51 protein-coding genes and 1 pseudogene are annotated in these 56,998 nt (G+C 73.7%); 31 read left to right on the top strand and 21 right to left on the bottom strand.

All coding sequences use genetic code 11. The annotated features are described in order from the left end of the window. The first annotated feature begins 251 nt into the window (after nt 1–251). The 3 genes from J4557_RS51325 to J4557_RS42800 all read left to right on the top strand — a co-directional run bounded on the left by J4557_RS51325 (nt 252) and on the right by J4557_RS42800 (nt 4,358). Nucleotides 252–2,096: a sporulation protein gene (locus tag J4557_RS51325; RefSeq protein WP_208272558.1), complete on the top strand. Its 1,845-nt coding sequence runs from the start codon at nt 252–254 to the stop codon at nt 2,094–2,096. Nucleotides 2,097–2,362: 266 nt separating this feature from the next. Then, the gene (locus J4557_RS42805) at nt 2,363–2,932 is read left to right on the top strand and encodes a dihydrofolate reductase family protein (protein ID WP_208272557.1); all 570 of its coding nucleotides are present in this window, start codon (nt 2,363–2,365) and stop codon (nt 2,930–2,932) included. A gap of 544 nt (nt 2,933–3,476) precedes the next feature. Beyond that, nucleotides 3,477–4,358, top strand: coding sequence for a hypothetical protein (locus J4557_RS42800; protein ID WP_208272556.1), 882 nt, complete (start codon nt 3,477–3,479; stop codon nt 4,356–4,358). Here J4557_RS42800 and J4557_RS42795 read toward each other — a convergent pair whose 3' ends face one another. From J4557_RS42795 to J4557_RS51320, 3 genes are all read right to left on the bottom strand, one after another. Continuing rightward, nucleotides 4,359–5,111 (bottom strand): hypothetical protein, encoded by a 753-nt coding sequence (locus J4557_RS42795; protein ID WP_208272555.1) that lies wholly within the window; start codon nt 5,109–5,111, stop codon nt 4,359–4,361. It abuts the gene before it with no gap. 1,390 nt (nt 5,112–6,501) lie between these two features. Then, on the bottom strand, nt 6,502–7,431 hold the full coding sequence (locus tag J4557_RS42790) for a hypothetical protein (RefSeq protein WP_307800530.1): 930 nt from the start codon (nt 7,429–7,431) through the stop codon (nt 6,502–6,504). Nucleotides 7,432–7,561: 130 nt separating this feature from the next. Beyond that, entirely contained in the window at nt 7,562–10,192 is a 2,631-nt protein-coding gene (locus tag J4557_RS51320; RefSeq protein ID WP_208272554.1) for a SpoIIE family protein phosphatase, read from the bottom strand. Between the two features lie 192 nt (nt 10,193–10,384). Between J4557_RS51320 and J4557_RS42780 the strand changes: the two genes are divergently transcribed. The 7 genes from J4557_RS42780 to J4557_RS42740 all read left to right on the top strand — a co-directional run bounded on the left by J4557_RS42780 (nt 10,385) and on the right by J4557_RS42740 (nt 17,116). Next, on the top strand, nt 10,385–11,104 hold the full coding sequence (locus J4557_RS42780) for a TetR/AcrR family transcriptional regulator (RefSeq protein ID WP_208272553.1): 720 nt from the start codon (nt 10,385–10,387) through the stop codon (nt 11,102–11,104). Between the two features lie 487 nt (nt 11,105–11,591). After that, the gene (locus J4557_RS42775) at nt 11,592–12,173 is read left to right on the top strand and encodes a sigma-70 family RNA polymerase sigma factor (RefSeq protein ID WP_208272552.1); all 582 of its coding nucleotides are present in this window, start codon (nt 11,592–11,594) and stop codon (nt 12,171–12,173) included. A gap of 171 nt (nt 12,174–12,344) precedes the next feature. After that, nucleotides 12,345–12,728, top strand: a complete 384-nt coding sequence (locus tag J4557_RS42770) for an SSI family serine proteinase inhibitor (protein WP_208272551.1) — start codon at nt 12,345–12,347, stop codon at nt 12,726–12,728. A gap of 131 nt (nt 12,729–12,859) precedes the next feature. Continuing rightward, nucleotides 12,860–13,282 carry a CBS domain-containing protein gene (locus J4557_RS42765; protein ID WP_208272550.1) on the top strand — a complete coding sequence of 141 codons (423 nt, stop codon included), beginning with the start codon at nt 12,860–12,862 and terminating at the stop codon, nt 13,280–13,282. A gap of 67 nt (nt 13,283–13,349) precedes the next feature. Next, entirely contained in the window at nt 13,350–14,252 is a 903-nt protein-coding gene (locus J4557_RS42755; protein WP_307800529.1) for an ANTAR domain-containing protein, read from the top strand. Between the two features lie 130 nt (nt 14,253–14,382). Then, complete coding sequence (locus J4557_RS42745; RefSeq protein WP_307800528.1) at nt 14,383–16,470, top strand: SpoIIE family protein phosphatase; 2,088 nt, start codon at nt 14,383–14,385, stop codon at nt 16,468–16,470. Between the two features lie 139 nt (nt 16,471–16,609). After that, nucleotides 16,610–17,116: a DUF6328 family protein gene (locus tag J4557_RS42740; protein WP_208272549.1), complete on the top strand. Its 507-nt coding sequence runs from the start codon at nt 16,610–16,612 to the stop codon at nt 17,114–17,116. Nucleotides 17,117–17,138: 22 nt separating this feature from the next. On the opposite strand, the gene proS is transcribed toward J4557_RS42740, so the two are convergent. Further along, nucleotides 17,139–18,587 carry a proline--tRNA ligase gene (gene proS, locus J4557_RS42735; RefSeq protein WP_307800527.1) on the bottom strand — a complete coding sequence of 483 codons (1,449 nt, stop codon included), beginning with the start codon at nt 18,585–18,587 and terminating at the stop codon, nt 17,139–17,141. 58 nt (nt 18,588–18,645) lie between these two features. Here proS and J4557_RS42730 point away from each other — a divergent pair, with 58 nt between their 5' ends. The 3 genes from J4557_RS42730 (at nt 18,646) to J4557_RS42720 (ending at nt 22,577) form a co-directional block, all read left to right on the top strand. Next, nucleotides 18,646–20,343: a proline--tRNA ligase gene (locus J4557_RS42730; RefSeq protein WP_208272548.1), complete on the top strand. Its 1,698-nt coding sequence runs from the start codon at nt 18,646–18,648 to the stop codon at nt 20,341–20,343. 68 nt (nt 20,344–20,411) lie between these two features. Further along, on the top strand, nt 20,412–20,837 hold the full coding sequence (locus J4557_RS42725; RefSeq protein ID WP_208272574.1) for a VOC family protein: 426 nt from the start codon (nt 20,412–20,414) through the stop codon (nt 20,835–20,837). Between the two features lie 96 nt (nt 20,838–20,933). After that, nucleotides 20,934–22,577 (top strand): ABC-F family ATP-binding cassette domain-containing protein, encoded by a 1,644-nt coding sequence (locus tag J4557_RS42720; RefSeq protein ID WP_208272547.1) that lies wholly within the window; start codon nt 20,934–20,936, stop codon nt 22,575–22,577. A 43-nt stretch (nt 22,578–22,620) separates the two neighbouring features. Here the strand turns inward: J4557_RS42720 and J4557_RS42715 are convergent, their stop codons facing one another. Then, nucleotides 22,621–23,589, bottom strand: a complete 969-nt coding sequence (locus J4557_RS42715; protein WP_208272546.1) for a CU044_5270 family protein — start codon at nt 23,587–23,589, stop codon at nt 22,621–22,623. Then, nucleotides 23,586–24,218, bottom strand: a complete 633-nt coding sequence (locus tag J4557_RS42710) for an RNA polymerase sigma factor (protein WP_208272545.1) — start codon at nt 24,216–24,218, stop codon at nt 23,586–23,588. The genes J4557_RS42715 and J4557_RS42710 overlap by 4 nt, the downstream gene beginning before the upstream one ends. Nucleotides 24,219–24,356: 138 nt before the next feature. Between J4557_RS42710 and J4557_RS42705 the strand changes: the two genes are divergently transcribed. From J4557_RS42705 to J4557_RS42680, 6 genes are read left to right on the top strand one after another with little or no spacing between them, the layout of a single operon-like run. After that, nucleotides 24,357–25,322 (top strand): NAD-dependent epimerase/dehydratase family protein, encoded by a 966-nt coding sequence (locus tag J4557_RS42705; protein WP_307800526.1) that lies wholly within the window; start codon nt 24,357–24,359, stop codon nt 25,320–25,322. Continuing rightward, nucleotides 25,319–26,482 (top strand): glycosyltransferase family 4 protein, encoded by a 1,164-nt coding sequence (locus J4557_RS42700; protein ID WP_208272544.1) that lies wholly within the window; start codon nt 25,319–25,321, stop codon nt 26,480–26,482. Before J4557_RS42705 ends, J4557_RS42700 begins: the two co-directional genes overlap by 4 nt. Before the next feature lie 12 nt (nt 26,483–26,494). Next, a complete protein-coding gene (locus J4557_RS42695) occupies nt 26,495–27,223 on the top strand; it encodes a hypothetical protein (RefSeq protein WP_208272543.1) in 729 nt (242 codons plus the stop codon). After that, complete coding sequence (locus tag J4557_RS42690; RefSeq protein ID WP_208272542.1) at nt 27,220–27,576, top strand: hypothetical protein; 357 nt, start codon at nt 27,220–27,222, stop codon at nt 27,574–27,576. Before J4557_RS42695 ends, J4557_RS42690 begins: the two co-directional genes overlap by 4 nt. Next, a complete protein-coding gene (locus J4557_RS42685) occupies nt 27,576–28,700 on the top strand; it encodes a glycosyltransferase family 4 protein (protein WP_208272541.1) in 1,125 nt (374 codons plus the stop codon). The genes J4557_RS42690 and J4557_RS42685 overlap by 1 nt, the downstream gene beginning before the upstream one ends. Further along, nucleotides 28,697–29,476: a hypothetical protein gene (locus J4557_RS42680; RefSeq protein WP_208272540.1), complete on the top strand. Its 780-nt coding sequence runs from the start codon at nt 28,697–28,699 to the stop codon at nt 29,474–29,476. Before J4557_RS42685 ends, J4557_RS42680 begins: the two co-directional genes overlap by 4 nt. On the opposite strand, the gene J4557_RS42675 is transcribed toward J4557_RS42680, so the two are convergent. From J4557_RS42675 to J4557_RS42660, 4 genes are all read right to left on the bottom strand, one after another. Next, the gene (locus tag J4557_RS42675) at nt 29,457–30,755 is read right to left on the bottom strand and encodes a serine hydrolase domain-containing protein (protein WP_208272539.1); all 1,299 of its coding nucleotides are present in this window, start codon (nt 30,753–30,755) and stop codon (nt 29,457–29,459) included. The two genes, J4557_RS42680 and J4557_RS42675, sit on opposite strands and share 20 nt — an antisense overlap. Nucleotides 30,756–30,848: 93 nt before the next feature. Further along, a complete protein-coding gene (locus J4557_RS42670) occupies nt 30,849–31,391 on the bottom strand; it encodes a YceI family protein (RefSeq protein ID WP_208272538.1) in 543 nt (180 codons plus the stop codon). 43 nt (nt 31,392–31,434) lie between these two features. Beyond that, nucleotides 31,435–32,307: a VanW family protein gene (locus tag J4557_RS42665; protein ID WP_208272537.1), complete on the bottom strand. Its 873-nt coding sequence runs from the start codon at nt 32,305–32,307 to the stop codon at nt 31,435–31,437. 231 nt (nt 32,308–32,538) lie between these two features. Continuing rightward, the gene (locus J4557_RS42660) at nt 32,539–32,760 is read right to left on the bottom strand and encodes a DUF6158 family protein (protein WP_190860390.1); all 222 of its coding nucleotides are present in this window, start codon (nt 32,758–32,760) and stop codon (nt 32,539–32,541) included. A 108-nt stretch (nt 32,761–32,868) separates the two neighbouring features. Here J4557_RS42660 and J4557_RS42655 point away from each other — a divergent pair, with 108 nt between their 5' ends. Continuing rightward, a complete protein-coding gene (locus J4557_RS42655; RefSeq protein WP_208272536.1) occupies nt 32,869–33,312 on the top strand; it encodes a 2,4'-dihydroxyacetophenone dioxygenase family protein in 444 nt (147 codons plus the stop codon). Then, nucleotides 33,309–34,478 (top strand): cytochrome P450, encoded by a 1,170-nt coding sequence (locus J4557_RS51985; protein WP_208272535.1) that lies wholly within the window; start codon nt 33,309–33,311, stop codon nt 34,476–34,478. Before J4557_RS42655 ends, J4557_RS51985 begins: the two co-directional genes overlap by 4 nt. A gap of 99 nt (nt 34,479–34,577) precedes the next feature. Here J4557_RS51985 and J4557_RS42645 read toward each other — a convergent pair whose 3' ends face one another. Continuing rightward, nucleotides 34,578–36,083 carry a bifunctional phosphatase PAP2/diacylglycerol kinase family protein gene (locus J4557_RS42645; protein WP_307800525.1) on the bottom strand — a complete coding sequence of 502 codons (1,506 nt, stop codon included), beginning with the start codon at nt 36,081–36,083 and terminating at the stop codon, nt 34,578–34,580. A 281-nt stretch (nt 36,084–36,364) separates the two neighbouring features. Here J4557_RS42645 and J4557_RS42640 point away from each other — a divergent pair, with 281 nt between their 5' ends. From J4557_RS42640 to J4557_RS42630, 3 genes are all read left to right on the top strand, one after another. Further along, entirely contained in the window at nt 36,365–37,264 is a 900-nt protein-coding gene (locus J4557_RS42640) for an ABC transporter permease (protein WP_307800524.1), read from the top strand. After that, entirely contained in the window at nt 37,257–38,054 is a 798-nt protein-coding gene (locus J4557_RS42635; RefSeq protein ID WP_307800523.1) for an ABC transporter ATP-binding protein, read from the top strand. The genes J4557_RS42640 and J4557_RS42635 overlap by 8 nt, the downstream gene beginning before the upstream one ends. A 220-nt stretch (nt 38,055–38,274) precedes the next feature. After that, nucleotides 38,275–38,796 (top strand): YbhB/YbcL family Raf kinase inhibitor-like protein, encoded by a 522-nt coding sequence (locus tag J4557_RS42630; protein WP_208272532.1) that lies wholly within the window; start codon nt 38,275–38,277, stop codon nt 38,794–38,796. 72 nt (nt 38,797–38,868) lie between these two features. Here J4557_RS42630 and J4557_RS42625 read toward each other — a convergent pair whose 3' ends face one another. Next, entirely contained in the window at nt 38,869–39,861 is a 993-nt protein-coding gene (locus J4557_RS42625) for an ArsR/SmtB family transcription factor (RefSeq protein ID WP_208272531.1), read from the bottom strand. A gap of 58 nt (nt 39,862–39,919) precedes the next feature. Between J4557_RS42625 and J4557_RS42620 the strand changes: the two genes are divergently transcribed. Further along, the gene (locus J4557_RS42620) at nt 39,920–41,143 is read left to right on the top strand and encodes an MFS transporter (protein WP_208272530.1); all 1,224 of its coding nucleotides are present in this window, start codon (nt 39,920–39,922) and stop codon (nt 41,141–41,143) included. A 36-nt stretch (nt 41,144–41,179) separates the two neighbouring features. Here J4557_RS42620 and J4557_RS42615 read toward each other — a convergent pair whose 3' ends face one another. Next, on the bottom strand, nt 41,180–41,539 hold the full coding sequence (locus tag J4557_RS42615) for an SCO4225 family membrane protein (protein WP_208272529.1): 360 nt from the start codon (nt 41,537–41,539) through the stop codon (nt 41,180–41,182). 71 nt (nt 41,540–41,610) lie between these two features. Further along, nucleotides 41,611–42,897 (bottom strand): KamA family radical SAM protein, encoded by a 1,287-nt coding sequence (locus J4557_RS42610; RefSeq protein WP_208272571.1) that lies wholly within the window; start codon nt 42,895–42,897, stop codon nt 41,611–41,613. 386 nt (nt 42,898–43,283) lie between these two features. Between J4557_RS42610 and J4557_RS42605 the strand changes: the two genes are divergently transcribed. The 3 genes from J4557_RS42605 to J4557_RS42595 are packed head-to-tail and all read left to right on the top strand — an operon-like array spanning nt 43,284 to nt 45,444. Then, the gene (locus tag J4557_RS42605) at nt 43,284–44,087 is read left to right on the top strand and encodes a DUF998 domain-containing protein (protein WP_307800521.1); all 804 of its coding nucleotides are present in this window, start codon (nt 43,284–43,286) and stop codon (nt 44,085–44,087) included. Next, complete coding sequence (locus J4557_RS42600; protein WP_243777254.1) at nt 44,084–45,094, top strand: alpha/beta hydrolase; 1,011 nt, start codon at nt 44,084–44,086, stop codon at nt 45,092–45,094. The genes J4557_RS42605 and J4557_RS42600 overlap by 4 nt, the downstream gene beginning before the upstream one ends. Continuing rightward, entirely contained in the window at nt 45,091–45,444 is a 354-nt protein-coding gene (locus tag J4557_RS42595) for a hypothetical protein (protein ID WP_208272527.1), read from the top strand. The genes J4557_RS42600 and J4557_RS42595 overlap by 4 nt, the downstream gene beginning before the upstream one ends. A gap of 69 nt (nt 45,445–45,513) precedes the next feature. On the opposite strand, the gene J4557_RS42590 is transcribed toward J4557_RS42595, so the two are convergent. Beyond that, nucleotides 45,514–45,912 (bottom strand): hypothetical protein, encoded by a 399-nt coding sequence (locus J4557_RS42590; protein WP_243777253.1) that lies wholly within the window; start codon nt 45,910–45,912, stop codon nt 45,514–45,516. Between the two features lie 262 nt (nt 45,913–46,174). Here J4557_RS42590 and plsX point away from each other — a divergent pair. The 3 genes and pseudogenes from plsX to argS all read left to right on the top strand — a co-directional run. Beyond that, nucleotides 46,175–47,251 (top strand): annotated as a pseudogene (gene plsX, locus J4557_RS42585) (phosphate acyltransferase PlsX); the annotation flags it as partial. A gap of 223 nt (nt 47,252–47,474) precedes the next feature. After that, nucleotides 47,475–49,883 carry an HAD-IC family P-type ATPase gene (locus tag J4557_RS42580; RefSeq protein ID WP_372442582.1) on the top strand — a complete coding sequence of 803 codons (2,409 nt, stop codon included), beginning with the start codon at nt 47,475–47,477 and terminating at the stop codon, nt 49,881–49,883. A gap of 63 nt (nt 49,884–49,946) precedes the next feature. Beyond that, nucleotides 49,947–51,692: an arginine--tRNA ligase gene (gene argS / locus J4557_RS42575; protein WP_208272524.1), complete on the top strand. Its 1,746-nt coding sequence runs from the start codon at nt 49,947–49,949 to the stop codon at nt 51,690–51,692. Between the two features lie 5 nt (nt 51,693–51,697). Here argS and J4557_RS42570 read toward each other — a convergent pair whose 3' ends face one another. From J4557_RS42570 to deoC, 6 genes are all read right to left on the bottom strand, one after another. Next, on the bottom strand, nt 51,698–52,639 hold the full coding sequence (locus J4557_RS42570; protein WP_307800520.1) for an LLM class flavin-dependent oxidoreductase: 942 nt from the start codon (nt 52,637–52,639) through the stop codon (nt 51,698–51,700). Beyond that, complete coding sequence (locus tag J4557_RS42565) at nt 52,636–52,887, bottom strand: DUF2630 family protein (RefSeq protein ID WP_190860363.1); 252 nt, start codon at nt 52,885–52,887, stop codon at nt 52,636–52,638. The genes J4557_RS42570 and J4557_RS42565 overlap by 4 nt, the downstream gene beginning before the upstream one ends. A gap of 167 nt (nt 52,888–53,054) precedes the next feature. After that, a complete protein-coding gene (locus tag J4557_RS42560) occupies nt 53,055–53,993 on the bottom strand; it encodes a hypothetical protein (RefSeq protein WP_208272523.1) in 939 nt (312 codons plus the stop codon). A gap of 84 nt (nt 53,994–54,077) precedes the next feature. After that, nucleotides 54,078–54,938: an aldehyde dehydrogenase family protein gene (locus tag J4557_RS42555; RefSeq protein WP_208272522.1), complete on the bottom strand. Its 861-nt coding sequence runs from the start codon at nt 54,936–54,938 to the stop codon at nt 54,078–54,080. Next, entirely contained in the window at nt 54,931–56,361 is a 1,431-nt protein-coding gene (locus J4557_RS42550) for an aldehyde dehydrogenase family protein (RefSeq protein ID WP_208272521.1), read from the bottom strand. Before J4557_RS42550 ends, J4557_RS42555 begins: the two co-directional genes overlap by 8 nt. A 2-nt stretch (nt 56,362–56,363) precedes the next feature. After that, nucleotides 56,364–56,998: deoxyribose-phosphate aldolase (gene deoC, locus J4557_RS42545; RefSeq protein ID WP_208272520.1), on the bottom strand; the 635-nt coding region annotated here is incomplete at its 5' end.

Genomic DNA, 56,998 nt, shown 5'->3' with positions numbered 1-56,998 from the left:
CGTGCACGACCCCGACCGGGGCCGCGGACTCAGCACCAGGGACCGGCGGCACGGTGCGAGGGCACGAGCCGACGGGCACCGACCCAAGGCTGGGCGCCAGGCACGCCCAACGGCGGCTGCGGTCTCGCCATCGGGGACCGGCGGCACGGACAGGCGGCACGGGCAGGCGGGGCGAGCGAACCGATGGCATGGTGGAATCCGTCTGACATTCGCGGGGGCACGCCCCGCGCGTCGGGAGAAGGGAACGGCCGGTGTCCTACGGGCAGATGGCAGGCGGGCCGTCCGTCGACACGATCCTCGCGGAGCCGAACTGCAAGCCGGGCGGCGTCGTGGCAGGCAAGGTCCACGTGCGCGGCGGCGACCGTCCCCTCGAGGTACGGCACGTCACGCTGGCGCTGATGCCGCGCATGCGCGACGGCCACGGCGAGACGGCGGGCCCGGAGGTCTACCGCGGCGCGCTGACCCGCCGCTTCACGCTGGAGCCCGCACGGCAGCGGGACCTGTCGTTCTCCATCCCGCTGCCGTACGAGCTGCCGTTCACCACCGTCCTCGGACGGGAACTGCCCGGTTTCACCATCGGGCTGTGCACCGAGGTGGACGTGGCCGGACAGCCCGATCCGGGGGACATCGACCCCATCTCGGTCGAGCCGCTGGAATCCCAGCAGTGGGTGCTGGCGGCCATCGCGCAGCTCGGTTTCCAGATCAGGCACGTCACGTTCGAGGAATCCGAACTCCGGGGCGTCTCGCGGCACCTGCCGTTCCACCAGGAGATTCACCTGGCGCCGCCGTCCGCCTTCCAGGGCCGGCTCGACCAGATCGGGCTGACCTTCGTCGCCAGCCCGCGCGAGGTGGCCTTCGTCCTGCGCGCCGAGGACCGCACCGCCCCGTCCGACGAGGCGTTCGGGGTGTTCAAGGTCGGGCACGCCGAAGCCGCCGAGACGGACTGGAACACCAGGATCGGCAAGTGGCTCGACGAGGCCGCCGCGCTCCCCCGGACGGCCCACGCGAGCCCGCCGCCTGGCGGGTCCGTCTACGGCGGGGTGACCTTTCCGCCGCCCCCGCCCTCACCTGGGCGGCCCGTTCCGGGCCCAGCGTCCCCGGGCGGCGAGTACGGCGGCGCGGGTCACGCCCAGTTCCCACCACCCGGACCGGCTCCCGGCGCGCCCCCGGCGCCCTTGCAGAGCCCGGGTCACGCGGCCGGCGCCCCGCCCTTCCCACCGCCGGGCGGCGCGGGCTATCCGGCGTCCGGTGCCCCAGGGCCGTCCGGTCCCGGCTTCCCTCCGCCTCCGCCCGGCGAGTTCGGTCCGTCCGCATTCGGCCACCCACCCGGCGAGGGCGGCCACGGCGCCGCGCCCGGGTATCCGCCTAGCGCTCCCCCGCCAGGCGGCCCCGGCCACCAGCCGCAGGGCGCGCCCCCCGCGGCGAGCGTCCCGCCGGGGCAGGGCACCCCGTTCCCGCCGCCTCGGCCGGGGTCTCCAGGAGCCGCGAACCACGCATCCGGCTTCCCGCCGCCCCCCGCGCCGCACGGCGCAGCCTCGGGCGGTTTCCCTCCGAGCGGCGCACCCGGTCCCGGGCTGCCGCCGAACAGCGGTCCGGGCGCTGGTATGCCGCCGGGCGGCGTACCGCACGGGGCTCCTGCCGCCGGGATGCCGCCGGGCGGCGCGCCTGGAGTCGGGATGCCCGGCAACGTGCCTGGTCAGCATGCCGCTGGACCCGCTCCCTACCCGCCGCCCGCGCCTCCGGGTCCGGGGCATGGCGGGCCACCAGGCCCACCGCCTGCCCCACCGGGTCCGCCGCCTGCGCCCGGCGGCCCCATGTATTACGCGCCGGGCGAGCCGCCGCCCGCGCCTCCCGGTCCCGCGCCGTATCCGCCGCCGATGCACGTCCATCATGGACACCACGGGCATCACGGCCACTACCGCCACGGTCCCGGCATCGCCACCGCCGGCCTGGTCGGCGGTGCCGTCGTGGCGGGTGTCGCCGGAGGCATGGCCCTGGACGCCATGGGAGACGTGGCCGGCGACATCGCCGGTGATATCGCCGGCGATGTCGCTGCGGAAGTCCTGGGCGGCCTGCTGGGCGGCCTCTTCGGCTGACCTTCCCGCTCGGGAGGTCGGTCGAGCGTTCGGCGGCCCTCACCGCCGGGCAGGTACGTGTTACTCGAGGGGCACGCTGGACTCGGCGGGCACCGCGGGGTGAGCAAGTCGTCTCAGCACCACGAGGCGCGAGGTCGCCAGGAGGCCCGGCCGATGCGCACCGCTGGTCGCAGACCGATGAGTCCGGGCTGCCCGCACGGTCTGCACAGGACGAAAACGGACGTCAACGCTCCATCTCGTGTCACGACGACCTGGTGGGAGGGCCGATGCGTGAGCTGGTGGTCGACATGTTCAGCACCGTCGACGGGTACGGCGGCGGCGGACCGAGACCCAAGGCGTACTGGGGGTATGAAGGCCCAGGGCTCTTCGATTGGATACACGGCCAACTCGAGCAGGAACACGTCACCCTCATGGGCGCGGAGACGTACCGGAGGATGGCCGAGATCGTCGCGACCGGCGACGACCCGACCTTCCCGCGGATGACCGAGTTGCCCAAGGTCGTCTTCTCCAAGTCGCTTCGACTGCCGCTGGCCTGGGCGAACACCACGCTGGTCGACGAGCCGCTCGAGACGGCCGTGCCACGCCTCAAGGCCATGGAGGACGGGCTTCCGATGCGGACCATCGGCAGCCCGTCGTTGGTGCGCAGCCTCTTCACGCTCGGCCTCGTCGACCGCGTCCGGGTGATGCTCTTCCCCATGATCCACGGCGCCGAGGGCGAGGAGCCGGTCTTCGCCGAGTTGCCCGCGCTCGACCTGGACCTCGCCACGACCACCGTGATCGACGATCGTCTCGTGCTCCTCGACTACCGCGTCGCGGGTGACCAGCCGCCCGAATGACGCCGCCGGACGGCAGCGCCGGCGCCGGCACCCACGGCTGACGCCCGACGAGGATGGCCAGTGTGGACGGCCAGCAGCGGTGACCGCTGTGATGGTGGCCGCTGACGGCGCCCGAGAAGGGTGGCCGCGGACGAGGGGCCAGCGGTCGCCCGGCGAGGGCCCCAGTGACGGCGGGCGGCTGCGGCCGGTGTGGGCGGTCGACGGCGGGCCAGCGGTAGCGTTCGGCGTTTGGCTGGTGAGGGTGGCGGGCGACAGCACCCTCAACAGCGTGCGGTGACGGTAGCGCGGTGCGGGTGGTCAGTGACGGTGGGCGGCGGCAGCGGCCGGCGAGGACGGGCCGACATGAGTGGCTGGTGAGGGCGGCCGGTGGGGGTGGCTGGGGGTGTGGGGGTGCCGTCGGGCTGTCGGTCGGGGTTGTGGGGGGTGTGGCGGTTCGGGTGGGGGTGGACATGGCGGGTGTTTCGGACCGGATGTGGCGCGGTCTCGGCCAACCGGGTCGCGGATGGTTAGGGTCGAGAGGGCAGCCCGCCTCCCGAGGAGTCACATGACCACCGTGATCCTGGTCCTGCTCTGCCTTGCGATCGCCGGACGCGAGCTCTACCTGGCTTCCGACAAGCGCCTCCCGCAAGCACAGGCGGACGTGCGCGAACTGCGCGCCCAACTGTCCGAACTCGTCAAACGCCACGAAGCGCTCAAGACGGAGGTCGCCGCGGCGGCCGAGCCGTCCGGGATCCCGATCCCGCAGCCGCTGCCCGACGGCGCGTCCGCGGAGATCCTCGACCGGCTGGAGACCTTCTCGGGCCGGATCGACCGGCTGGAGAAGGAGACCGCCGACCTCGCCGGGGAACTGGCCGGTCTCGGCCTCGACCGGGAGGCGCAGCACGCGCTCGCTCGCTCCCTGGACACGGTGGAGCAGGACGTGCACGAGCTGCACCGGGAGATGCTCGAACGCGTCGACCGGGAGGAGGGCGTCGTCCCCGGGCTGCTGCTCAGCGAGGAGGGGGAGGCCGAGGCGCTGCTCGCCGACGCCTACGAGCGGTGCGCCGCCGAGTGGGGGCTGCGCGTGCGCGTCCGCGACCAGCGGTCCCCGCAGGCGGCCGACGGCTCCTACCTGGGGACGGTCTACTACCTGTCCGGCCGCCGCGCCGACGACCTCGCCGAGGACCTGTTGACCCAGGTCAGAACCCTGATCAACGCGGAGGACCCGGGTGCGTTGAGCGCCCTGCTCGGCGAGCTGGCGCACCTGCGCGGCGGTGGGATCGCGCGGTTCGGCCGGTTCGCCGTCGTCCGGACCGGGAGCACGCTGCTCTGCGGCGTCCTGCCGGGCGAGGCGCCCGCCGCCGAGCCCTGGGAGCTCGCGGGACGTCTCCGCGAGCTCCCCGACGACCGGCGGGCCGATCTGTCCTGGCTCCGTCCGGACGAGTGATCAGGGCCGGACGAACCGGGGCGGGGCGCCGTCGGTCCGGTCGACGCCGAACGCCAGTAGGCAGCGGGGCGGATGCCCGGCATCGGTCTGCAGGCACAGCCCGACGCCCAGATCGGGGTCGATGACCACGACGCGCCGGAGCGCCCGCAGGGCGCGCCGGGCACGGCCCCGGGTCCGTGGCCGCGACGGCTCGTGCAGCGTGCTCGTCACGACGCGTCCCGCGTACCGCCAGAGGGTCAGCGAGTCGAGGACCCGCACGCCCGCCGAGGTGAGGTTCGCGACGATGACCACGCCGCTGTCGTCGTCCTCCCCCATCTCGGACGGCGCCGTCAGCGCCGCGTCCTCCGGCAGGTCGCGGGGCGCCCTGGGGCCGCCCACCGCGCGGTGGTAGCGGAGCGGGTCGAGGGTGTCGATGACGAACGCCCCCGCGTACGGTCTGGACGCGCGCGGCTGCCCGGGACGCGCCCGCAGCGGCGTCCGGGGCGCGTTGCGGGCGTTGAGGTGCGCACTGAGGTCGAAGACCATGCCGGCGTCGTCGAGCCAGGTGGGCAGGCCCAGCTTGGACGACGAGGTGCGGTCCAGGCCGTCGGTCATGCCGCGGATCTCGTCGGCGCGGCCCGAGAGCGCCGCCGCCATGCCGAGCCCGGGGAACGCGCCTTCGAGGACGGCGAGCATCGCCCGCCAGGTGGTGCTCCCCACGAACTCGATCATGAACGCGTCGGCCAGCGCCCTGCGGCGTCCGGGATCCGTCATGGGTCCCGGCGGGGGCGCCGGCGGCGGCACGGCGGGCGGCTGCGCGGCGGACGGCGGCTGGGCGGACAACCCCCGGCCCGGCCGCGCGATCTCCGGCCGTGTCACGTCCGGTTTCGTCAGGGAGGGCGGTGGTTCGGCGGAGAGGCCCTTACCGGGGAGGAAGGGTTCGTCGGCATCGGCGGCGGGGCGTTCGTGACGTCCGGCGCTCCGCGTGTCCGCCGGGCCTTCGGGGGCTCCGGACCGCAGGCCACCCGGCTTCCGGACGACCCACCGCTCCGGCTCGTCCTCTGGACGCGCTGCATCGACGGCGTCTTCCTCGGGAACCGGCACGCCCGTCCCGTGCGGCGCCCACTGCGGCGCCTCCGAGCGCGGCGAGCCCTCGGACGACGGCACTTCCGGCGGCCTGGACGGCGAGGAGGAGGACACCGTCGCCTCGGGAGACGCCGTCTCCGCGCCTGGGGCCTGCTGCCCCCACGGGGCGGGGGCGGCCTCCGGGGACGGTTCCGCGGGGCGCGCCTCCGGCACGTGCGGCGCCCACTGCGAGGACTCGGCGGACGTCTCAGACGGCGCCCCTGGACCCGGATCGCGGGCCGACCACGGCGCCGGCGCGGAGCCGGCAGGTGGCTCGGCCGACGGCGCCGGATCGCGCGGCGTCCAATCCGCGGGCTCTGTGGCCGCCGGCTCGGCGGGGCGTGCGGGTGAGGAGTCCGTAGGACGTGCCCCAGCATCCTCGGGCGTCCACGGGGCGGGGGTGGCCTCCGAGGCCGGCTCCGCGGGGCGCGCCTCCGGCACGTGCGGCGCCCACTGCGGGGAGCCTGCGTCCGACGGGTCGGCGGGGGACGCCAACTGCGGTCCCCACGGGGCGGGGGTGGACTCGGACGGCGGCGCCGCAGGGCGGGTCTCCGGTGCGTGCGGTGTCCAGCCCATGGGGGGCGGCTCGGGCGAGGGCGCCGCGGGCTGTGCCGCCGGATCGTGGGGCGTCCACGGGGCGGGGGCGGACGGCGGCGTTGCGGGCGGGGTCTCCGGCGTGCGGGGCGTCCACGACGAGGGTTCTCGGGGCGCGTACGACGGCGGGTCCGCGGGGGCGCCGGCGATGGCGCCTCGGGGCGTCCACGGCGGCTCGGCGGAGGAGGGGGGCGGTGAGGGAGATGTGCCCGGCGGGTAAGGCGATTCGGCGGTGGGCGGCGGGGCCTCGGGCTGGGGTGGGACGGGGATCCAGTCGGCGGGCTCCTCCGGGCGGGACCTGCTCCTTCCCGCGACGTGGACGTCGCCGGGGTGGGGTGCGGGCGGACCGCTGTCTTCGGGGTCGGGTCCGGGACGGTCGCGTGGGCCGAATCTCACGGTGACGATCCTGCGCTCTGGACGCGGGGCTCGGCAAGCGGGACGGAGGTCAACGGCGGCCGTCCTGGGCGCCGAAGAGGACGGCGCAGAGGGATTCCAGGCGGTCGGGGCCGTCGCCGGCGGGCAGCACGGTGAGGACGGGCTCGCCGGCCTCGCCGGGCGTGTCGGGCTCGGCGGGCGCGCCGGGTTCGCCGGGCGTGTCGAGGCGGAGCCGGACGGCCACCTCGCGGCGCAGGGGCTCGTCGGTGCCCTGGGCGGCGGCGATGTCCTGGAGGCCGACGGAGACGGTCTCGGGGAGGTCGACGACGAGGGGCTGCTCGCCGGCGGGGAGGCGCTCCTGCCAGAGGTCGAGGACGCGGCGGGCGAGGCCGTTGAGGAGGCGTCCCCAGGGGACGACGAGGGCGGGCGGGACGTTCTCGGTCTGCAGTTCGAGGAGCCCGAACCGGGCGAGGCCCTTGGTGGCGAACCAGAAGCCGTGCGGTCCCGAGGTGTGCGGGAGGAGCATCCAGTCGGTGAGCCGGACGGCGCCGTCGGGCTCCGGCAGGGAGCGGGTGAGGTGGTCGTGGGCGAGGATCTGCGGGGTGAACACGTCGATGACGGGGGCGGAGCGGGCGGCGGCGACGGCCCCGGCGACGGTGCGGGCCGCCCATTCGTGGGCGGGCGGGTGTCCTGGGCGGTAGGCGGCGCGGACGGCGAGGATGTGGGAGGCGGTGTCGAGGGCGGCGAGTTCGGCCGGTGAGGCGCCGTAGGCGGCGAGGAGGTCGGCGGGCAGCGGCGGGAACTCGCCGGCGGGCCGCTGGTCGAGGGTGACCATGGGGCTGCCGAGCATGCCGAGGACGAGGTCGCGCAGCGGGGGCCGGGTCCGGGCGGCGACCTCGTCGTACGCGAGTTCGCCGGGGTCGGGGATCGGCGCGGTGAGCACGACGGCGTACGTGGCGTAGAGGGTCTCCGGGACCGGCAGGGTCAGCTTCTCGCCCACTTCGTCCCCCGATGGACCGTTGATGCGCTTCGACACTATCGATCTCAACGGAAGGGGCCGTGGGAAACTATCTGTCGCAGAGGGGACAGTTACCTCCCACCGGTGGGAGGCGAACCCCCGACCACCGGGTTCACTCCGGGAGGCGGTGCTCGAACCACACCACCTTTCCGCCGTCGGTGCGGTGGGTGCCCCAGCAGGCGGCGATGTGGCTGACGAGATGGAGGCCGCGCCCGGACTCCGCGGTGGCGTCGGCGTGCCGGAGGTGGGGCATGTCCTGACCGTCGTCGTAGACCTCGCAGAGCAGGGCGTCGCCGCGGATGAGCCGCAGCACGATGGCCCCGGCGCCGTGCAGCAGGGCGTTGGTGACCAGCTCGCTGACCAGCAGCTGGACGGTGTCGGCGACCGCGTCGAGGCGCCATTCGGCGAGCTTGAAGGCGACCTGGGCGCGGGTCCGCGAGACCATGCTCGGCTCGGGTTCCAGCTCCCAGACGGCGACGTCGTCCTTGGGGATGCCGTCGAGGCCGACGGCGACGATGGCGATGTCGTCGGCGGGGGCGGTGGTGGCGAGGGCGTCGAGGAGGGCGTCGCAGGTCGCGTCGAGCGGGCGGTCGGGCCCGGCGAGCAGGGCGCGCAGCTCTTCGAGGCCCTGGTCGATGTCGCGGTCGCGGCGTTCGAGCAGCCCGTCGGTGCACAGGACGAGCCGGGAGCCGTCCTCGACCTCGATCTCCATGGTCTCGAACGGTTCGCCGCCGACGCCGATCGGCAGGCCGGCGGGGACGGGCAGCACCCGGCTCTCGCCGCCGTCCGACACCAGGACGGGCGGGACGTGCCCGGCGTTGGCGAAACTGCAGCGCCGGGCGACCGGGTCGTACACGGCGTACAGGCAGGTGGCGACGTAGCCCTCGCCGAGCCGCCGGGCGAGCGCGTCGAGCTGGCGGAGCAGCAGGTCGGGGCGCATGTCCTCGACGGCGAGGGTGCGGACCGCGGTGCGCATCTGGCCCATGATCGCGGCGGAGGTGAGGCCGTGCCCCATGACGTCGCCGACGACGATGCCGAGGCGGCGGCCGGGCAGCGGGAACGCGTCGAACCAGTCGCCGCCGACCTGCGCGGCCTGGCCGGCGGGCCGGTAGCGGTAGTGGACGCGGGCGCCGGGGACCTCGGGCGGGTCGGCGGGCAGCATGCTGCGCTGCAGCTCCTGCGCGACCTGGACCTCGCGCCGGTAGAGCCGGCCGTTGTCGACGCACAGCGCGGCGCGGCGGGCGAGCTCGTCGACCATGGCGAGGTCGAGGTCGTCGAAGCCGGGCCGGTCGGGCTTGCGCAGCAGCTTGAAGGTGCCGAGCACGCGGCCGCGCGCGATCAGCGGGACGATCAGCAGGTCGCGGCCGGTGAGCAGGGGACTCAGGTCGCGGCCGCCGAACGAGGTGGACAGCCGGGCCGCGAACTCGGCGTCGACCTGCCGGACGTGCACGGCGCGGCCGGTGCGCATGGCGCGGACGAACGGGGTGCCGCGCCCCAGCACGAGCGTCTCGCCCTCCGGGACGGTCCCTTCCCAGTGTCCGGGCTCGTCGTTGTGGGCGACGGCGACGCGCCGCATCACGGCGGTCTCGTCGAGGTCGGCGGACGGCTGGGCGGACTCGGCGGCGACGCCTTCGAGGAGTTCGACGGCGGCGAAGTCGGCGACCCGCGGGACGAGGACCTCGGCGAGGGTGCGGGCGGCCTGGAGGTGGTCGAGGGAACCACCGATCTGCTGCCCGGCCTCGCTGAGGAAGGTCAGGGTCTCGTTCTCGTCCGTGCCGGACGCGCCGGACGTGCGGGACGGGGCGGGTGCGACGCCGTCCCGGTCGTCGTGGTCGGCGGCGGCGGTGTGCGGGGAGACGGCGCGGGGGCGGATGCGCAGGGCCCGGGGCATGTCGCCGATGTGCGGGACGACGGGAAGCCGGACGGTGACGCTGAGCGAGACGGCGGGCTGGCCGAGCGCGAGGACGCGGGACACGATGGCCTCGGTGGCGGCGGCTCCGGCGGCGGGGAGCAGCTCGGCGAGGCGGCGTGCGAGGGGGCCGTCGCCGCGTCCGGAGCCGTTGCCGGTGAGCGCGTCCCCGCCGACAACGTCCCCTCTGACACCACCCCCGCCGACACCGTCCCCGCCGGCCCCTTCCATGGCGTCCAGGGGCGCCCCCTCGACGGCGGTGCCGTCCGGGGCGGTCTGGTCCGTGGGCGGCGCGAGGACGGGTTCGACGCGCAGCAGCCGGGCTCCGGCGGCGCGCCGGGCGGCGCCGTCGGGCGCGGCGACGAGGACGCCGTCCATGGCCAGGCCGGGACCGTCCTCGCGGAGCCGGCGCAGGTCGGCGGCCAGCGCGAGGACGCGGACGTTGCGGGCGCCGCGGTCGCCGTCCGGTTCGATCGGGTACACCCACCAGCCGACCTCGGCGGCCCGGCCGTCGTCGGCGCGGGGCACCATGCAGGCGCCGCACCAGACGTGCCCGAAGACCTCGGGTTCGAAGGCGCCGCGGTGCTCCTGCGGCAGCCGCAGCAGCGAGGCGGGGGAACGGCCGGCGGCCTGCAGCGGGCCGGCGCCGAAGAGCTCGGTGGCGGCGTGGTTCCAGTGGTTGATGCGGCCCTGCTCGTTGAGCGTGAACGCGGCCATGCTCACGACGCCGAGCAGGGGCTGGTCGAGGAAACGGGGCGGTCTGGCCCCGGCCCGCTGATCGGGCGGGGCCGCCGCGGCCCCGGTCAGCGGCGGCTGGTTTTCGGCGATGGTCACGCTGGGCCCCTCCCTGGGCGGTGATGCTCACTGCATCCGGCGACCCACGGTGAAGGGGACGTTACCTCGGGTGAGGGACATTCGCCCGTGTTCTCGCGAACTCGGCAGGAGTCGCGGCCGCCCATGACGGGTGAGCGCTCACTCAGTATGCTGGGGTGCTACCGTCCGGCGACGGAAGGGAAGGTGGCGCGGGTGGCGGCGGGCAAGGAGCCGATGCGGGAGCGCATCCTCGCGGCGGCGGTCGAGGTGATCAGGCAGCGCGGCGTCACCGCCGCGACGACCAAGGAGATCGCGCGGAGCGCCGGCGTCTCCGAGGGCAGCCTCTACAACCACTTCGCCAACAAGACCGCGCTGTTCGCGGCGGCGCTGGGCGAGGTCACCGCCACCGCGCGGACGGCCATGGCGGCCCTCGCCGGGTCCGCCGGCCAGGGGACGGTCGAGGGCAACCTCGCCCGGCTGGCCGCCGGCATGGTGCGCTTCTACGGGGAGCTGCTGCCGATGATCGGGCCGGTGCTCGCGGACCCGGACCTGATCGCCTGGCTGCGCGCGGACGGGCCCGTCCAGGCGCAGCGGGAGGCCGCCGCCGGCCGCGCCCCGGACCCCGCGCTCCCGCCCGGATCCCCCGGCGGGCCGCCGTCCGGTCCGCCCGGGGGCCCGGCGTCCGGGCCGGTCCTCGGGCATGCGGCACTGATCGGCTACCTGGAGGCGGAGCGGCGGGCGGGACGGCTGTCGGCGGCGGCTCCGCTGCCGGCCATCGCCGCCGCCCTGCTCGGCGGCTGCCAGCAGCACGCGTTCCTGATCCGGCTCGCGGGGCCGGAGACGGTCGCGGCGGGCGCCCGGCTCCCGGACGACCCCGAGGAGTTCGCCGAGCAGCTCGTCCGGGCCGTCCTGGCGGGCCACCTGCCGCCCTGACACCGGACCTTCGCCGGCTCACCCCGTCCTCGCTGGTTTCGGCGCCGGCAGGGGGCTTATAGCGCCGCCTCGACCCCGGTCCGGCCGACACGCCACGGTATGTGACGGACACCACGCAACCTTCCGGCCCCGTTCCGGCGTCTTACCTATCGGGAAGCCACTGAAGCGTGGATGCGCCCGACCGAGTACGGCCCGCGACGTCCCGGACCCCGGGGTCGCCCTGGCAGCGCCGGCCCGCGCACCCGCCGCCCGGCCCGCGCCGCCGCGAAGCCGAGCCCCCGACCACGCCGGACCGTCTCCCCCGGAGACGAGCACGAACCCGCGAGGACCATGTCGCTGGAGCGTGCCAAACGCCGGCCCGAACCCGTCGGGAACGGTGGCGCGTACCACCTGTACGGGGGGCGGTCATTTCCGCCCGGCACGCGCGTGCCGCCGAGCACGCGCCAGCAACCGGCCCCTCACGGGGTCACGACCACGGGGAGCGACGATGACCGCTGTCACCATGCCCGTCCGCATCGAGAACACCGAGCGCTACGAGCGCGACGTCCTGCCGCTGGCCGACCCGCTGTACGCCAGCGCCGTGCGGATGACGCGCAACAGCGCCGACGCCGAGGACCTCGTCCAGGAGACCCTGGCCAAGGCCTACGTGAACTTCCACCAGTTCCAGGAGGGCACGAACCTCAAGGCGTGGCTGCACCGGATCCTCACCAACAACTTCATCAACACCTACCGCAAGAAGCAGCGCGAGCCCCAGCGGGCCGGCTCCGAGGAGCTGGAGGAGTGGCAGATCGCGCAGGCCGAGGCGCACTCGTCCGGGTTCCGGTCCGCCGAGTCCGAGGCGCTGGACCGCATCCCCGACTCCGACGTGATCGACGCGCTGCGCGCGCTGCCGAAGGACTTCCGGGACGCCGTCTACCTCGCCGACGTCGAGGGCTACGCCTACAAGGAGATCGCCGAGATGATGGGCACCCCCATCGGCACGGTGATGTCCCGCCTGCACCGCGGCCGCAAGCAGCTCCGCGAGGCCCTCGCGGGCCACAAGCGCGCCGCGCACATCCTGGCCGCCTGACCCGGGGCGGCGCCGGCCGGGGGCCCCGCCCCCGCCCCTGGCCCCGGCCCTTCCCGCCTTCCGACTCGATCCCGCGGTTACCCCGTGACCGCGGGATCGTGCGTTCCCCTGCACGTTCGGTAGTCACATGGATACATTGAGCGATGGTCCCTCCGACCATCGGGAGTAGCCATGTCGAACACCACCGCCGTCCTGGCGGGCGCGCTGATCGCCCTCTCGCCCGCCGTTCCCGCGCACTACCACGGAGGCGGCACGACGTCCCTCCGGCTCACGCTCACCCATCCCGGGCGCACCGCGTCGAGCACGCACACCGTGACCCTCCGCTGCGACCCTCCGGGCGGGCGGCACCCCGATCCCGCCCGTGCCTGCTCCGAGCTGGACGGCTCCGGCGGGAAGTTCGCGCACGCGCCGGACGGCCGCATGTGCACCCAGGTCTACGCGCCCGTCGTGGCGCAGGCGAAGGGGCGCTGGCACGGCGAACCGGTGTCGTTCCGCGCGCGCTACGGCAACGACTGCGTGATGCACTCCCGCACCGGGACCGTATTCGCCTTCTAACGGCACGGTGTTCGCGTTCTGAGGAGCTCCCCACCAGTTCACCAAGACCGTCCGCATAGGTACGCCAACGGTGGGTAAGGCGCGCACACGGGCCACGCGAGCCGCCGGTCACTCGAGAGGATGTGCGCGCGATGCCACGACGGGTCAGCGACGTCATGACCCCGGCTCCACAGGCGCTGCCGCTGGACGCGACGCTGTACGAGGCGGCCCGGGTGATGCGGGACGAGGGCATCGGCGACGTCCTGGTCACCTACGCCGGGCAGCTGTGCGGGATGGTCACCGACCGGGACATCGTCGTGCGGGCCGTCGCGGAGAGCCGCGACACGTCGCTGACGCCGCTCGGCGAGGTGTGCACCGCCGAGCTGTGCACCGTGCACCCCGAGGACGACACCGAGACGGCGGCGCGGCTGATGATCGAGCGGAGCGTCCGGAGGCTGCCGGTGGTGGACGGCGGCCGGCGGCCCGTCGGCATCGTGTCCATCGGCGATCTCGCGGTGGCGGACGGGCAGCGGGGCCCGCTCCCCGAGATCAGCAAGGCCCCGCCGAACAACTGACCGGCCCCGGCCGCGGAGAACGGGCGGCCATCCCCGGCATGACGTGGCGCAGGATAACGTCATAAGCGTGGCTCCAACCGAAACGGTGCTCACCGACCAGCTCGCCGTGGAGATCGCCCGGCTGGGGATGGTCGGCGAGTCCTCCGACGTCGGCACCCTGCACCGGGTCGCCGAGCTGGCGTCGCGCGCCGTGCACGGGTGCGCGGGCGCCGCGTGCGTCCGCTGGGCGATCCCGCCGGCGTCCCTCGGCGACCCCGTCGCGGTCGCCGCGCTCGGGGCGTCGCCGGATCCGGTGCCGCGGCCTCCGGACGTCCCGCGCGTCCCGAGGCAGCAGCACGCCCCGGGAGGGGGCACGGCCGACCCCGACCTCGCGGACATGGCCGGGGACGTCGCGCCGGACGAGCTGCCCTCTCCGGACGCGGAGCGGCCCGAGCCGCTGGCCGTGGCCGCCAGCCACCCCGACCTCGCCGAGATCACCGACCGGCAGCTGTCGCGGGGACGCGGCCCCATCTTCGACGTCGTCCTGGACCGCCGCACGCTGAGCTGCGACGACATCCTGGTCGAGACCCGCTGGCCGGAGGCCGTGTCGGACATGCTGCGCCGCGGGGTGCGGTGCTTCACCACGTCCCCGCACCTGAACCCGCCGGTGCTGGTCACGCTGACGCTGTACGGGGTCACGCCGAAGTCGCTCGGCCCCGACCGGCTCGCGCTCGTCTCGCTGCTGCTGGCGCAGGGCAGCGCGACGATGTCGAACGCGCAGCAGTACGACGACGTGCACCGGACCGCCGCGCAGCTGCAGGAGGCGGTGGAGGCGCGGGCCGTCGTCGACCAGGCGAAGGGCATCCTGATGCACGCGCTCGGCTGCGACGCCGACGAGGCTTTCGCGGAGATGCGCCGCATCTCCCAGACGCGGCATGTGAAACTGACCGCACTGGCCCAGCGGATCGTCGGTGACCAGGGGCTCCGTTAGGTCCCGCGCTAGGAGCACGGAGGTGACCGGCATAGGCTGCGAGATGCAGTCGCCGAGACTGCGGTCCGGATGAGCGGAGCCGCGAAACCGACCCTTTTCGACCTTGCCTCGGGGCACAGAGGGAGACCCGTTGCACGATCAGCCCGATCAGCTCGAACCCGAGTCCCTGGTACGGGAGATCTCGGATCTCGAGGGACGCATCGGCGAGCTGCGCCAGGCCGCCGGCATGCCCGAGGCGGACCTGCGGGCCACCCTCGACGCGGCGCTCGTGGAGCTCGATCTGGCGGTCACGGCGCTGCGCACCCTGGGCGCCGACCAGGGCACCGAGCAGGGCGGGTCGAACGCGGCCGAGAACGAGCGGCGGGTGCTGCGGACGGTCTTCCAGGACGCGCCCGTGCCGCTGTTCCTGCTCGACCGCAACACGAGCGTCCGGCGGGTGAACCGCCAGGCCGCGGAGCTGCTGGGCACCTCGTCCGGTTACGTCTCCGGCAAGCAGTTCACCGCGTTCTGCGACCTGGCGACCCGCGCCGCGGTCCGCTCGCAGCTGGCCGCGGTGGTGCGGACGGGACGGCGGCGGCGGGTGCCGGTGCGGTTCCTCGGCCGGGAGCGTCCGGTCGACGCGATCATCACGCTGGCCCGGGTATGGATCCGCGGGGAGCCGGACCCGATGGTGGTCGTCGCGGCGGGCGCCGCGCGCCCCTCGGCGGACGCCCCGGGCACCGCCGACGGGACCGCGGCCGCGGCCGCCGCCGGCACGGCGGAACGCGGCGCACCGGCGAAGCGGGACGGCGGGAAGCGGTCCGCGCGACGGCCGGACGCGGGCGCGGGAGCGCCGCAGGTGCCGGAGCCGGCGTCGCCGCCGCAGGCGCGGGCGCCGCAGCCGCAGACCCGCATCGACGACGAGGCCGTGGCCACGATCGTGCACCGGATGGACGTGCTGGCCACCGCGAGCGAGCTGCTCCTGGACGAGCCGGTCTTCAACGAGACGGTCGCGGTCCGGCGGTGCGCCCGGCTGCTGGCCGCCGAGCTGGCCGACTGGGCGTTCATCGACCTGACCGGCCCGAACGGCGGCGCGTCCGGGCAGGGCGGCGGCGCCGCGCCGGGATCGGCGCCCGTCCTGCACCGGCAGGTCGTGATGGGGCCGGACGACGAGTACTCCGTCGAGGCGGCGCGGACGCTCCAGGAGCTGCACCCGGCCGCCGGAACGCTCCCGCACGACGTGTTCGTCACCCGGCAGAGCGCCCTGCGCCCGCATCTGGAGAGCCTGGACGAGCTGGGCAAGGCCTCCGACGGCGTCCCGATCTGCGCGAAGATCGGCGCGACGTCGCTGCTGAGCGTGCCGGTGGAGGACGGCGACCGGTGCCTCGGCGCGATCACGCTCGCGTCCGGCGGCGAGTACGGGCCGTTCGACCTGATGGACCTCGGGGTCGTGCAGCGGCTCGGCCGCTACCTGGCGCTGGTGATCCGGGCGGCGCGGCTCTACCGCCGCCGCGCGGAGGTCGCCGACTCGCTCCAGGCGAGCCTGCTGCCGCGGGCGCTGCCCGCCATCCCGGGGGCGACGGTCGCGGCGCGCTACCTGACGGCGACGCACGGCGCGGACGTCGGCGGCGACTTCTACGACGTGTTCCGCGTCGGGGACGGCTGGGGGCTCGTCCTCGGCGACGTGTGCGGCAAGGGCGAGGACGCGGCGGCCGTGACCGCGACGGCGCGGCACTGCATGCGGCTCGGGGCGCGGTGGAGGTCGACTCCGGGCGACATCCTCGGCATCGCGAACGAGGCGCTGCTGGACGAGGACCGGTTCGTCACCGCGATCATGGCGGGGCTGGAGATCACGGCGGAGCGGTTCACGGTGTCGCTGGGCACCGCCGGCCACCCGCCGGCGATCGTGGTCCGCGCGGACGGGGTGATCAGGTCGGCGTCCCGGGGCGGCGTGCCGCTCGGCCTGTTCGAGGACTTCGAGGCCGGCTCGGACACCATCGACCTCGGTGTCGGCGACACGCTGATCCTGCACTCGGACGGGGTGCTGGAGGCGTGCGACCACGCGCGCCAGGAGTTCGGCCAGGAGCGGCTGCTGGAGGCGCTGGCGGGCCAGGCGGGCGGCACCCCGGAGGAGATGCTCGGCGCGGTGGAGCAGGCGCTGCTGGAGTTCTGCGACGGCGACCTGCGCGACGACGTGTCGATGGTGGCGCTCCGCAGGGAGCCCCCGACGCTCGACTGACGCCCCGGAACCCGCGAGGGCCCGGCGCCCGATGGAGGCTCGACGCCCGCGAGAGGGCCCGGCGTTCGCACGGGGTACCGGCGCCCGGCTGTGGCGCAGACCCGGCACTGACGGGCGTTTTGCCGGGTAAAGGGATCTCATGAGCGTCGACCCCTCGTCCAAGCCGCGCAACGAGACCGAGCACGAGCGGCTCGACCGGCAGCTGATGGAGCTGCTCCAAGGCTTCCGGGTGGCCACCACGGGCGTGCAGGTGCTGTTCGCGTTCCTGCTGACCGTCCCGTTCTCCAAAGGATTCGCGCAGGTCGACGACACCGGGAGGGCGCTGTTCTACGTGGCGCTGTTCGGTGCGGCGCTCGCCTCGATCTGCTTCATCGCGCCGGTGTTCCAGCACCGGATCCTGTTCCAGCTCAACAAGAAGGCGCTGCTGATCCAGCGGGCGAACCGGTTCGGCATCATCGGCGCGTTCGCGCTGGCGGTCTCGATCACCGCGTCCACCACGCTGATCGTGCAGACGCTCGCGGCGGAGGCGGCGGCGATCGGTGCGGCGGTGGCCGTCCTGGCGCTGTGCGGGTGGGCGTGGTTCGTCCAGCCGTACCTGACCCGGCTGTCGGCGGAGGGCCGCGCGGAGCGGAGGGAGAGCTCCTGACCGCGCGGCGCCCGCCGCCGGCTCAGTACGCCTTGCCGAAGATCACGCGCTTGCCGTAGGCGGACGGCTGCCCGCACTTGACGCACACGCCGGTCTCCTCCGGCGCCTCGGCCGGGATGACCCGCGGGGTCGCGGCGGTCTCGGCCTTGATCTCGTCCTCGCAGGCGGTGGCGCCGCAGTGGAACGCGCGGGCCCAGCCGCCGGCGACCTGCGCGGTGAACGCGTCCCAGGAGTCCACGGCGGCGGTGTGCTCCTCGCGGAACGCCTCGGCCCGGGCCAGCAGGAACGACTGGAACTCGGCGAGCATCCCGGGCAGCACCTCGGGCACCTTCTCCAGCGGGATCTGCTCCTTGCCCTGCCCCTCGACGGTCGGGAGCCGCCGGACGACGGTCGCGACGCCGCCCTCGATGTCGCGCTTGCCGAGCTCGATGCGGATCGGGACGCCGCGCATCTCCCACTCGTTGAACTTGAACCCGGGCGACAGCTGCGGCCGGTTGTCGTCGACGTGCACGCGGATGCCCATCGACTTGATCGCGGCGCCGAGCCGGCGCGCCTCCGCGGCGGCCTGCTCGCCCTGCTCCTTGCGGCCGATCGGGACGATCACGACCTGGTAGGGGGCGAGGCGCGGCGGCAGCACGAGGCCCTTGTCGTCCCCGTGCGTCATGATCATGCCGCCGATCATGCGGGTGCTCATGCCCCAGGACGTGGTGTGCGCCAGCGTCAGCTTGCCCGCCTCGTCCTGGTACTGGATCTCGAAGGCCTTGGCGAAGTTCGTGCCGAGGTAGTGCGACGTGCCGGCCTGCAGGGCGCGGCCGTCCCGCATCATGCCCTCGATGGTGTACGTGCGGACGGCGCCGGCGAACCGCTCGCCGGGCGTCTTCTCACCGGCGATCACCGGCATCGCCGCGAGCTCGCGCGCCACGCTCGCGTAGGCGTCCAGCGCCCACATCGTCTCGCGCATCGCGTCGCTCTCGTCGATGTGCGCGGTGTGCCCCTCCTGCCAGAGGAACTCGGTGGTGCGCAGGAACATCCGCGGGCGCATCTCCCAGCGGACCACGTTCGCCCACTGGTTCAGCAGCAGCGGCAGGTCGCGGTGCGAGTCGATCCACTTGGCCATGTACTCGCCGATGACCGTCTCGGAGGTCGGCCGCATGACCAGCGGCTCCTCCAGGTCCTTGCCGCCGGCGTGCGTCACGACGGCGAGCTCCGGGGAGAAGCCCTCGACGTGCTCGGCCTCGCGCTTGAAGTAGGACTCCGGGATCAGCATCGGGAAGCACGCGTTGTCGTGCCCCGCGTCCTTGATGCGCCGGTCCAGGTCCGCCTGGAGCAGCTCCCACACCCGGTAACCGTACGGGCGGATGACCATCGTGCCGCGAACCGGACCGCGGTCGACGAGCTGGGCCTGCACGACCAGCTCGTTGTACCAGGCGGAGAAATCCTCGCTCTGCGGCGTCACACCTTCTCGACTCACAGCGAACAAGGGTACTGACCGGCGGCGGGGGCTCGGGCCGCTTCGCTACCCTCGCGAGATGCGCTGGTCCCAGATGTTCGCGCCGACGCTCCGCGACGACCCCGCCGAGGCGGACGCCCCGAGCCACCGGCTGCTGCTGCGCGCGGGCTACGTCCGGCAGCTCACGGCCGGGCACTACAGCCTGCTGCCGCTCGCCGTGCGCGTCCGCGCGAAGATCATTGAGATCGTCCGGCAGGAGATGGACGCGATCGGCGCGCAGGAGATGCTGCTGCCCGCGCTGCACCCGGCGGAGCCGTGGCGGCGGTCGGGCCGGTGGGAGCTGATGGGGCAGGAGATGTTCCGCCTCCAGGACCGGCGCGGCGCCGACCACGTGCTCGGCATGACCCACGAGGAGATCTTCGCGACGGTCGCGCGCGAGCTGAACTCCTACAAGCAGCTGCCGCAGCAGTGGTACCAGTTCCAGACCAAGTTCCGGGACGAGCCGCGCCCCAAGGGCGGCCTCATGCGGACGCGCGAGTTCACCATGAAGGACGCCTACAGCTTCGACGCGGACCGCGCCGGGCTGGACGTCTCGTTCGACGCCTACCACGGCGCCTACACGCGGATCTTCGCGCGGCTGGACCTGCCGGCGCTGGCGTGCGAGGCGTCCAGCGGGACCATGGGCGGGACCGGCTCGACCGAGTTCATGTGCCCCGCCGACGTCGGCGAGGACCTGGTCGCCCACTCCCCCGCCTGCGGGTACGCGGCGAACATCGAGCGCGCCACCTCGGCGCTGCCCGTCGCGTCCGACGACCCCGGGCCGCTCGCCCCGGAGCGTTTCGACACGCCCGGCGTCCGCACCATCGACGATCTGACCGCCTACGGCGCGCCCGGCGACCGGCAGATCAAGACGCTCGTCTACATCCTGGACGGCACGCTCACCCTCGTCCTCCTGCGCGGCGACCACGCGCTCAACGAGCAGAAGCTCGTGGACGCGACCGGCGCCGCGGAGATCCGCCCGGCGGAACCGGAGGAGATCCGGTCGGCGCTCGGCGCGCTCCCCGGCAGCCTCGGCGCCGTCGGCGTCGCGCTCCCGGTGATCGCGGACGAGGCGCTGCGCGGCCGGCGCGACATGTTCACCGGCGCGAACATCGACGACGTGCACCTGCGCGGCGTCGACGTCGCCCGGGACGTCGCCGTCGGGTCCTGGGCGGACCTGCGGGAGGTCACCGCCGGCGAGCCGTGCCCGCGCTGCGGGGAGCCGCTGGAGATCGTCCGGGCGATCGAGATCGGGCACATCTTCAAGCTCGGCGACCGGTACGCCCGCGCCCTCGGCGTCGAGGTCCTCGATCCGGACGGCAAGCGGGTGCCGGTCGTGATGGGCAGCTACGGCATCGGCGTCGAGCGGGCCATGGCGGCGATCGTGGAGACCCATCACGACGAGCGCGGGATCGTGTGGCCGGTCGCGGTGGCGCCGTTCCAGGTCGCCGTGGTGATCGCGCAGTCGGACGACGCGGACGTGGCGGCGGCGGCCGAGGGGATCTACACCGCCCTCCGGGACGCCGGCACCGACGTCGTGATCGACGACCGGGCCGAGCGGGCGGGCGTGAAGTTCCGCGACGTGGAGCTGACCGGCATCCCGTACCGGATCACGGTCGGCCGCCGCGGGCTCGCCGAGGGGACGGCGGAGGTGACCGTCCGCGCCACCGGTGACACGGAGAAGGTCCCGCTGGACACGGTCGCGGCTCACGTCCGGGCGCTCCTGGAGTCCGCCTGACGCGGGGCGCCGTTCACCCGCGTGACCGGACGCCCCCTCCCTATGCTCGGGGCATGACGATCAAGCGGATGGACCATGTGAGCATCGTCGTCGACGACCTGGAGGCCGCGAAGGCGTTCTTCGTCGAGCTCGGCATGGAGGTGGAGGGCGAGGCGCCGATCGAGGGGCCGTCGGTGGACCGGCTCAACGGGATCGACGGCGTCCGCATCCGGATCGCCATGATGCGGACCCCGGACGGGCACGGCAGGATCGAGCTGACGAAGTTCGACGCGCCGGCCGCGTTCAGCGCCGAGCCGGCGGTGGCGCCGCCGAACACCCTGGGACTCCGCAGCATCATGTTCGCCGTCGAGGACATCGACGACGTCATCGCCCGGCTGCGCGGCCACGGCGCCGAGCTCGTGCACGAGGTGGCGCAGTACGAGGACGTCTATCGCCTCTGCTACCTCCGTGGCCCCGAGGGCGTCATCGTCGCCCTGGCCGAGGAGCTTCGCTAGGGCACCGGCACCGGCCGGCGGTGCCGGAAAACGGTTTGACGGGGTCGCGGCCCCTTCCGGAGACTCGGCGGGGGTTCTCAAGGACGAGGGGTCACCGTGGGTCACGTGGAGGTCGGGCATGTCAGCCATACGCTGCCCGACGGACGGCTGCTGCTGGACGACGTGTCGTTCCGGGTCGGCGACGGGGTGACGGCGGCGCTCGTCGGGCCGAACGGGGCCGGGAAGACGACGCTGCTCCGGCTGGTCGCCGGGGACCTGGCGCCGCAGGACGGGACGGTCGCGCACAGCGGCGGGCTCGGCGTGATGCGGCAGTTCATCGGCAACGTGCGGGACGAGTCGTCCGTGCACGACCTGCTGCTGTCGGTGGCGCCGCCGCGGGTCCGCGAGGCGGCCGCGGCGGTGGAGGCCGCCGAGCTGGCGATGATGGAGCGCGACGACGAGCCGACCCAGCTGAGGTACGCGAACGCGCTGGCCGGCTGGGGCGACGCGGGCGGCTACGAGATCGAGGTGCTGTGGGACGCCTGCTGCGTGGCGGCCCTCGGCGTCCCCTATGACGCGTGCCGGTGGCGGGAGACGCGGACGCTGTCGGGCGGCGAGCAGAAGCGGCTCGCGCTGGAGGCGCTGCTGCGGGGCCCCGACGAGGTGCTGCTGCTGGACGAGCCGGACAACTACCTGGACGTGCCGGGCAAGCAGTGGCTCGAGGAGCGGCTCCGGGAGACGGCCAAGACCGTGCTGGTGGTCTCGCACGACCGCGAGCTGCTCGACCGCTGCGCCGACCGGATCGTGACCGTCGAGGCGGGCCGGGTGTGGATCCACGGCGGCCGGTTCTCGACGTACGCGGCGGCCCGCCGGGACCGGAACGAGCGGCTGGAGGAGCTGCGGCGGCGGTGGGACGAGGAGCACGCGAAGCTCAAGGAGCTCGTCAACACCCTGAAGACCAAGGCCACGGTCAACGACGGCTTCGCGTCGCGGTACCGGGCGGCGCAGACCCGGCTGCGCAAGTTCGAGGAGGCGGGTCCGCCGGAGACGCCGCCGCGCGACCAGAGCCTGAAGATGCGGCTGCGCGGCGGCCGTACCGGGAAGCGGGCGGTGATCTGCGAGGACCTGGAGCTGACCGGGCTGATGCGGCCGTTCGGCGCGGAGGTCTGGTTCGGCGAGCGGGTCGCGGTGCTCGGCTCGAACGGGTCGGGGAAGTCGCATTTCCTGCGCCTGCTCGCCGCGGTGGCGGAGGTGCTGCCGCGGGGCGCGGTGCCGGTGCGTCCGGTGGCGCACACCGGGGTCGCCCGCCTCGGGGCGCGGGTGGTGCCGGGGTTGTTCGCGCAGACGCACGCGCGTCCCGACCTGGCGGGCCGCACGCCGTGCGAGATCGTCATGACCGAGCACGCCCGGCTGCGCAACGACGCGATGAACGCTCTGGCGCGCTACGAGCTGCAGTTCTGCGCCGAGCAGCCGTTCGAGACGCTGTCGGGCGGGCAGCAGGCGCGGTTGCAGATCCTGCTGCTGGAGCTGGGCGGCGCGACGCTGCTGCTGCTGGACGAGCCGACCGACAACCTCGACCTGGCCAGCGCCGAGGCGCTCCAGGAGGGCCTGGAGTCGTACGAGGGGACCGTCCTCGCGGTGACGCACGACCGCTGGTTCGCCCGTTCCTTCGACCGTTTCCTGGTGTTCGGGGCGGACGGTTCGGTCTACGAGGCCCCGGAGCCGGTCTGGGACGAGGCGAGGGTCGCCCGACCGCGCTGACCGGGCGCGCTGACCGGGCGGCCCTCGCCTCGCCGTTGGAGGGTCAGGGACGCTGGCCGGGACGGTCCACGACGCCCGCGGCAAGGCGGACGGAGTAGCTCTCGACGGCGCCCTTCAGGAAGCGCCCGCCGTCCGGCAGGGTGTGGTCCTGGGCGACGGTGGTGCGGTGGCCCCGGTAGGCGTAGGTGGACGGGTCCAGGAGGATCTCGTCCTTCGCCCAGCCCTCGATGAGGAACGAGACCGACACCGCCTTGTGCCCGGCGCCGTCCTCGGCGGCGCGGTCCACGGTGACGCCGGGGATCTTCGCCATCGCGCGGTAGGCGGCGGCGGTCTGCGCGGGCGGCAGCGCGCCGTTGTTCAGCAGCAGCGACCCGAGCAGCTGGAACGCGCCCTGGTCACGGCCGCCCGGCGCGCCCCCGTTGCGGGCCCAGGCCAGCATCCGGTCCGGGTCCGCCGGCAGCTTGGCGGCGGTGGCGTGGTCGATCGGCGGCATCGCGCCGCCCGTGGCGGAGGTGACGAGCCTGCCGTTGTCGTATGTCGCCATGCGCTTCCCGTCGGCCCGGATCCATATCCGGTCGACCTGCGTCTTCAGCGGCGAGCCGGGCGCGACGGCCTGGCCGCGGCCGGGGACGCCGCTGCGCCGGTAGCGGGTCTCGGTGTAGACCCACTGGCCGGGACGCGGCGCGGTGTACGGCTGCTTCAGCGCGAACGTCGCGGCGACGTTCAGCACCTGCCCCGTCTCCGTCTGCGTCGCCGCCGCGGGCGCCGGGTGGTGCGGCCCGCCGTCGCTCGTGGCGACGACGGCGCCGGCGATGAGCGCCCCGGCGACGCCGCCCGCGGCGGCGAGGCGGAACACCGTCCGGCGGGACGGGCCGGTGCGGCGCGCCGCGGACGCCGTGATCCGCTCGTAGGCGGCGCGGCCGGCCGGGTCGCGGGCGGCGCCGTCGAACGCGCCGGGCGGGCAGGGGTCGGCCGGGGCCATGACGCGGCGGACTTCGCGGAGGTCGTTCATACCTGGGGGCTCCTTTGCAGCGGGGCGGCGGGTGCGGGTCGGCCCGTGTCGGTCTGGGGGCGGGCGTCGGTCTGGGGGCGGGCGTCGGCCTCGGGGCGGGCGTCGGTCTCGGTGCGGGCGTCGGTCTCGGTGCGGGCGTCGATGTCGGCGAGGGCGGCGGTCAGGCGGCGCCGGGCGCGGTGCAGGCGCACGGAGAACGTCTTGACCGAGCAGCCCGCGGCGGTCGCCGCGTCCCGCGCGTCGAGGCCGTCCCAGCCGACGAGCCGGAGGACCTCGCGGTCGCGGGCGGACAGGCGGCCGAGCGCGGCCGCTATGCGGCCGCCTTCGGCCAGACCGGACGCCATGTCGGCGGCGGGGGCGCGCGGGCCGTCACCGCGCAGCCGGTCCCACAGCCGGAGGCGCCGGCGGCGGCCCCGCATCTCGTTGGCGAGGACGTTGCGGGCGACGTTGAGCAGCCACGGGAACGGGCGGTCGGGCGGGATGTCGCCGCGCCGCCGCCAGGCGACCAGGAACGTCTCGGCGGCGATGTCCCTGGCCGTCTCGTGGTCGATCCGACGTGCCGCGTACCTGAGCACATCGTCGTAGTGCGCGTCCCACAACCGGGTGAATCCCCCGTCTGGATCCGGCACGCCGGCTCCCTTCTCTCGGGTCGGTGTCGCTCGGAGATGTCCGGCAGGGCCGTTTCGCCTACACCCTGTTCGATCTTCGCTGGTCAGCGACTCCTGTGGATCTGTCCAAGAACGCGGCGGGATGGATAGGGTGCCCGCGTGCGGGTGGTGGTGACGGGAGCGGCGGGATTCATCGGGGGCCATGTGGCCGGCGCCTTGTCGGGCGCGGGGCACGAGGTCCTCGCCGTCGACGCGCCCGGGCGGTCGCCGGCGCCGGAGCCGGCGCGGCGCGCGTGGGCCGAGGTGGGGGCGCTGCCGGGCGTCACGGCGCTGGAGCGGGACCTGGCGGTGGACGACCTCGACGCGGTCGCCGCCGCCGACGTCGTGGTCCATCTCGCGGGGCGGCCGGGCGTGCGCAGCTCGTGGGGCGGCGGGCGCGCGGCGGCGGAGCGCGACAACGTGCTGGCGACGGCGCGGCTGCTGGAGGCGTGCGCGCGCCGTCCGGCGCGGCTGCGCCCGCGGGTGGTGGTCGCGTCGAGCTCGTCGGTGTACGGGTCGGCGGGGCACCGGCCGAACCGGGAGGACGATCCGCTCGCCCCGGCGAGCCCCTACGCGGCCAGCAAGGTGGAGGTCGAGCGGCTCGCGGGCCTCGCCGCGGAGAACGGCCTGCGCACCGTGGTGCTCCGGTACTTCTCGGTCTACGGCCCCCGGCAGCGGCCCGACATGGCGTTCCACCGCTTCGTGGAGGCGGCGCTGGACGGGCGCCCGCTGCCGGTCTTCGGGGACGGGCGGACGTCGCGGTCGTTCACGCACGTGCGGGACGTGGTGGCGGCGACGCTGGCGGCGGCCGCCGAGGACCTGCCGCCGGGCGTCGCCCTCAACGTCGGCCATCCCGAGCCGGTGGCGGTGCGGGCGGCGATCGCGCTGCTGACCGGGGTGCTCGGCGTGCGGCCCGAGATCCGCCGGGAGGCGCCGGTGGCCGGTGACGCGGCGCTGACCTGGGCGGACTGCGGGCTGGCCGCGCGGCTGCTGGGCTGGTCGGCCACCACCTCGCTCGCGGACGGCCTGGCGGACCAGATCGCCTGGCACCGGTCGCTGCGGGTGCGGGAGGTGGCCGTCGGATGAGGCACCGGGCGGCGTATCTCGCGTTCGACCGCTTCCCGTCGGGCAAGGGGTCGGCGGTGCACATCGCGCAGATGGCCGACGAGCTCTTCGAGCGGTTCGGCGGCGGTCTGCTGGGCGTGCTCGGCGGCGGCGGGCTGCCCGGCTGCCAGCGGGAGGGCGCGCGGGAGATCGTCAGGTTCGAGGAGCAGGTCCCGAACCTGATCGACCGGGCGGAGGCGTACTCGGCGTGGGCGGCGGCCCTGCTGAGGGAGCACGCGGGGTCGCTGGAGGTCGTCCATGTCAGGGACCCGTGGAGCGCGCTGCCCGCGCTGACCGCCGACGGCCGGCGGTACCGGGTCCTGTTCGAGGTGAACGGGCTGCCGTCCATCGAGATGGGCCACACCTGGCCATGGGCGTCGCCCGCGACGCTCGCCAAGATCCGCGAGCTGGAGCGGTTCTGCCTGGACCGCTGCGACGCGGTCGTCGTGCCGTCGCGGGTGATCGGCGAGGCCGTCCGGAGGCTCGGGGCGGCGGAGGAGAAGGTCCATCTCGTCCCGAACGGCGCGGACCTCCCCGGCGAGACGGCGCGGCCCGCCGGCGCGCCCGGCCGGTACATCGTCTACGTCGGGGCGCTCCAGCCGTGGCAGGGCATCGACGTGCTGCTCCGGGCGTTCGCGCGGCTGGGCGACCTCGCGGACCTGCGGCTGGTGATCTGCTCGTCCGTCCCGGAGCGGCGCGCGAAGCCGGTGCGGCGGCTGGCGGAGCGGCTCGGCGTCGCCGACCGCCTGGACTGGCGGTTCGCGCTGCCGCACCCCGAGGTCGCCGCGTGGCTGGCGCACGCCGAGGTGTCGGTGGCGCCGCTGACCGGCTGCGCCCGCAACCTCGACCAGGGCTGCGCGCCGCTGAAGGTGATCGAGTCGATGGCGGCGGGCGTGCCGGTCGTCGCCTCGGACCTGCCGGCGGTCCGCGAGCTCATGGCGGACGGGGAGCACGGGCGGCTCGTCCCGGCGGACCGTCCGGCGGAGCTGGCGCGGGCCGTCCGGATCCTGCTGGAGTACCCCGGCGAGGCCGCCGCGATGGGCGCACGGGCCCGCGCGCGCGTCGCCGGCGGCCTGACCTGGACGCGGTCACGCGCCCGGCTGGCCGAGGTCTACCGTACGATCGCGCCGTCAGACCGATAGGTGGGTGTCGTCATGTTCTGGCGCAAGCAACGCGCGGCCATCGAGGGGTTCCACCCGCTGCACCGGACGCTGGTGGAGGAGAAGTGGTTCTCGGTGTCGCTGCCGCGCGACCAGTGGGAACCGGTGATCCGGAGCCTCGCCGGCCATGAGGCGGCGGTGAAGCGGCGCAGGTGGCGGATCACCCCCCGGACGTCCGGGGTGCTGGTGCCGATGCTGCGCGTCCTCGCGGCGGACATGCCCCCCGAGGGCATGCTGTCGGTGGCGCTGGACACGCGGGGCGCGGACGTCCCCGAGAAGCGCGGCCCCGAGCGGCCGGTGCAGGTGTCCAGGCCGATCATGTCGATGAAGGAGTGGTTCGTCCTCGACCCGTGGCTGCGGATGCGCGCCGAGCTGCGGGACGGCAGCGTCGTGGAGCTGGCCGTGACCGACCGCGTCCGGCACCGCAAGTACAGGAAGCGGAACCCGCGCGGCAAGATCAAGTACAAGCACAAGACGAAGACGGTGCAGATGGTCAGCGTGACGCGCCGGCTGGGGAAGGGCGCGGCCCCGCGGCCGCCCGGCACGCCGCCGCCGAGGTGGATCCAGGTGCGGGTGAAGGACGGCAACCGGTTCGTGATCCGCGCGAACGCCAAGCTGCTCGGGCCGCTGAAGGACGACGAGCTGCGCGAGCGGATCCTGCACGTGTCGACGGAGCCGTTCCGCTGGACGCCGACCGGCGCGGCCGGAAGGAGCACGCGGTGACGCCCTGCACCGTGACCACCGGGTTCTTCCTGCTCGGACGCTGCGGGCGGCCCGCCGTGGCGGCGTGCCCGGGATGCGGGCGCGCGGTCTGCGCCGAGCACGCCGTGCAGGGCGGGTACTGCCCGGCCTGCGCCGCGCAGGCGGGCGGCCCGCCGGACCCGTACGACCCGTCCTATGCCAGCGGGTACCGGCGCAGGTACTACGAGAGCAGCTCGCAGACGTACTACGACGACCAGTGGTACTCGTCGTTCGACTCCTATGACCGCGGCGCGTTCAACCCCGGCGACGGCTACTCGTACGGGGAAGGCGACTTCGGGCCGGACGACGGCGACGGCGGGTTCGTGGACAGCTGATGACGCATGTCCTCTGGGTGACAGAGCACTATCCGCCGAGTCAGGGCGGGATGGCCAACTCGTGCGACCGGATCGTCCGGGGGCTGCGCGGCGCCGGCGTCGAGGTGGACGTCGCGCACCTGACGCGGCGAGAGCGGCCCTGGGCGGTGACGCGCGAGCACGGCGGCCGGCTGCTGACCGCCCCGCTCGGCGACGACCCCGAGCACGCGCTGCGCCGGCTGTGGACGACGCTGACCGCCGAGCGGCTCACGGGCGCGTACACGCACGTCGTCGCGTTCGGCGGCACGTACTCGATGCTCGCCGCGCCCGTCCTCGCCCGGCTGGTGGACGCGCCGCTGATCACGCTGCTGCGCGGCAACGACATCGACGTCGGCGTGTTCTCGATGCGGCGGCGCGGCGTCCTGGCGGACGCGCTGCGCGCCTCCGCGCGGGTCTGCGTGGTGGCGCGCGACCACAGGCCGCTGGTGACGGCGCTGGCCCCGGACGCGGCCGTGACGTTCGTGGCGAACAGCGTCGACACCGCGCAGTGGCGCGTCCTGCCGTCGGAGCGGGAGCGCGGGCGCGCCTGGCGGGCGGAGAACGTCGAGCCGGGGCGCCGCACCATCGGGATCATCGGGCAGCTGAAGAACAAGAAGGGCGTCGGGTTCTTCCTGGACGCGCTGGTCGCGTCCGGCCATGCCGACCGGTTCCACCTGGTCCTCGTCGGCGAGGTCGAGGAGACCGTGACGGCCTGGCTGGCCGAGCGCAAGGACGAGGTGCCGCACTCGTTCCTGCCGTTCCTCGAACGCTACGACCTGCCCGCCGTCTACGCGGGCTGCGACCTCGCGGCGCTCCCGTCGTTCTACGACGGGATGCCGAACGTGGCGCTGGAGGCGGCGGCGCTCGGGGTCCCGCTGATCTGCTCGGACGCGGGCGGCCTCGCGGACGTGGCGGACGACGCGATCGGCTTCGCGTTCCCGGCCGGCGACGCGCACGCGTGCCGCGCCGCGATCGACCGCGCGGCCCGCGCGAGCGACGAGGAGCTGGCGGCGCTCGGCGCGGCGGGCGCCGAGCGGATCGCCCGCGACTTCACCCCCGCCGCCGAGACCGCCGGGTACCTCGCGGTCCTCGGCGAGGCGCGTTGATCGCCTGCTACGCGGCCGGCGGCGGGCTCGGGCACCTCACCCGGCTCCGCGCGTTCCTGCACACGCTGGCGGTGGACGACGAGGTCGTGGTCCTCTCGGACTCGCCGTTCGCCGCCGACCCGCGCGTCTCGTCCGGCTGGACGGTGCGGCCCGCGTCCACGGGCCTGGCCGCGCTCGCACCGGACGAGCTGGTCGTCGACGCCTTCCCGGCCGGCCTCAGGGGCGAGCTCACCCGGCCACCGTCCGGGATCCGGGTGACGCACCTGGCGCGGCTGCTGCGCTGGGACGCGTACCTGCCGCTCCTCCCCGGCGACCCGCCCCGCTTCGACCGGACGTTCCTCCTCGAACCCGTCGGCCCCGCCCACGAGGCCCACCTCCGCGCGGTGTCCGCCGAGGTGATGCCGCTCGCGTTGACCGATCCGCCGTCCGAGCCGCTCGACGTCCGCGGCTGGCTGGTCGTCCACAGCGGCCCGGACGCCGAGACGCTCGAACTCCTCGCCTACGCGCGGGACATGGCGGCCATGGAGGGCGAGGACCCTCCCCTGACGCTCGTCTCGCCGCACCGCCCGGACGGCCTGCCCTCGGGGGTCGTCCACCTGGACGCCTACCCCGCGGGGCCGCCCGGCCCCGGCGTCGAGCGGATCGTCACCGCCGCCGGGTTCAACGCCGTCCGGCAGTACGCGCCCTGGCGGGACCGGCACCGGATGCTGCCGTTCCCGCGCACCCTCGACGACCAGTTCGCGCGCGCCGCCCGCGTCAGAAGTACTTCGAGGTGAGGTCGCCCGTGGGCCAGGTCTTCACCGCGTTCGCGGCCTTGTGCAGCGCCGGGTCGATGTCGCTGTAGCTCGGCGCGCTGCCCTCCTGCCGCTGGTCGAACAGCGCGGCCCAGGCGAGCCCGTCGTTGCGGCGGACGAGCAGCGTGCTCGTCCCGGCGAGGCTGCCGTCGTGCCAGGTGTTCATGCCGGTGCCGCCGGTGACGGGCCGGACCATCCAGCCGCAGCCGTAGTACCAGCCGCTGCTGTTGATCCCCGTCTCCGGCTTCGCGAACGCCCGCTTGATCGACGCGGCGGTCAGCACGCTCGTGCCGCCGTCGTAGATGCCGGCGAACCGGGTCAGGTCCATCGCGGTGCCGAGCCAGCCGCCGTGCGCGTCCATGTTCTCCAGGTTGAACGCGCCGTACGGGTACGCGACCTTCGTGCCGGTGTTGTCGAACACGGTCGGGCCCGTGTAGCCGGAGTAGTAGTGGACCTCGCCGCTCGCCTTGCTGAGGGTGTGGCCGAGCTTCATCCGCTTGATGGCGCGCGGCGTCAGCACGGCCTTCTGCACGTAGGACGCGTAGCTCTGCCCGGTGACCCGCTCGATGATGCGGCCGAGCAGCATGAATCCGTAGTTGGAGTAGGCGTACTTCGTGCCCGGCGCATGGTCGAGCTTGTGCGCCGACGTGTACTTCATGATGTTCGCCTGCTTCACCGGCAGCGGGATGCCGAGCGCCTTGGCGATCACCGCGTCCCGGAACATCGGGTCGGGCGAGATGTCGCGGTCCCAGCCGCCGAGGTGCTGCAGCAGCCGCAGGACGGTGACGTCCTTCAGCCGCGGGTCGGCGGCGGTCGACAGTCCGAGCAGCGTCGCGGCGCGGTCGGTGAGCTTCAGCTTCCCGTCCTGGACGAGCCGCAGCACCGCCGTCGCGGTCACCGGCTTGCTCAGGCTCGCGAGGCGGAACGGCGACGTCGGCTGCGTGGTGAAGGCGGTGCTGGAGCTCCACGTGTATCCGCGCGACAGCACCAGCTTGCCCTTGCGGACGACCGCGAGCTGCCCCGAGGGGATGTTGCGGGCCTGCATGAAGCTCTTCATCGTGGCGTCGAAGCTCCCGAGCCCGGCGAGCGCCGTCCCGGTCACGCGCCACGACCGCGTCGCCGCGGCCTGTGCGGCGGCGGCGGCCTGCGCGGAGCGCGCCGATTCGCCGGACGAGCAGCCCGCCAGCAGCGCAGGGGCCGCCGCGCCGAGACCGGCCAGCCCGGCCGCCTTGCCGAAGTCCCGCCTGGTTACCGCCGCCATACCTGCCCCCATGGAGCTCCGCTGCCTGAAATCTGCGGCTTAGGACACTAATGCGGGCCGATCTCCCCCGAGACCGGTCGGCGGCGGTGTTGATCAGTTGTTGACCGGGAGGCGGAGGTCGAACTCGACCTCGACCTCGTCGGCGAGGCGGAGCGCGCCGAAGAACGCCGAGAACGGCTTGATCCCCCAGCGGGTCTGCTGCACCGTCGCCCCGCCGCGCAGCCGGTCCCCGTCGAGCTCGGCGCGGACCCGGACGGGCTTCGTCCGGCCCATGATGGTCAGGTCGCCCTCGACCTCCCCGGCCTCGGTGCGGACCGCCGTCGCGGTGAAGGTGATCTCCGGGTGGCGGCGAGCCTCCAGAACCTTGCGAAGGTTGTCCGCGATGTCCCGGCGGTCCTTCTCCGACAGCGGCTTCACGCCGCCCGTGCCCTCCCGGACCTCCAGGCCGTCCACCACGACGACGACCCTCCCGGACGACTCCTCCAGCGGCTCGCGGACCACCGCCTCCGCCGTCCATCCGGTCGCCTCGATGGTCAGGTCGTGGCCGGCGCGCCGGCCGAGGCCGCTGCGGCTCGTCCGGAGCAGCAGCCGCCCGTCACCGGGGCCCAGCTCGTAGGTTCCCTCTCGAACGGTCATGCCCTCACACTGCCACGCGGACCCGCGCGGCCCCCGCCGGGGGCTACAGGCAGGTCACCTCGGGCTGCGGACGGTACTCGGTGTGGAACTTCTCCCGGCGGACCTCGCGGCCGGCGGAGAGCAGCGTCCGCCACACGTCGATGGCGAAGCCCTTCCGGCCGGCCATCGGGACGCACCGGTGCCCGCGCCCCACCCCCGTCACGTACGGCGAGAACCCGTACCGCTTCGACGTCCGCGACCGGACCTCGTACCGGCGGTGGCCCCACAGGCTCACCGTCAGCGAGTCGCCCGTGTAGCCGACCTGGATGCGCACCGGCGCGTCCGTGTCGTTCCTCCAGGTGAAGTCGAGGTTCGGATAGGCCACCGCCGCCTCGCGCCCCTCCGGGTACTCCGGCATCCACATGGTGTGCGCGCGCGCCTTCCGGATGTCCAGGCCCGCACGGAACACCGCGTTGAACAGCGTCGTGGACACCTGGCAGATGCCGCCGCCCACATCCTTCACCAGCCGCGACCCCATGATCGCGGGCGCCGGGACGTACCCGCGGCCCCGCGTCCGCGGCCCGACGACCCGGTTGAAGGAGAACGTCGCGCCCGGCCGCACCACCTTCCCGTCCAGCAACCGCGCGGCCAGCTCGATGTTGCGGACGCGCGGCTGCCCCGGCTGGAACCGCGTCGTGTAGGACGCCATCGGCGTCCCGGACGGTGAGGCCGCGTCGGGCCGCGCGGAGTCGCGGGGCACCGCCCCCTCGGCGACCGACGCGCCCGACTTGCGCGGAGCCCACAGGTACACGCCGAGCAGCAGCCCCGTGGCGGCCAGGGCGCCGATCGCGAACGGCCACCAGCGCCGCACGCACTCCCCGAGGCCCGGCTCGTTCCCCGACGCCCGTCCGTACCGCCCCCGCCGGGTCCGTCCCAACGATCACACCCCCCGAGGATCCCGGGCGTTCTCGCCCGTCAGGATCCTGGCACCGCACCCTCCTCCCCTCTCCCGGCCGACACCCCCGCCTTTGCCGGAACAACACGAACACGAGCCCCGAAGTCGACGCTGCGCGCTGCGCGGGAGCCGGGCGCGGTGCGCCGGGCATGCCGAACGCCCGGCCGGTGGCGCGGAACCGGCCGGGCGACGGCGTCTGTGGGGAGCGCCCCGTCAGCGGGCGCGGGCGCCCTCGCGCAGGCGTTGCGGGTCGATCTCGCGGCCCGGGCGCCTTCGCAGGTACTCGGCCTCCAGCTGGGCCATCCGCTGGGTGTGCTCGCCGTAGGCCTGGTCGGCGGCGTGCCGGAGCGCGTCCATCCGGGTCTCGTACAGATGCCCCAGCTCACGGAGCAGGTCGTCGTCGGTGAGATCGGCGGGGCTGACTCCCATCGCCATGTGCGGTACCTCCTCCAGCGGTTCGCGGGCGACCGTCCTCCTACCCGGTCGGACGACCATGAACCGCGGGTCTTGCGCGCCCGGGATGACCTACCTAGCGTTTGCTTTATGACTGAGACGAGCGGTCCCCTGGTCGGCCACGTCCACTCCGACGACATCCCCTGGGTCACGATCGGCCCGGTCGGCCTCCAGGTCCTGAGGGTCTCCCCCGACACCTGGGTGGTGCGCAACCGCTTCGAGGCGGGGTTCCAGTTGCCCACCCACAAGCACACCGGCGGCGTCCACGCGTACACGTTCTCCGGACGGTGGCGCTACAAGGAGTACGGCATCGACTACCACGCCGGGACGTTCATCTACGAGCCGCCCGGCTCCGTCCACACGCTCACCATCGAGGAGGACAGCGACATCCTCTTCATCCTCGAAGGCGCCTTCATCGAGTACGACGCCGACGGCGACATCACCGGCGTCACCGACGGCGAGTCGACGCTCAACGCCTACTACGCCATGTGCGACGACGCCGGGATAGCGAGACCGCAGGGCATCCTCTCGTGATCCCGGACGGCTTTCCGGACGGGTTCTACGCGCACGGGCATCCGTACGGGCTGTACGAGGCCGTACGGGCGGAGGGCGGGCTCGTCCGGCATCCGTCGCTGCCGCTGTGGGTGGCGGGGTCGCACGCGGCGGTGCACGCGGTGGCGAGCGACCCGGCGGCGTACCGGTCGGGCGACGGGATCCTGATCGACGAGATCGGCGTCCCGTTCGACACGCCGCCGACGATCATGCATACGGACCCGCCCGAGCACGGCCGGTATCGGGGGCTGGTCGCGCCCGCGTTCCGGCCCTCGGCGATGCGCCGGCTGGAGGGCGCCGTCCGGGAGCGGATCCGTGCGCTGCTGGAGCCGGTCGAGGCGGGCCGCCCCTTCGACGTCGTCGCGGAACTGGCCGTCCCGCTGCCGCTGCAGGTGATCTGCCTGCTGCTCGGCATCCCGGAGGACGACTGGCCGCGGTTCTTCCGCTGGTCGGAGTCGATCATCCCGGGGGCGGCGCCGGAGCTGCCGGACGAGGAGCGGGCCGCGCTGCGGACAGAGGCCGGCCTCTACCTGGTCGAGGTCTCGAACGAGCGGCGGGCCGCGCCGCGCGACGACGTGATCTCGCAGCTCGCGCAGGCCGAGGTGGACGGTGACCGGCTCACCGACATCGAGATGGTGATGTTCCTGATCCAGCTGCTCGTCGCCGGGAACGAGACGACCCGGCACGCGATCTCGGGCGGGCTGCTGGCGTTCGCGGAGAACCCCGGCCAGTGGGAGGCGATGAAGCGGCCGGAGGCGATGCCGGCGGCGATCGAGGAGATCCTGCGCTGGACGTCCCCGGTCGTCTACTTCCTCCGGACCGCGACACGCCCGGCCGTCCTGGCGGGGACGAAGCTGGAGGCCGGCGACCACATCATGCTTCTGTACGGGTCGGCGAACCGCGATCCGGAGGCATTCGGGCCCGATGCCGACCGTTTCGATGTCAGCAGGCGGCCCACTGTGCCGGGACTGGCGTTCGGATACGGCCCGCACTTCTGCCTCGGCGCTGCGCTCGCCCGGATGGAGATGCGGCTCGTCCTCGAAGAGCTCCGGTCGCGGTACGGGACCGTCACGGCCACCGGCGAACCGGTCTACAACGGCTCACCGGTGGTCGTCGGGCTCCGCGCCCTCCCCCTCGCGTTCGCCTGAGGACCGGCTCCCGCGGCCGGGCCCGCCCCTCGCGGCCGGCCGCCGGGAGCCCGGCCGCGGTTACGGCCGCCTGAACCTTCACCGAACTCCCGGCACCGGTCAGGCTTCCGGACGGAAGACCGCGAGCGCCTTCGCGTGCTTGCCGAACCGGATCGCCGGGGGCATCGGCGTCACCTCGCCGTCCCGCGCGAACCGAAGTTCGTCACCGTCCGTGAGCACCTCCAGCCCGCCGGCGCGCCACGCCCGGAAGCCGGGCACGACGTGCAGGTGCCCGGCGAGGACCGCGGCGACCGCCCGGACGCGGGGCATCCGCCGCCCGGCGGAGACCATCCGGATGTCGAGGCGCCCGTCGTCGAGGCGCTCCCGCCACGTGGGCGCGGCGCCGTGCGAGCCGAACACGCCGTTGCCGACGAACGCCAGCCAGACGTGCCGCCGGTGCCCGTCGACGACGGCCTCGACCGGCTCGGAGTGCCGCAGCGTCCGGACGGCGGCGATCGCCAGCGCGGGCCACTTGCCGAGCCGCTTCTCCAGCCGCTCGCGCCGGTCGACCAGCTCGGTGTAGGCGCCGAAGCTCGCCGTGTTCAGGAACAGCCGCTCGCCGCCTTCCGCGGATCCGGTCCCGGCGGGCGCGGCGTAGGCGACGTCCACGCGGCTGAGCCGCCCGGCCCGGTACGCGGCGATCGCCTGCGCGGGCGACTCGACGCCGAGCGCGCGGGCGAAGTGGTCGAACGTCCCGCCGGGCACGACCAGCAGCGGGACGTCGTGGTCCAGCGCGGCGCGCGCGGCCGCGTTGACGGTGCCGTCGCCGCCGACGACCGCGAGCACGTCCGCCCGCACGGCGGCCTCCGCGCACATCTTCTCGAAATCCTGGTCGGGCTCCAGCATGACGATCTCCGCCGCCGGGAGCTCGCGCTCCAGCAGGCCGGACGCCATCTCGGCGCTGCTCGGCAGGATGCCGCGGGTGGCCTCGCCGCCGCCGGAGCCGGGGTTGACGACCACGACGACGCCGCGCCCGTCATCGGTGACGTGGGCGTCCTCGCCCTCGGCCCGGGTCAGGCGGGCCACCGGAGGCCGCGCCGGCCACACCAGCCGCGTGCCGAGCCCGGCCAGCGCGCCGATGCCGACGCCCGCGAGCACGTCGCCGGGGTAGTGCGCACCCGTGTAGACGCGGGCGAACGCGACGGCGGCGGCGGTCGCCGCGACCGGCGCCGCGACCGCGGCCGGGGCCTCCAGCGCCACCCCGGCCGCGAACGCGGCGGCGGACGCCGAGTGCCCGGACGGGAAGGCGTGCGAGGTCGGCAGCTTCCACCGGATCCGGATCGGCGGCACCAGGTCCACGACCGGGCGCGCCCGGCGGAACGCCTGCTTGCCCAAGATGTTGACCATCGGGCTCGCCACCGCGATCGCGATCGATCCGCGCAGCGCGCCGCGCCGCAGCCGCGGCCGCCGGGTGAGCCCGAGCGCCGCCGCCGTGGTGAACCACAGCACGCCGTGGTCGGCGGTCCTCGACAGCCGGGGCAGGACGTACTCCAGGCCGGGCAGGCGGGCCGCGGCGACCCGGTCGAACGCCCACCGGTCGGCGCGCCCCAGCCGGCTCAGCAGCACCCGGTAGGGGGCGCGCGAACGGGAGCGGGCACGGGTTCGAGCAGAAGGGGGGGACCCGGGTGAGTTCAGCACGGGCAGTGATCGAGAATGGTTGGACCGCATCCCCGGGGTATCCCCAGGGGCGACGACAAGATTCCGTAATGATCTCAGTTCGGGGGTCACATGCGGGTGAACGTCACCGACACATCATCGACTGCAATAGGCTTCCCGGCATGAGTCACCCGCAACGGCTCGGTTCATCGGGTGGCGAGTCGGTCGGCACGATCGCGGAGTCTCCTCACGTGAACGAGACGCTGGCCGCCTACGCCGCACGGTACGGATTGAGGCAGAGCGCGGCGCGCCCCCCGCTGCGCAAGTACATCCAGAGCGTCTGGGCCAGGCGCAACTTCATCTGGGCGTTCGCCTCGGCCAAGAACATCTCGATGTACACGGACTCGAGGCTCGGTCAGGTCTGGCAGCTGCTGACCCCGATCCTGAACGTCTCCGTCTACTACCTGATCTTCGGCGTCCTCCTCAACACCAAGCGCGGCGTACCGGACTTCATTCCCTTCCTTGTGACGGGCGTGTTCATGTTCGGGTTTACCCAGCGCTCGATCACGTCGGGCTCCAAGTCCGTCGGGGACAACCTGTCGCTGATCAGAGCGCTGCACTTCCCGCGCGCGACGCTGCCGCTCGCCATCGCGACCGTGGAGCTCCAGCAGCTGCTGCTGTCGCTGATCGTGCTGCTCGGCATCGTGTTCGCGTTCGGCGAGCCGATCGACATCCAGATGCTGATGTTCGTCCCGGTCCTGCTGCTGCAGCTGCTGTTCAACGTCGGGATCAGCATGGTGATGGCGCGCTTCGGCGCGTTCAACCGGGACGTCACCCAGCTGCTGCCGTTCATCATGCGGACCTGGCTCTACCTGTCCGGCGTGATCTTCAGCCTGCCGGACCTGCTGCACCGCAGCCACGCGCTCAAGACCCACCCGTGGATCGGCGAGATCCTCAAGGCCAACCCCGCCTACGTGTACGTGGAGCTCAGCCGGCACCAGCTGCTCGGCGAGTACCGCCACTTCGTGCACACCAAGATGACCGAGTCCACCGCCCAGCTGTGGCTCTACGCGGGGATCTGGTCGGCCGTCGCGCTGATCGGCGGGTTCCTGTTCTTCTTCAGTGCCGAGGAGCGTTACGGCCGTGGCTGACACCAAGGTGCGCGGCGGGGCGGCCATCGACGTCGACCCCACGCGCGAGCCGATCGTCGTCGTCGACGACCTGCACATCATCTACCGCGTGTACGGCGCGGGCGGGAAGGGCAACGCCGCCAGCGCGTTCTCCCGGGTGCTGCGCCGCAAGAGCCGTCCTTCGATGAAGGAGGTCCACGCGATCAAGGGGCTGTCGTTCGTCGCGTACCGCGGTGAGGCGGTCGGGATCATCGGGACCAACGGCTCCGGCAAGTCGACGCTGCTGAAGGCCATCGCGGGGCTGCTGCCGCCGCACAGCGGCGCGGTGTACACCGACGGCCAGCCGTCCCTGCTCGGCGTGAACGCGGCGCTGATGAAGGACCTGACGGGCGAGCGCAACATCGTCCTCGGCTGCCTGGCGATGGGCATGACCCCGACGGAGACGAAGGCCCAGTACCAGAAGATCGTCGACTTCGCGGGGCTCAAGGAGGGGTTCATCCAGTACCCCATGCGGACGTACTCGTCCGGCATGGGGGCGCGGCTCCGGTTCGCGATCGCCGCGGCGAAGACCCACGACGTGCTGCTGATCGACGAGGCGCTCGCCACCGGCGACGCCAAGTTCAAGCGCAAGAGCAAGAAGCGGATCGAGGAGCTGCGCAAGGAGGCCGGCGCGGTCTTCCTCGTCGCGCACCAGCTGGACACGGTCAAGGAGATGTGCGACCGGGTCATCTGGATCGACGAGGGCCGGATGCGGATGGACGGCGATCCGGAAGAGGTCATCGCGGCCTACAGCGAGGCCGCCGGTAAGTGATCCAGGTCACAGCGGAGGCCGCTGTGACCCGCACGTCCAGAGTTCCCGAGAGTTGTCCGGCCGTCTCTGGATGTTTCCTGTCGCTCACCCGCGTCGTGATGCGGCTGCATCTGGAGGACACCCCTCTGCCGCAGTCACCGGCTTCACGATGGGCGCGGTCGAGACCTGACCCGCCTGATAGAGATGGAGTGACAACTGATCCTTTGACGAGGAGGTCGCCATGGCCGGCCGGCCACCGCTTCCGCACGAGCACCTTCCCGAGGTCCCGTCGTTCACCGTGACCAGCGATGACGTCGCCCACGGCGAGCGGCTCGACGACAAGCACGTGTTCGACGACTGGGGGTTCAGCGGCGGCAACCAGTCCCCGCACCTGCGCTGGTCCGGGTTCCCGCCGGAGACCAAGAGCTTCGCCGTGACCTGCTACGACCCCGACGCCCCGACCGGCAGCGGGTTCTGGCACTGGACGCTGTTCGACATCCCGGCGGACGTCACCGAACTGCCCACGGGCGCGGGCACCGCCGACTCCACGATCGGGATTCACGCCCGCAACGACTACGGGAACAAGGAGTTCGGCGGCGCGGCGCCGCCGCCCGGGGACCCGCACCGGTACGTGTTCACGGTGCACGCGCTGGACGTGGAGTCGCTCGGGATCGGCTCGGACGTCTCCCCGGCCGTGGCGGGCTTCAACATCACCGCCCACACCCTCGCCCGCGCGACGATCATCCCCGAGTTCGGCGTCTGACGCCGTCCGGCGTCCCTGCCGAGGCCCGCTGCCGGCGTCCTGGTGGGGCCGTCCCGGTCGTCCGGGGCGGCCTCACGGGGCGCCGACCAGCATGTCCCCCATGGCCGTCCGCCGGTACAGGACGGCGCGGCCGCTGCGCTCGCGGGTGACGAGGCCGGAGGCGCGGAGCACCGCGAGGTGGTCGCCGGTCCCGCCGAGGCTCACCCGGAGCCGGGCGCTGAGCCAGGTCGTGGTGGCGGGCTCGGCGAGCGCGCGCAGCAGGTCGGCGCGGGTGCGGCCGAGCAGCCGGGCGAGCGCGTCGCCGTCCCGCGGCACCCGTCCCTCCCGCGGCTCCCGTCCCTCCCACAGGGCCGCCACTCCCCTGGCCCGGTACATCAGCGTGTACGGCCAGTTCCGCTCCAGCGTGACGCCGAGTTCGGAGAACACGGTCGGGACGAACATCAGCCCGGCGCCGTCCAGCCGGTAGGCGCCCTCGTCGGGGATGTCCACCTCGATCATGCCGGCGCGCCACCGGACCTTCCGGGACAGGCCGTCGAGGGCCTCCGCCCAGCCGTAGGCGGCGAGCCGTCCCGCTCGGTGCACGATGTCCTGTTCGAGGATCGCGCGCAGCACCGGCCAGTCCGGTTCGACGAGCGCGCCCCACGCGGCCTCCAGCGCGTCGCTGAGGCGCCGCACGACGTCGGGGCCGCACAGGACCGCCTGGACGTCGTCCGGAGGCGCAGGAAGGCCGTCGAGGTTGCGGGCGATCTCCTCGCGGGCCTGGGCGAGGGGCGTGGCGCGGGCGACGGCGAGCTGCTCGGCGACCGTGAGGTTCGGGCGGCCCGGCGGCGGCTGGACGAAGTCGGCCATGTACCCGTGGCGGCGCCGCAGGAACGCCAGCGCCCGGACCGCCGGGTCGGCGGCGATCGACGCGTAGCGGGGGCGCGCCCGCTCCATCCAGGGGCCCACCGGACCGGCCGGCGCGCGCCCTGCGGCCAGGCCGAGCGCGGTGATCGTCTCGTGCAGCGGCGCGATGCCGAACCGGCTCGCCGCGAGGTCGCCGGGCCCCACCTCGATCCGGTACATGTTTCGCTCCTCCCCGAAACATTATCCAGGCCGGTCCCCCCGCCCGAGTCTGGTCGGCATGACGGCACCCACCGCTCCCCCCGGGCCCGCCGGGCCGGCCGGGCCGGCCGCGTCCGCGCGCTACCGCGACGTCTTCGGCGTCCCCGAGTTCCGCACGCTGTTCGGCCTGCAGACGCTGCAGGTGACCGGCGACTCCGTCCGGATGATCGCGCTGTCGGTGCAGGCGTTCGAGCGGACCGGGTCCGCCCTCGCCGCGGCGCTGGTGTTCTGCGCGGGCATGCTCCCGTACGCGGTGGGCGGCGCGGTCCTGCTCTCGCTCGCCGACCGGGTCCCGATGCGGCGGCTGCTCACCGGGTTCCACCTGCTGCGCCTCGCCGTCACGGCCGTCCTCGCGTGCGGCGCCGTCCCGCTGCCGGGGACGATCGCGCTGATCACCCTGCTCGGGCTGTTCGCGCCGGTCGGGAGCGCGACCGTGCAGGGCCGGCTGCCCGCGCTGCTGCCCGGCGACGGGTTCGTGCTCGGCCGGTCCCTGTTCACGATGACGTCCGCCGGGGCGCAGATCACCGGGCAGGCCGCCGGCGGGCTGCTGCTGGCGGCGCTGTCCCCGGCGGGGACGCTCTGGCTGGCCGCCGCGAGCGCCGCCGTGGCCGTGGCGCTCGCCCGGTTCGGGCTGCCGGACGTGCCGGCGCCGAACCGCGGGGGCTCCGGGGTCGCGCGCGAGACGTGGCGGGTGAACCGGCGGCTGCTCGGCGCGCGCACGACGCGGGGCCTGCTGCTGGCCTTCTGGCTGCCGCTGTCGCTGTCCGTCGGGTCGGAGGGGATGGCGATCCCGTACGCGAGCGGGCTCGGCGATCCGGGGGCGGCCGGGCTGATGCTGTCGTCGGCCGCCGCCGGGATGTTCGCGGGGAACCTGCTGGTCGGCCGCTGGGTCCGGCCGGACCTGCGCGACCGGCTCACGTTCCCGCTCGCGCTGCTGACGGGCGCGCCGCTGACGCTGTTCGCCCTCCACCCTCCGCTGCCGCTCGCCTGCGCGCTGATGCTCGCGGGGACGGTCGGCCTCGGCTACGACCTGCCGCTCCAGCGCCGGCTCGTGGACGCGACGCCGGAGACGGTGCGGGGCCAGGCGATCGGGCTGGCGAACACGGGGGTGATGACGGGCCAGGCCGCCGCGATCGGCGGCGCGGGCGCGCTCGGCGACCTGCTCGCCCCGGCGCACGTCATCGCCCTCTGCGGCGCCGCCGCGGTGCTCGCCGCGCTCGCCCTCCACCGCCACCTGCGCTGACGGCGCCCCGTCCGGCGGCGCCCGGCCGGGCGCCGCCTACGCCGACGGCGCCTTTCCGGCAGTACGTCGGCGAGGGCGCCCGGGCCACAGCAGCCAGGTCTGGAGCGCCCCGGCCCCCGTCGTCACGACGTAGAACATGACGGCGCCGAGGGCCTGCGGCATCTCCCCGAGCTGGTCGAGGAGGTAGAAGCCCGCCATCGACAGCGGTGAGGTGATCATGATGAGCGGGACGCCGATGAACCCGGGGTCGTCCGCGAACAGGTCGGCGCCGATGACGACCCCGGTCGCCGCGATGACGGCGGCGGCGTAGGCGACGGCGACGGCGAGCCGCACCCGCTCGACCGTGCTGCGAGGGGGCCGGGGGGATCGGGGGGCGCGGGCGGAGAAGGAGAACATGCCCGCCATGCTCGCCGCGCGCCCGGTGGCGCCGCCTGAGTACCGCTACTCAGGCGGCGCCCGGAAGGTACCTACTTCTCCCAGGGGAAACGGTCGGCGAAGGCGGGCTTGAGGTCGTCCAGCCAGGCCGCGTCGGGGTCGTACTTGGCGAAGAACGGCTTGCCGACCAGGTCCGCGTCGCGGCACTGGATGAAGTGCAGGACGAACACCTTCTCGCCCATCAGGTCGACGACGCCGTCCACGCACACCTTGCCGGGGGTGGCGGACATGGACGGGCCCCGGACGGTCCTGGAGAGCCCCGAGACGTTCTTGTAGGCGTCCCGGTAGATCTCGTAGGCGCGGGCGAGCGGGACGGCGAAGTAGTCCTGCGGACCGGTGTCGCGCTCGACGAACATGTAGTACGGGACCAGACCCATCCGGGTCTGGGTCCGCCACATGCTCTCCCAGGTCGCGGAGTCGTCGTTGATCGTCCGGATGAGGGGGGCCTGGGTCCGGATGACCGCGCCGGTGTCGCGGATGCGGCGGCACGCCTCGGCGACCATGAGCGGCTCCAGCTCGCGGGGATGCGAGAAGTGCGCCATGAAGGCGAGGTTCTTGCCCGACTCGACGACCTGCTCGAACAGCCGGAGCATGTCGTCGGCGTCCGGGTCGGTGACGAACTTCTGCGGCCAGTACGCCAGCGACTTGGTGCCGATCCGGATGGCCTCCAGCTGCTCCAGTTCCAGCAGCGGCTCGACGTAGCGGCGCAGCACCGGCTCGCCCATGATCATCGCGTCGCCGCCGGTGAACAGGACGTTCGTCACCTGGGGGTTGGCGAGGAGGTAGTCGCGCAGCGCGGTCGGCTCGTCACCGGCCATCTTCAGGTCGGGCTCCCCGATGAACTGCGCCCAGCGGAAGCAGTAGGTGCAGTACGCGTGGCAGGTCTGCCCCTGCTTGGGGAAGTACAGGACCGTCTCGCCGTACTTGTGCTGCATCCCGGGGATCTTGCCGTCCCCGAAGCTCGGGATGTTGAGCTCCATCTGCCCGGCGGGGTGCGGGTTCAGCTTCATCCGCACGGCGTGCGCGGCGGCCTCGACCTCTGCCTTGGGAGCCTCGCGCCGCAGCAGGTCGGACAGGCGTGCGACGTCCTCGGCGGGAAGCATGTCCTCCTGCGGGAACACCAGCCGGTAGATCGGGTCGTCCGGCGCGGCCGACCAGTCGATGAGCTCCTCAATGACGTAGGCGTTGGTCCGGAAGGGCAGGACCGTCGCGACCGCTCGGGTCGCGAGCCGCTGCTCGGGCGACAGACCGGCGCGAGCGGTGAGCTCGTCCAGGTGCTTCGCCGTGAAGGCGCGGAACTTGCGACCTGTGGATCGCATCTCGGGAGCCGCGTCGTTCACCAGTGTCACGTGTTGGTACTCCTTGATGTCATGGGGGAAAGCGGGCCCCCGGGCGCGTCGTCACGGACGGTGATCAGAAAGCCGCAGGACACCCCCATTCAACCGTTTGGGACCGGTTCATACTGTATTGATACCCCGTACATGGTAGGGAAAAAGCTGGTCAGCCCCGACCCCGACAAATCGCCCCTGCATCATCGTGGACGCCCCGCCCCATGTTCAACGACTACGGCACGTCAACCTCTCCGTCACGACGGGGCCACGCTTCGGCCAGCGGATACTCCGGAAACGGCGCCCCAGGTCACACGCTGACACGATGTTCGGAAATACTGGCGAGGGCGGCACCGCGGACGGGCGAAGGGGCTGGTGTGCACTCCCATGACACGGACAGTCCGGCCGAGCCGGCCGATGGCCAGGGTGAAATCGCGCCCCGACCCGGCACCGGCGGACCGGATCTCCAGGAGCCCGGCGGCCCCGGGGCGGCCCCGCGCTACGTGATCGTCCTGGCGTTCCTCGCCGCGCTCTTCTACGCCTCGTTCGTCCTCGAGAACGTGCTGAGCCCCGACCTCGACGTCGTCAACGGCTACGTCAGCGAGCTGTCGGCGATCGACCAGCCGTTCCACCTCGTGTACAGCGGCGGCGACCTGATCACCGGGGTCCTGTCGATCATCGTGTCGGCGAGCACGCTGCGCCGGCTGCGGCGCCGGCCGCTGGCCACCGCCGGCTGGGCGTTCCTCGGCCTGTTCGGGATCTGGGCGATCGGGGACGCCTCCTTCCCGCTGGACTGCGCCCCGAACCTGGAGACGTGGTGCGCGCTGCGGGAGCGCTCCGAGCACGTGTCGTTCTCGCACGAGTTCCACTCCGTCACCAGCACCGTCGTGATCACCTGCGGGGTGATCGCGCTGTTCCTGCTGTCGCTGGCCGCGCGCCGCTACGGGTGGTGGCCCGTGCTGGCCCGCTGGGGCTGGGTGGTCGCGGCGGCCGAGACCGTGTTCGCGCTGAGCACGCTGCTCGCGATGTACCTGGGCCGCTGGCTCGGCATCATCCAGCGCGTGCAGATCAGCGTCCTGTGCGGCGGGCTGCTGCTGATCGCCTGGGCGCTCTACGCCGACCGCCGGAACGCCGGGCGGGCCCCGGCCTCCCCGCCGCTACGGGAGAAGACGCACCTATGAGCGACAGCAGTGCCGTGAACGACGGCGACACCATGAACGACGGCGGCACCGTGCTTGAGGGCGGCACCGTGCTTGAGGGCGGCACCGCGGTCGAGGGCGGCACCGTGCTTCAGGGCGGCGCCGCGCACGACGGCCGCGCCGCCGTGAGCGAGGTCGTGAACGTGGGCCGCGAGCAGGTCCACGTCGTCGAGGAGGGGCCTGCGGACGGGCCGCCGCTGCTGCTGAGCTCCGGCCTCGGCGGCGCCTGGTTCGACTGGCGGCCCAGCGTCGACCTGCTGCGCGACCGGCACCGGGTGATCGCCTTCGACCGCCCGGGGCTCGGCCTCAGCCCCGCCGCGATCGCCCCGCCGACGCTGCGCCGCGAGGCGGACGTCCTCGCCGCCCTCGCCGAGCGGGCCGGCCGGCCGGTGATCGCGGTCGCGCACTCGATGGCCGGGTTCCACGCCGAGGCGCTCGCCCGGCTCCGCCCGGACCTGGTGCGGGGCCTGGTGCTCGTCGACCCGAGCTACGAGCCGCACCCGCACGAGCTCGTCCGGTTCGCGGCGGCCGTGACGCCGCTGGCGACCACGACCGGGGTCCTCCTCGGCGCGACGCGGCTGGCGCGGGTCCTCGGGCCGATCGGGCGCCGCGCCGTCCTGAAGCACACCAGCCGGCGCGACGAACCGGTCCCGGACGCGGTCGTCCGCTCGGTGTACGGGCGCGGGACCGTCCTCGGGACGGTCATCGCGGAGGACCTCGCCTACCGGGAGCAGGCCGTCGACCTGGCGCGGCTCCGCGAGCGCCGCCCGTTCCCGGCCGTCCCGGTGGTCGTGCTGACCGCGCTCGGCGACGTCAGGGGCGGGGCCAAGAAGCGCGAGTGGTCGGAGGCGCACGCGCGGCTGGCGGAGATGACGCCCTACGGCGGCCAGGTCGACCTCCCGGACGCGCGGCACATGGTCCAGCTCGACCGCCCGGACGCCGTCGCCGACGCGGTCGCGGCGGTGCTCCGGGCGGAGGAGACGGCATGAGGCGCGCCCTGGCCCTGGTGCTGGCGGTGGTGCTGGGCGCGACCCTGTCCGGGTGCAAGGTGATGCAGCGGATCTCCGAGGAGTCCTACCGCAACGCCGTCACCGACGGGGTCGTGGCCGAGCTGAAGAAGCGGGACATCCGGCTGAAGGCCCGCCCGTCCTGCCGGACGCCGAAGACCGGCGACACCGTCCGGGTGTCCTGCACGGCGAGGACGAAGGCGGGGCAGCCCGTCGTGGTGACCGGCACCGCCCGCGACGCCGACAGCGCGCACCCGGTCGAGGACTACACCGTCACCGTCGCCGGGCGGAAGGTCCTGCACCAGGGCTGCCTCGGCCTCGGCTGCTCCTGACCGCGTCCCTCCCGGGCGCGCACGTCCCGGGCGCGCACGTCCCGAGCGCGCCGCTCCCGATCCGCCGCCTCAGCCGCTCTTCTTGTGGCAGGAGGCGCCCAGGCACTGCGCGTTCTCCACGACCGGGCGGCCGTCCACGAGGATCGTGAAGTAGTTCCTCTTGGCCTCCTGCTCGCCGCTGCCGAGCACCTTGACCTGCTTGTTGTCGGCGGTGGTGCCGGTGCAGGACACCCGCATGCTCTTCCTCGTCCAGCCGGGCAGGTCCTCGCACTTCAGCGGCGACCGCAGGTTCACCCCGCGGACGCTCAGCTCGTCGGCGGCCTTCGCCGGCATCGCCTTGCGCAGGGCCGCCTGCGTCTTGTAGGTCAGCTCACCGCCCGAGGTGACCAGGAGCCACGCGGCGCCGCCCGCGACCAGCAGGACGAACAGCACGGCGGAGCCCAGGATCAGGGCCTTCTTGCGATTCATCACCATTTCCACGTCCGGTACATCACCGTCCGTACTGGATCACATGCGGCGAGTGCCGGACTTTTCCCTGATCATGCGCATTCGTTGCCCGTGCGCGCGGGCCGTCCGGCGCGGCGGGCGCGGCGGGAGCGGCGTTCCCGGGCGCGTGAGGCTCGCCACCTCGGGGCCGCGCACCGCCAAGGCACCCGAACCGAGGACTTACCATGCGATGAGCTGCGGATCTCGCGCGCGCCACCCGTCCCTCTCCCTCCTGGAGCGACCCATGACCGGTCAAGGCGAGCCGCCGCGCCCGGCGGCCCGCCGTCCGGCGACGGTGCGGCCGCTGCCGATCGCGGTCGACACGATGGGCGGCGACCACGCCCCCGGCGAGATCATCGAGGGCGCGGTCGAGGCGGTCCGCGCGCACGGCGTGCGGGTGGTGCTGGTCGGGCAGGCGCCGCGGATCCAGCGCGAGCTGGACCGGCACGGCGTCGCCGGGAAGATCCCGATCGTGCACGCCGAGGAGGCCCTCGACATGGGCGAGGGCGCGCTCGCGAGCTGGCGCAAGCCGAAGTCGTCGATCGCGATCGCCTGCCACCTGATCAAGCAGGGCCGGGCGTCGGCGCTGGTGTCGGCGGGCAGCACCGCCGGGGTCGTCGCGACGTCCCGGCTGCGGCTGAAGGGCCAGCAGGGCGTGATGCGGCCCGCGATCGCGGTGACGCTGCCCACCTCGCCGCGCCCGACGATCCTGCTGGACGCGGGCGCCAGCGTGGACGTGAAGCCGGAGGGGCTCGTCCAGTTCGCCGCGCTCGGCACCGCGTACGCGCAGATCCTGCTGGGCGTGGAGCGTCCGAGCGTGGGCCTGCTGACGATCGGGGCCGAGCCGGGCAAGGGCAACAAGGTCACCAAGCGGGCGTACGAGCTGCTGTCCGGCGGCAGCCACGGCATCGAGTTCGCGGGGAACGTGGAGGGCCACGACCTGCTGAGCGGCGAGGTGAACGTGGTCGTGACCGACGGTTTCACCGGCAACGTCGCGCTCAAGACCATGGAGGGCACGATCCGGACCGCGTTCTCGGAGATCCGGGGCGCGATGACCGCGAGCGCGCCCGCGCGGGTCGGCGCGCTGCTGCAGCGCCGCCGGCTGCTGGAGCTGCGCGAGCGCCTCGATCCCGACACCTACGGCGGCGGCGTCCTGCTCGGCCTGAACGGGACGGTCGTGATCGCGCACGGCGCCTCGCACGCCCGCGCGATCACCTCGGCGTGCGAGCTGGCGCACCGGCTGGCGGCCGGGCGGATCGTGGAGCGGATCCGCGAGCAGGTCGGGGCGACGCGGACGTCCCGGTTCGGCCGGTGGACGCACGGCGAGCGCGACTCTCAGGCCGACAGGGCCGACAAGGCGGACAGGGCCGATAAGACCGACAGGGCGGACAGGGGGCCGAAGTCCCCCGAGCGTCCGCCGGAGCCCTCCAGGCCCGCGGAGCCGGCGCCGGAGGCCACGGCACCGGCCGGCGACCGCGCCGCACCGGAACGGACCGAGCCGCCCGCCGCGACATAGTCCGGGACGGGCCGGGGAGATCGCCGGTGTGAACGGGGTGCCCGCGGCGGCCGAGCAGGGGCTGACGGGCGCCGAGGTGCGCGAACGGATCGAGGCGGGCCGCGCCAACGACGTGCCGCGCCGCTCCAGCCGATCGGTGCCGGAGATCGTCCGCGCGAACGTGCTGACCCGGTTCAACGCGCTGATCGGGTCGCTGCTGGTGCTCGTGCTGATCTTCGGGCAGTGGCAGGACGCGCTGTTCGGCCTGATCATCGTGGCGAACTCGGCGATCGGCACCGTCCAGGAGCTGCGCGCGAAGCGGACCCTGGACCGGCTCGCGGTGATCGGCGAGACGCCCGTGCGGGTGCGCCGGGACGGCGCCGTCCGCGAGGTCGCGCAGCAGGAGATCGTGCTGGACGACCTGATCGTCCTCGGGCCCGGAGACCGGATCGTCGTGGACGGCGGCGTGGTCTCCTCCGACGGCCTGGAGGTCGACGAGTCGCTGCTCACGGGCGAGGCCGACGCGGTCCGAAAACCGCCCGGGGAGCAGGTGCGGTCGGGCGGCTTCGTGGTGGCGGGCGGCGGCGCGTTCACCGCCGCGAAGGTCGGCCGGGACGCCTACGCGGCGCGCCTGGTCGAGGAGGCGAGCCGGTTCTCGCTGGCTCACTCGGAGCTGATGGCGGGCATCAACGCCTTCCTCAAGTACGTGACCTGGCTGATCGTCCCGGCCGCCGTCCTGCTGTTCGCCACCCAGTTCTCCTCCGCAGGGAACGCCTCGGACGCGGTGGTCGGCGCGGTCGCGGGCGTCGTCACGATGGTCCCCGAGGGGCTGGTGCTGATGACCAGCATCGCGTTCGCGGTCGGGGTCGTCCGGCTCGGGCGGCGGCGCTGCCTGGTCCAGGAGCTGCCCGCGATCGAGGGCCTGGCCCGGGTGGACGTGCTGTGCGTCGACAAGACCGGCACGCTCACCGAGCCCGGCATGGACCTCGCCGACGTGGTCGTGCTCGGCGACGGCCTGCCCGCGCGGGAGGCGCTCGCGGCGCTCGCCGCGTCCGACCCCGATCCGAACGCGACGATGCGGGCCGTCCTGGACGGGCTCCCGGCGCCCGCCGAGCCCTGGGCGGCGACCGGGACCGTCCCGTTCTCCTCGGCCCGCAAGTGGAGCGGCGCGGAGTTCGGCGGCCGCGGCTGCTGGGTGCTCGGCGCGGCGGACGTCCTGCTCCGCCCGGACGACCCGGCCCGCCGCCGGGCCCGTGAGCTGGGCGCCGGCGGGCTGCGCGTGCTGGCGCTCGCCCGCGTGCCGGACGGCTCGTTCGGCGACCCGGACCGGCTCGACGTGGCGGCGACCGCGGAACCGGCGGCGCTCGCGGTCCTGCGGCAGAGGCTGCGGCCGGAGGCGGCGCCCACCCTGCGGTACTTCGCCGGGCAGGGCGTCGCGGTGAAGGTGATCTCCGGCGACGACCCGGTCTCGGTCGGCGCGATCGCCCGCGCCCTCGACCTGAACGGCGCCGGCCACCCCGTCGACGCCCGCACGCTCCCCGGCGACCCCGCGGCGATGGCGGACGTCCTGGAGGCGAACTCGGTGTTCGGGCGGGTCGGGCCGCAGCAGAAGCAGGCGATGGTCCGCGCGCTGCGGTCGAAGGGCCACACGGTCGCGATGACCGGCGACGGCGTCAACGACGTCCTCGCGCTCAAGGACGCCGACCTCGGCGTGGCGATGGGGTCGGGCAGCGGCGCGACCCGGGCCGTCGCGCAGGTCGTGCTGCTGGACAACGGCTTCGCGACGCTGCCGCACGTCGTCGCCGAGGGGCGGCGCGTCCTCGGCAACATCGAGCGGGTCGCGAACCTGTTCCTCACCAAGACCGTCTACTCGATCATCCTGGTGGTGCTGGTCGGGCTCGTGAACGTCCGGTTCCCGTTCCTGCCCCGGCACCTGACGCTGATCAGCTCGCTGACCATCGGCGTCCCGGCGTTCTTCCTGGCGCTCGCGCCGAACGCCGAGCGGGCCAGGCCCGGGTTCGTGCCGCGCGTGCTGCGGTTCGCGGTCCCGGCGGGGATCGCCTGCGGCGGCGCCACGTTCGCGGGCTACTACCTGGCCACCGAGCGCCCCACTGGTGACTTCGCCGACGACAGCACGACGGCCTCCATCGCCCTGTTCGTCCTGACCCTGTGGGTGCTGGCCCTCATCGCGCGGCCGTGGAACCTGTGGCGGCTCGGCCTGGTCGCGGCGATGGGCACGGCGTTCGCCGTCGTCCTGGGCGTCCCGCCGCTGCGGCGCTTCTTCGCCCTCCAGACCGGTCAGACGCGCAACGACGCGGTCGCGCTGGCGATCGCGATCGCCGCGGCGGTGCTGCTGACCGTCGCGCTCCGGTACGTCCCCGACCTCACCGCGAGGCTCCGCGCTCGCGCCGGAAGGCTCCGCGCTCTCGCGGTGAGGCTCGGCCGCAGGACGCCGTGACGCGCCGCCCGCGCGGCCGAAAACCCGTGCCATGCGGTAGGCGCGCGCCGATAACCTTGGAACATGCCCGATCCGCAACTCGTACTCGCCGCCCGGGTCCAGGACGCGCTGAGCGCCGCCTTCGGACCGTCGTACGCGGACGCCGACCCGGTCATCCGGCCGTCGCAGTTCGCCGACCTTCAGGCCAACGTGGCGCTGCCGCTGGCCAAGAAGCTGGGCCGCAAGCCGCGAGACGTGGCCGACGAGATCGTCAAGCACCTCGACGTCGCCGGCGTCGTGTCGGACGTGCAGGTCAGCGGGCCGGGCTTCATCAACCTGACGCTCAGCGACGCATGGATCGCCGGCGAGGCGCAGCGGGCCCTGGAGGACGCGCGGCTCGGCGTCCCCGCGACCGGCGCGCCGCAGAAGGTCGTCGTCGAGTACTCCTCGCCGAACGTGGCGAAGGAGATGCACGTCGGGCACCTGCGGACCACGATCGTCGGCGACGCGATCGCCCGCATCCTCGACTTCCTCGGCCACGACGTGGTCCGGGACAACCACGTCGGCGACTGGGGCACCCCGTTCGGCATGCTGATCGAGCACCTGCTCGACCTCGGCGAGGACGCCGCCGCGCGGGGCGACTCGTCCGTCAGCGACCTCACCGCCTTCTACCAGGCCGCCCGGACGAAGTTCGACGGCGACGAGGGGTTCGCCGACCGGTCCCGCAGGCGGGTCGTCGCGCTGCAGGCGGGCGACCCCGAGACGCTGCGGCTCTGGAACGTCCTCGTGGACGTGTCCAAGAAGTACTTCAACTCCGTCTACGGGCTGCTCGGCGTCACCCTCACCGACGACGACATCAAGGGCGAGAGCTTCTACAACGACCTGCTCGCCCCGACCGTCCAGGAGCTCGAGGACAAGGGCATCGCGGTGATCAGCGACGGGGCGCTGTGCGCGTTCCCGCCCGGCTTCACCGGCCGCGAGGGCGAGCCCCTCCCGGTGATCATCCGCAAGAGCGACGGCGGCTACAACTACTCCACCACCGACCTCGCCACGATCCGGTACCGGGTCGACACCCAGCACATCGACCGGATGATCTACGTGGTGGGCGCGCCGCAGTCGCTGCACTTCCAGATGGTCTTCGCGGTCGCCCGGATGGCCGGCTGGCTGAACGACGACGTCCGCGCCGACCACGCGCAGATCGGCAACGTCCTCGGCACCGACGGCAAGATCCTGCGGACCCGCGCCGGCGGCACCGTCAAGCTCGCCGAGCTGCTGGAGGAGGCCGTCGAGCGGGCCGGCACGGTGTTCGACGAGATCCAGCACGACGAGCCGTTCGACGACGCCACCCGCGCCGAGATCGTCCAGGACGTCGGCGTCGGCGCGGTCAAGTACGCCGACCTGTCCGTGGCGCGCGACAGCGAGTACGTCTTCGACCTCGACCGGATGATCTCGTTCAACGGCAAGACCGGCCCGTACCTGCAGTACGCGGCCGCGCGGATCCGGTCGATCTTCCGCAAGGGCGGCCTCGCCCCGGACGAGGCGACCGGCCCGATCACGCTCACCGATCCGGCCGAGCGCGCGCTGGCCCTGCAACTGCTCGGCTTCGGCGCGGTCCTGGAGCAGGCGGGCGAGACGGCCGAGCCGCACAAGCTGGCGACCTACGTCTACTCGGTCGCCGACGCCTACACCACCTTCTACGAGAACTGCCCGGTGCTGAAGGCTCCGGACGAGGCCACCAAGGCGTCTCGCCTGGCCCTGTGCGCCGTCACGCTCCGCACCCTCACCACCGGCCTCCACCTGCTGGGCGTCCCCACACCGGAACGCATGTAGCGGGGTCAGTGCGCGGGAGCGGCCTGCGCCGGGGCGGCGTGCCGCGCCGGCCCGGCGGAGAGGCCCCGCCTCTCGCGGGCGGTCTGCTCGCGGACCGCGGGGACGACCTCCAGCGCGAAGATCGGAAGCTGCTCGGGGTCGCCGCCGAACAGGAACGTGTCGACGCCGTGGCCCACGGCCAGCTCCGTCATCTCGTAGACCCACTGGCGCGGCGGGCCGTGCAGGAAGCCGCGCGAGTCCCGCGCGTCGATGGAGCCTTCGAGCAGGTAGACGCGGCGCAGCTCGGACGGGGCGCGGCCCGCCCGGACGGCGGCGTCGTCGAGGCGGCGCTGCCCCTCGGCGAGCCGCTTCGGCGGGACGAGCGACGACGGCGCGATCCAGCCGTCGGCGACGCGCCCCGCGAGATCGAGCGCGCGCGGCCCGGTCACCCCGAACCAGATCCCGATCTGGTGGGCGGGCGCCGGCCCGGCCTGCGCGGCGGCGAACCGGTGGTGCTCGCCCTGGAAGCGCAGCCCGTTCTGGTCGCTCCAGTGCAGCCGGATGATCTGCACCGCCTCCTCCAGGGAGCGGCGCGCGGCGGCGGTGCCGAGCCGCCGTCCGCCGTAGGACTCCACGCCGTCCCAGGACGTGCCGGCGCCGAGCCCGAGCTCCACGCGCCCGCCGTTCAGGGCGTCCATCGTGGCGAGCGCCTTGGCCAGCAGCGCGGGCGGCCGGAGCGGCAGGCACGCCACGGCGGGCAGCACGCGGATCCGGGACGTGACGGCCAGCGCGGTCGCCATCAGCGTCAGCGCGTCGGCGGTGTCGCGCAGGTACGGGCGGTCCCGGACGCCGAGCAGGTCGAGCCCGTACCGGTCCGCGTCCTGCGCGATGCGGACCAGCGGCGCGGACGCGTCCGGCGCCAGCGACAGGCCGAAGCGCAGCGGCCGCCGGGTCAGGGGCTGCGTCACTGCAGGTACCCCTCGACCTCGTCCGGCGGGCGGACGTGCGCGTCCGCGTCGCCGGGGTCGCTGCCCGCGTCGATCCGGGCGCGGCGGCGGCGCAGCAGGTCCCAGCACTGGTCGAGGGCCACCTCGAGGTCCTCGAGCCGCCGGTGCTCCTCGTCGCGGTCCAGGTCGCCGCGCTGGTAGCGGTCGCGCAGCCGCTGCTCCTCACCGACGTACTCGTCGATGCGCGCCAGGATGTCCTTCTCGTCCAATGGGCCCTCCCGTGAGCCGGCCGTCGTGGATCGCCGGCCGGCGGAGTGCGGTGCGCGGCCGGCTCCGCCCGCGGGCCGCCGCCGCGTCCCGCAGGGCGCGGCGCCGTGCGCCGGGCGGGTCGGTATCCCCCTGGGGCGGACCCCCGGGGACGCCGTCCGGGCGACGGTCAGCGCTCGCGCTGGCCGGCGCTGGTCAGGCCGCTCAGGAAGCCGCCGTCGGTACCGGTCGAGTGCTGCAGACCGTTGGAGGTCTTGGGCTCGACCAGCGGTCCGGCGGGCGGCGCGGTCGCCGACTCGGCGGTCCGGCGTGCCGTGGTCCCGCCCGCTCGCGGGCGGGTCGCGGCGGCCCCGCCCGCCCCGGCGGCGCCCGCCTTGCGGGCGGTCCCGGACGAGCGGGATGTGCCGCTCTTGCGGGCGGTGCCGCTCCGGGTGCTCGCGGTCGTCCGGGACGAGGACGCGGTGGACTTGCGCGCGGCGCTCGTCCGCGGCTTGGCCGCCGTCGTCTTCTTCGCGGTCGACGGCCGGGTCTTGGACGCCGTGGTCTTGCGCGCCGTCGACTTCGGCGAGGACACCCGCGCCGACGTCGTGGACCGCGAGCGGCTCGCCGCCGAGGTGGACTTGCGGGCCGTCCCGGACGTGCTCTTGCGCGCGGTGGTGCCCGTCTTGCTCTTGGCCGCCGTGGAACGGGCCGCCGCCTGCTGCTTCCCCATGTCCTTGGCCGCGGCGTTCATCGCCTTGGCGGCGTCGGTCATCGCCTTGGTGGCGGTGGTCATGGCCTTGGTCATCGCGGTCATGGCCTTGGCCGACGAGGACGCCTTGGTCGCCACCGACTTCATCTGCGTGGCGGCGGCCTTGGCCTGGTCGGCGGCCTTGGTGACGCGCGTCGACGCGGCCGTGGACGTCCGGCTCGACGCGGCGCTGGTCCGCTTCGCCGGAGTCTTCCTCGCGGTCGAGCGGCTGGTCGTGGACCTCGACGGCGACTTGGCGGCCGAGGTGCTCTTGGAGGCCGTCTTCTTGGCGGCCGTGGACTTGTTCGCCGTGGTGCTCTTCGTACGAGCGGCCGTACCTCGGCTCGTCGTCGTACGCGATGCGGTCTTGGTAGGCACTGATCTACCCCCCGTGATGATCAGTTACGGGGGGTTCTATTCCACCGTTCGTGACGCTCTACACACTCCACGCCATTTCCACTTTCAGACGCCCACGGGATGCCACACCGTCTTGACCTCCAGAAACGCCGTCATACGTGCGGTTCCGGGGTCGCCGGACCAGTCCTCGGCGGCGCGGAAGACGCGCTTGAGGTTCTCGGCCGCGCCGTCCTCCAGAGCGGGCACGTCGGCGTCCGGGACGCCGGTGAGGTCGATGGCGTTGACGTCCATGTGGGTGGCGAGCCAGGGGGCGAGTTCGGTGCGGTGTCCGGTGAGGATGTTGATGACGCCGCCGGGCAGGTCGGAGGTGGCGAGGACTTCGGCGAGGGTGATGGCGGGGAGTGGTGCGGGTTGGGGGGCGATGACGACGGTGGTGTTGCCGGTGACGATCGCGGGTGCGATGACCGAGACCAGGCCGAGCAGGGGTGAGTCGGGGGCGATGACGGCGACGACGCCGGTGGGTTCGGGGGTGGAGAAGTTGAAGTACGGTCCGGAGACGGGGTTGGCGGCGCCGGTGACGGCGGTGATCTTGTCGGCCCATCCGGCGTACCAGACCCACCGGTCGATCGCGGCGTCCACTTCGGCGGCTGCCTGTGTTTTGGACGCGCCGGCGTGCCGGAGTTCGGCGGTGAACTGGTCGCGGCGGCCTTCGAGCATCTCGGCGATGCGGTAGAGGATCTGGGCGCGGTTGTAGGCGGTGCGGCCGGACCAGCCGGGGAAGGCTTTGCGGGCGGCGGTGACCGCGTCGCGGACGTCTTTGCGGGAGGCGTGGGCGGCGTTGGCGATGAACCGTCCTTTGGCGTCGGTCACGGGGTAGGACCTGCCTGACTCCGATCGGGGGAACGCGCCGCCGATGTACAGCTTGTAGGTCTTGCGGACGGTGAGCCGTTCAGTCCGTTCAGGCATTGAGGTAGGCCTCCAGTCCGTGGCGTCCGCCTTCGCGGCCGAACCCTGATTCCTTGTAGCCGCCGAACGGGGAGGCCGGGTCGAACTTGTTGAAGGTGTTGGCCCACACCACCCCGGCGCGCAGCCGCTGCGCGGTCCACAGGATCTGCGAGCCCTTGTCGGTCCAGATCCCCGCCGACAGCCCGTAAGGGGTGTTGTTGGCCTTGGTGACGGCTTCGTCGGGGGTCCGGAACGTCAGCACCGACAGCACCGGCCCGAAGATCTCCTCGCGGGCGATCCGATGCGAGGCCGCCACCCCGGTGAACACCGTCGGCGGGAACCAGAACCCGCGGTCGGGCAGCTCACAGGCCGGGGACCAGCGGGCCGCGCCCTCGGCCTCGCCGGCCGCCGACAACTCGCGGATCTTGGTGAGTTGCGCGGCGGAGTTGATCGCGCCGATGTCGGTGTTCTTGTCCAGGGGGTCACCGACCCGCAGCGTCGCCATCCGCGCCTTCAGCCGCTCCAGCACCTCGCCGGCGACCGACTCCTGCACCAGCAGCCGCGACCCGGCGCAGCACACGTGCCCCTGGTTGAAGAAGATCCCGTTGACGATGCCCTCGACGGCCTGGTCGAGCGGCGCGTCGGCGTAGACGATGTTGGCGGCCTTCCCGCCCAACTCCAGCGTCAGCCTCTTGCCGGTCCCGGCGAGGGTGCGGGCGATCTGCCGTCCGACATCGGTGGAACCGGTGAAGGCGACCTTGTCGACACCGGGGTGGGCGACCAGCGCGCGGCCGGTGTCACCGGCGCCGGTGATGATGTTGACGACGCCGGGCGGCAGGTCGGCCTGGCGGCAGATGTCGGCGAACAGCAGCGCGGTCAGCGGCGTGGTCTCGGCCGGCTTCAGCACCACGGTGTTGCCGCAGGCCAGCGCGGGCGCGATCTTCCACGCCAGCATCAGCAGCGGGAAGTTCCACGGGATCACCTGCCCCGCCACCCCGACCGGCCGCGGGTCCGGACCGAAACCGGCGTAGCCGAGTTTGTCGGCCCAGCCGGCGTAGTAGAAGAACCACGCCGCGACCAGCGGCACGTCCACGTCCCGGGACTCGCGGATCGGTTTGCCGTTGTCGATCGACTCCAGCACCGCCAGCTCACGCGACCGCTCCTGGATGATCCGCGCGATCCGGTACAAGTATTTGGCGCGCTCGGCGCCCGGCATCGGCCCCCACACCCGCTCAAAGGCGACGCGGGCGGCCTTAACGGCACGGTCCACATCGGACTCATCAGCGCAGGCGACATCGGCCAGCACACTCTCATCGGCCGGGTTGATCGTCTTGAACGGCTCACCGTGCCCATCGACGAACTCACCATCGATGAACAGCCCGTAGGAGCCGCGGATGTCGACGACCGACGCCGACTCAGGCGCAGGCGCGTACTCGAACACCATGATCAGTCCAGGGTGAAGTAGTCGGGACCGGAGTACACCCCGGTGGTCAGCTTGCGGCGCTGCATCAGCAGGTCGTTCAACACCGACGACGCGCCGAGGCGGAACCACTGCGGGGTCAGCCAGTCCGGGCCCGCGGTCTCGTTCACCAGCACCAGGTACTTGATCGCGTCCTTGGTGGTGCGGATCCCACCCGCGGGCTTCACACCGACCTGGCGGCCCGTCGCCGCGCGGTAATCGCGGACGGCCTCCAGCATCACCAGCGTCACCGGCAGCGTCGCCGCCGGGGACACCTTCCCGGTCGAGGTCTTGATGAAGTCCGCGCCCGCCCGCATCGCCAGCCACGACGCCCGCCGCACATTGTCCAGCGTCGCCAGCTCACCGGTCTCCAGGATCACCTTCAGGTGCGCGTCGCCGCACGTCTGCTTGACCGCGGTGATCTGCTCGAAGACCGTCCCGTAGTCGCCGGACAGGAACGCGCCCCGGTCGATCACCATGTCGATCTCGGTCGCACCCGCCTGCACGGCCGCGCGGGTGTCGGCGAGCTTGGCCTCCAGCGGCGCCCGCCCCGACGGGAACGCCGTCGCCACCGACGCGACCCCCACCCCCGACCCGTCCAACGCCGCCACGGCCGTCTCCA

Source organism: Actinomadura nitritigenes, assembly GCF_017573545.1.
Lineage (GTDB): Bacteria > Actinomycetota > Actinomycetes > Streptosporangiales > Streptosporangiaceae > Spirillospora > Spirillospora nitritigenes.
This window is presented reverse-complemented; position numbering and strand designations above follow the sequence as displayed.

Bases quoted from the DNA above. Each gene is read 5' to 3' on its own strand.
- J4557_RS42805 (WP_208272557.1), top strand. From the start codon at position 2,363: ATGCGTGAGCTGGTGGTCGACATGTTCAGCACCGTCGACGGGTACGGC.
- J4557_RS42800 (WP_208272556.1), top strand. From the start codon at position 3,477: ATGACCACCGTGATCCTGGTCCTGCTCTGCCTTGCGATCGCCGGACGC.
- J4557_RS42795 (WP_208272555.1), bottom strand. From the start codon at position 5,111: ATGACGGATCCCGGACGCCGCAGGGCGCTGGCCGACGCGTTCATGATC.
- J4557_RS42775 (WP_208272552.1), top strand. From the start codon at position 11,592: ATGACCGCTGTCACCATGCCCGTCCGCATCGAGAACACCGAGCGCTAC.
- J4557_RS42770 (WP_208272551.1), top strand. From the start codon at position 12,345: ATGTCGAACACCACCGCCGTCCTGGCGGGCGCGCTGATCGCCCTCTCG.
- J4557_RS42765 (WP_208272550.1), top strand. From the start codon at position 12,860: ATGCCACGACGGGTCAGCGACGTCATGACCCCGGCTCCACAGGCGCTG.
- J4557_RS42740 (WP_208272549.1), top strand. From the start codon at position 16,610: ATGAGCGTCGACCCCTCGTCCAAGCCGCGCAACGAGACCGAGCACGAG.
- J4557_RS42730 (WP_208272548.1), top strand. From the start codon at position 18,646: ATGCGCTGGTCCCAGATGTTCGCGCCGACGCTCCGCGACGACCCCGCC.
- J4557_RS42725 (WP_208272574.1), top strand. From the start codon at position 20,412: ATGGACCATGTGAGCATCGTCGTCGACGACCTGGAGGCCGCGAAGGCG.
- J4557_RS42715 (WP_208272546.1), bottom strand. From the start codon at position 23,589: ATGAACGACCTCCGCGAAGTCCGCCGCGTCATGGCCCCGGCCGACCCC.
- J4557_RS42700 (WP_208272544.1), top strand. From the start codon at position 25,319: ATGAGGCACCGGGCGGCGTATCTCGCGTTCGACCGCTTCCCGTCGGGC.
- J4557_RS42695 (WP_208272543.1), top strand. From the start codon at position 26,495: ATGTTCTGGCGCAAGCAACGCGCGGCCATCGAGGGGTTCCACCCGCTG.
- J4557_RS42685 (WP_208272541.1), top strand. From the start codon at position 27,576: ATGACGCATGTCCTCTGGGTGACAGAGCACTATCCGCCGAGTCAGGGC.
- J4557_RS42675 (WP_208272539.1), bottom strand. From the start codon at position 30,755: ATGGCGGCGGTAACCAGGCGGGACTTCGGCAAGGCGGCCGGGCTGGCC.
- J4557_RS42670 (WP_208272538.1), bottom strand. From the start codon at position 31,391: ATGACCGTTCGAGAGGGAACCTACGAGCTGGGCCCCGGTGACGGGCGG.
- J4557_RS42660 (WP_190860390.1), bottom strand. From the start codon at position 32,760: ATGGCGATGGGAGTCAGCCCCGCCGATCTCACCGACGACGACCTGCTC.
- J4557_RS42655 (WP_208272536.1), top strand. From the start codon at position 32,869: ATGACTGAGACGAGCGGTCCCCTGGTCGGCCACGTCCACTCCGACGAC.
- J4557_RS42630 (WP_208272532.1), top strand. From the start codon at position 38,275: ATGGCCGGCCGGCCACCGCTTCCGCACGAGCACCTTCCCGAGGTCCCG.
- J4557_RS42625 (WP_208272531.1), bottom strand. From the start codon at position 39,861: ATGTACCGGATCGAGGTGGGGCCCGGCGACCTCGCGGCGAGCCGGTTC.
- J4557_RS42620 (WP_208272530.1), top strand. From the start codon at position 39,920: ATGACGGCACCCACCGCTCCCCCCGGGCCCGCCGGGCCGGCCGGGCCG.
- J4557_RS42615 (WP_208272529.1), bottom strand. From the start codon at position 41,539: ATGTTCTCCTTCTCCGCCCGCGCCCCCCGATCCCCCCGGCCCCCTCGC.
- J4557_RS42610 (WP_208272571.1), bottom strand. From the start codon at position 42,897: ATGCGATCCACAGGTCGCAAGTTCCGCGCCTTCACGGCGAAGCACCTG.
- J4557_RS42600 (WP_243777254.1), top strand. From the start codon at position 44,084: ATGAGCGACAGCAGTGCCGTGAACGACGGCGACACCATGAACGACGGC.
- J4557_RS42595 (WP_208272527.1), top strand. From the start codon at position 45,091: ATGAGGCGCGCCCTGGCCCTGGTGCTGGCGGTGGTGCTGGGCGCGACC.
- J4557_RS42590 (WP_243777253.1), bottom strand. From the start codon at position 45,912: ATGAATCGCAAGAAGGCCCTGATCCTGGGCTCCGCCGTGCTGTTCGTC.
- argS (WP_208272524.1), top strand. From the start codon at position 49,947: ATGCCCGATCCGCAACTCGTACTCGCCGCCCGGGTCCAGGACGCGCTG.
- J4557_RS42555 (WP_208272522.1), bottom strand. From the start codon at position 54,938: ATGCCTGAACGGACTGAACGGCTCACCGTCCGCAAGACCTACAAGCTG.
- J4557_RS42550 (WP_208272521.1), bottom strand. From the start codon at position 56,361: ATGGTGTTCGAGTACGCGCCTGCGCCTGAGTCGGCGTCGGTCGTCGAC.